The organism is Devosia soli, assembly GCF_000970455.1.
Lineage (GTDB): Bacteria > Pseudomonadota > Alphaproteobacteria > Rhizobiales > Devosiaceae > Devosia > Devosia soli.
Window position 1 is genome coordinate 500,990 of record NZ_LAJG01000005.1, and the last position, 56,186, is coordinate 557,175.

Below are 56,186 nucleotides of genomic sequence, written 5' to 3' on the forward strand. Positions count from 1 at the left end.
ACTTTGTCGATGCGGCGGCCGTCGAGGTCGACGACTTCGAAATGCCAGCCTTCGCGCTCAAAACTCTCCCCGGTTGCCGGCAAGCGATTAAGCGCCGCGAGGATATAGCCTGCGACTGTTTCGTAGCGCGCGTCCTTGGGGACGTTGATCTTGAAGCGTTCGGAGAAATCGTCGACCGGCATCCAGCCGGCAACGAGCCACGAGCCATCCTGGCGCTGGACGATGGCCGGATCGTCACCCGGTTCTTCGTTATAGACACCGGTAATCACCTCGAGCACGTCGCCAAAGGTGACGATGCCTTCGAAATGGCCATACTCATCGACAACCAGCACCATCTTGGCGCTCGATTGGCGAATGGACTCCACGACGTCGAGTGCGTCGGAGTGTTCCATGACGACCGTGAGCGGCTTGACGAGCTTGCGCAAATCCGGCTGCTGACCGGTGGCGAGTGCCGGCAGGAGATCAGACAGTGCAAGGACGCCGAGGATGGAATCGGCATCACCGTCTTGCACCAGCACCTGTGAGTGGGAGGTGCCCAGAATGATCTTGAGATTGTCCTCAAAACTATCTTCGACGTCGATGGTGACGACATCGAGACGCGGGGTCATGAGGCCGCGGGCCGAGCGATCGGCGAGGCGCATGACGCCCGAAATCATCGAGTGTTCTTCGGTTTCGAGCACGCCAGCGGAGGTCGCTTCGGCGATGATGGTGCGGACTTCCTCCTCGGTCACCTGCTCTTCGTTCTGGCCATGCTGGCCGAGCAGGCGCAACACCGCCTTGCCCGAAATATCGAGCACCCAGACAATGGGCGTGCCGACAAGGGCCAGGATGGTCATGGGCTGCGCGACGCGCGAAGCCACCTGTTCGGGGCTGCGGAGCGCGATCTGCTTTGGAACAAGCTCGCCCAGGATCAGGGAGCCATAGGTGATCAGCACGACGACGACGCCCACGCCGCCAATATCGGCGATGTTGTCGGTGACGCCAATCGACTTGAGCCATTCGGTCAAGCGCAGGCCCAGGGTTGCACCCGAAAAAGCGCCGGACAGGATGCCGACGAGGGTGATGCCGATCTGTACGGAGGAAAGGAACTTGCCCGGATCTTCGGCCAGCTTCATTGCTCTGGCTGCGCCGACGTTACCCTGATCGGCCAGGACCTTAAGACGCGCGGGGCGGGCGGAAACGACGGCCAATTCAGACATGGCCAAGGCGCCGTTCACAAAAAACAGAACGACGACGATGATGATTTCTGTAAGCAACAAAGTGCAATGTTGACACGCCGCAACCAATGGCGGGGTGCTACGACGCGCGCACTATAAGGCAGACGCGCGCCATGTGAATAGGCCAATGGACGAATTGCTGGGGAGGAATTTTTGCTCGCCCCTCCCCTCGAGCCATCTCAATCCTTGTTGGCGTAAGGATTTTTTCCGCCGCGCAACCAAAGCCGGATAGGCGTGGCAGGCATATCGAAGGCTTCGCGAAGGCCATTTATCAGATAGCGCTGATAGGACATCGGCACGACATCTGGCCGGGATGCAAAGACGATGAAGCTCGGCGGGCGCGTCTTGGCCTGCGTCATGTAGCGCATCTTGAGGCGGCGGCCGGAAACGGCCGGAGGCGGATGACTCTCGGTCATCGCGGCGAGCCAGCGATTGAGCTTGGCGGTTGAAACGTGGGCGTTCCAGGTGCGCTCGACCGAGAAGATGGCGTCCATCAGCTTGTCGATATTGCGACCTGTGAGGCCGGAAAGCGTGACAAGCGGAATACCGCGCAATTGCGGCAGGAGGCGCTCGCATTCTTCGCGCAACTCGGCGAGGGCCTTGTTCTTGTCCTCGATCAGGTCCCACTTGTTAAGGGCGATGACCATGGCGCGGCCTTCGCGCTCGACGAGATCGGCCAGCGCTAGATCCTGCTTTTCGAAGGGAATGGTGGCGTCGAGCAGCAGCACGACCACTTCGGCATACTGGATGGAGCGCAGGCTATCGCCGACGGCAAGCTTTTCGAGTTTTTCCGTGACACGGGAGCGCCGACGGATGCCAGCGGTGTCGACGAGATTGATCGTGCGACCCTCCCATTCCCACGGCACGAGAATGGAGTCGCGGGTGATACCGGCCTCGGGGCCGACGAGCACCCGATCCTCACCGACCATGCGATTGACGAGCGTCGACTTGCCGGCATTGGGGCGGCCGACGATGGCGACGTTGAGATAGCGGCGCGGATTCCAGCGCAGCGTCGCTTCCTCGCCCTCGCCTTCGAGCATATCGGGCGTGATATCGACATCGACTTCCGGAAGGTGGTCGAGATCGTCGAGCATGCCGGCAGCTTCCTCAGCGGCCTTCTTTTCGGCGGCCTTATCGATGGCTGCCGAGACGATCGAGTAGAGCTCGGAAAGGCCAAGCCCGTGTTCGGCCGAGAGCGCGATGGGTTCGCCGAAGCCAAGCTTGAAGGCCTCGACAAGCCCATGTTCGGCGGACTTGCTTTCCGCCTTGTTGCCAACGAGGTGAACGTCCTTGCCCGCCTTTCGGAGGACCTGGGCAAAACGCTGATCGAGCGGCACGACGCCGGCGCGGGCGTCGATCATGAAGAGGATGACGTCGGCTTCCCGGATGGCCAGCTCGGTCTGCTGGCGCATGCGGTCTTCGAGCGAGCCGTCCTTGACGTCTTCATAGCCGGCCGTGTCGAGGACGCGGAACGTCAGATCGGCAATGTGCCCTTCGGCCTCGCGGCGATCGCGGGTGACGCCTGGCGTGTCATCGACGAGCGCGATCTTGCGCCCAACGAGACGATTGAAGAGGGTCGACTTGCCGACATTGGGGCGACCGACAATGGCTACAGTGACCGTCATGGCCGCTCCCTTTTGTCTTCGTTGTTATTGGGCCGGAGCCGCTGGCGCCGCTTCGTCACCATCGACAATCGCGTCGATCGCATCGGCGGCACCTGCGGCATCGGTCGGGGTGGTATCGGTGACAAGACCAGCCGAGGTCATCTGCGCGATATAATAGGCCACGCGATTGCGAATACCCTGCTGGGCCAGCGGATCGTTGAGGACGGCTTCAAAGCTCGCCTTGGCGGCTTCCGCATCACCAGCCTTGAACTGGGCGAGACCGATAAGCTCGCGGGCCACGCGGCGCATGGGATTGTCATCGGTTGCAATCGAGCCGACGCGGGTTTCGACATCGGCGAGCGAGCCCGTATCGACGAGGAGGCTGCCGGCCTGGAGCAGCGCCAGCTCGCGCAGGCGAACATTGGACTGCGCATTGGCGATGGCATCGTAGGCGGCAATGGCGCCTGCCTTGTCGCCGGACTTGGCGAGAACAGAGGCCTTGGCAAATTCAGCGAGCACCGGATAGCCGCCCGTGCCGTTGGCAGCGAGCGTATCGAGCTCGGCCTGGGCCGCAGCAAGATCATCCTTATTTGCGCTATCAAGCGCGGCGTAGAGCTCTTCGGAGGATTGGGCGGACTGGGAATTGGTGTACCAGGACCAGCCTTCGTTGAAGGCGACGAGGGCGACGATAGCCACCGCCGCGCCGATAACGAAGGGCGCGATGCGACGCCACAAAGACCGCATACGGTCCGAGCGGAGCTCTTCGTCGACTTCGCGGAAAATATTGTCCTCGGCCATGGCGTCTCTTGATCCTAGCAATTCCGGCGCACGTTTATCACGCTGCCCCCGGAATGCAAATTGCGCACGCTGCTAGCGGGGTTATTAACCGTGGTCATGGCATTAATGTCTGCGGATCGCGGGCCGCGCTATGGTCTGCCTGCGGCAGAGCCAAGAGCCATGAGCGCCAATCGCGACCAGACCATCGATATGTTTCGCGGGATCGCCATCCTGCTCGTCGTGCTGTTCCATTTCACGGCGCGGCTTCCGGCCTATGCGCTGAACATCACCGAAGGGGCGCCCTGGCCGATCTTCTTCGGTTGGGTCGGGGTCTACTTCTTTTTCATTATCTCGGGCTATTGCATCTTCATGACGCTCGAGCGCTCGGCGACAGTCGGCGTCTTCCTCGCGCGCCGGATTTCGCGGATCTACCCTGCATTCGTCGCGGCCGTGCTGATCCTTTTCATCTTCGGCCTCATCGCTCATGTGCCATCGGTGCCGGAGGCTAAATTTCATGTCATTCCGCCTGGGCCGGTCGATGTGCTGATGAACCTGTTTTTCGTCGGCGAGATCGGGGAGTGGGTGGATGGCTCTTTCTGGTCGATCGCGGTCGAGGTGAAGTTTTATGTGCTCGTCGCCATTCTTGCCGGCGTGCTGCACGACGGGCGTCGTTTCGCGGTGGTATTCGGCCGGCTGGCGATGATCATGGCGCCAATCTGGGCGGTTTCTACCTTCTTTTCCTATTTGGGCAGCGGTCCGGTGACGCCGCAATCAATGCTCAAGTTCCTGTTAATCGCGCCTTACCTCAGCTTCTTCGCTGTCGGGATACTCGGCCGGCAGGTGGAACTGGGCGCGCCGCTCAGGGGACTGCTTTACGCCAATGTCGCGATGTCAGTAGCAGTGGTGTGGATCGAGGCCTTTGCATTCGAACTTCATGATGGCTGGATCATCGCGAGCTGTTGTGCCCTCGCCTATTTTGCGCTGGTCGTGCTGTTCCTGCGCTATGTCGACGGCAGGCGTCTTCGCCTTCCACGCGCCATGTCGGGCGGGCTTGCTTATGTCGGGCTTCTGAGTTTCTCGTGGTATCTGATCCACGAAAATGTCGGGATCAGCTTGCTTTATACGTTTGATCGCTACATGCCGGCCCAGATTGCCCTGCTTCTGGTCGTGATCACCACGTTTTCGATGGCGATCGTCTTCGCGTTTCTGTTCGAATGGCGGTTCAGGAAGCCGGTCGAAAATCTGGCGCTGATTGTGTTCGACTGGTTGGGACAGCGGATCAAGCCACTTTCCGGACTGCGATCGGCCCCGATGACGCAGCCGGCCGAATAGAATTTTCGGCGCGGCCTCATCGCGGCATTAACCCTGACTTGAAGAAAGCCATTGCCGACCAACTGATCGCCACCACCTAATCCGTGGGCATCTGGTGGGAGGCGCAGATTGGCAGCAGGCGATACGGCGACGACGCGACCCTATCCGGGTGAGATGAGTAGCGTCACCGATCTCATTGCGCTGGCCGACGAATATTTCCGTGCCGCTCAAGCGGAGAGCACCGGTTGCAAGCCGGGGCGCCCGCTCTCCACCGCGCCCTTCCGGCTTCTCTGCATTCACGCGATCGAGCTTTATCTCAACGCATTCCTGCGGCACGCAGGCGAGCCTGCGCCAGCCGTCCGGGGTCTGCAACACAACCTTGCGGCTCGTCTGCAGCTGACAGATCGATATGGTCTGGTGCTCAGGGTAAAGACGCGGCGGCACATCGAGGCTGTATCTGAAAACCGCGAATATCTCGTCAGCCGCTACGCGCCGGAAGCTCTGCAGCTTTCAGAGATCAATCGGCTCAAGTCGACCTTGACCGAAGTGCGCGTCAAGGTGGTCAAGATGCTCGCCCGGCCTGTCGTCATCAAACCCAATGATGCTGCGTTAACGGCAAGCAAAAAGGCCAAAGCCGAAGCTTTGGCCTGAACATCATTCCCACTCGATCGTGCCGGGCGGCTTGCTGGTCACGTCATAAACGACGCGGTTGATGCCACGGACTTCGTTGATGATGCGGGTGGCGGTCTTTCCGAGGAAGTTCATGTCGAACTGGTAAAAATCGGCGGTCATGCCATCGACCGAGGTCACGGCGCGGAGGGCGCAGACGAATTCGTAGGTGCGGCCATCGCCCATGACGCCGACGGTCTGGACCGGGAGCAGAACGGCGAAAGCCTGCCAGATCTTGTCGTATTGGCCGGACTTGCGGATCTCATCGAGATAAATGGCGTCGGCCTGGCGGAGAATGTCGAGCTTTTCCGGCGTGATGCCCCCTGGGCAGCGGATGGCAAGACCCGGGCCCGGGAAGGGGTGGCGGCCGATGAAGCTGTCCGGGATGCCGAGTTCGCGCCCAAGAACGCGGACTTCGTCCTTGAAGAGCTCACGCAGGGGCTCAACCAGCTGCATGTTCATGCGCTCGGGAAGACCGCCGACATTGTGGTGGCTCTTGATGGTGACCGAGGGGCCGCCGGTGAACGAAACACTCTCGATGACGTCGGGATAGAGCGTGCCCTGGGCCAAGAACTGCGCGCCGCCGAGCTTCTTGGCTTCGGCTTCGAACACCTCGATGAAGAGGCGACCGATGATCTTGCGCTTGGTCTCGGGGTCCGACTGGCCATCGAGTTCTTCGAGGAAGACCTTTGACGCATCGACATGGACCAGCGGGATATTGAACTGGTCGCGGAACATGGTGACGACCTGTTCGCTCTCATTCAACCGCATGAGGCCATGATCGACATAGATGCAGGTGAGCTGGTCGCCGACGGCTTCGTGGATGAGGACAGCCGCAACCGAGGAATCGACGCCGCCGGAGAGACCACAGATGACCTTGCCGCTGCCGACCTGGGCGCGGATCTTTTCGATCATCTTCTGGCGGTAGGCAGACATGGTCCAGGTCGACTGGATGCCGCAAATCTTGTGGACGAAGTTGGCGTAGAGCTTGGCGCCATCGGGCGTGTGCACGACTTCGGGGTGGAACTGCACGGCCCAGATGCGGCGCGCTTCGTTCGCAATCATGGCGAAGGGCGCGTTGGGCGAAGTGCCGACGACTTCAAAGCCTTCGGGGATTTGCGTGACGCGATCGCCGTGGCTCATCCAGACCTGATGGTCAGTGCCGAGATCCCAGACGCCGGCATAGAGTTCGCTCGGCTTTTCGACGGTAACCTGGGCGCGGCCGAATTCACGGTGATGCCCGGCTTCGACCTTGCCGCCGAGCGCCATGCAAAGCGCCTGCTGACCATAGCAGATGCCGAGGATCGGCACGTTGGCGTCGAGGATGGCCGGATTGATGGTCGGGGCGTTCTCATCCAGCGTCGAGGCGGGGCCGCCAGAAAGCACGATGCCCTTGGGGTTCAGCGCTGCGACAGCAGCTGCGGCTGACTGGAAGGGGTGGATTTCGCAGTAGACGCCAGTCTCGCGGATGCGACGGGCGATGAGCTGGGTTACCTGAGAGCCGAAGTCGACGATCAGGATGGAATCTTGAGCGGAAGCGGGATCTGGGAGCTGCATGGCGAGGCTTTAACCGCAGCGCATGGTTTTCGCAAGCGCTGCCACTGCAAGGCCGGAATGTTGCATCACAAAGGCACGATCTGGCATTTGGCGCGTTGGGACGAGGAATCGGGTGGACAAGCAGAACATGAACCAAGACAACCGCCTTCTCGGCGCTGACTTCCTGCGGGCAACGGCATGCATGGGGGTGCTTTTGCACCACTTGGCTTTCCGTATGGATATGAACGCGGTGCCGGAAGCGATGCAGCCCGTATTGCGGTTTCTAGTCTATGGCAGTTTTGGTGTTTCGGTCTTCTTTGTCCTCAGCGGATTTTTGCTGGCGCGGCCATTTTGGCTAGCGCTTGATGCGGGCAAGGCGATGCCGTCCATGCGCACCTATGCGCTGCGGCGTTTGGCGCGGATCGTGCCGGGGTTTTGGCTGGCGCTGATCGTCAGCCTTTCTCTCGATCTGATGTTGGGCGGCAAGGTGCTGGATGGCGAGCGGATCATCCGGTTCGTCGCGGGGCTGCTTCTGGTCAGCGACTGGCACTGGATGACGCTGTTTCCTGTCGACAATAATGGGCCGCTTTGGTCCATCGGTTTCGAAATCACCTCTTATCTCCTGCTGCCGATCGGCATGGCAGCGCTGTTTGCCGCCAAAGCCAGGCATTGGCCGGCGCGGGCGCTTTGGGTTGTGGTGATCGGGCTGGTGCTGGTCGTGCACTGGATGACGGTGCAGTGGGCGCCGATCGACGATGTCGAGCGCGGCTGGGATCATGGGTTGGTAGGCGGGGCGAAGGCGTGGATGCCTCGCTTCAATCCCGTCGGCTTCTTCGCCATTTTTGCGATCGGCGGGTTGGCGGCGGGCATTCAGGTGCTAGTGCAGCGCCATCGCTTTATCGGCATGGATATAATCGGCGGCCTCGCGGTACTGACGACAGCAGTGATCCTCGCGGTCAATATCGGTGGGCTTTCGGAAGGCTTCGGCTGGCTGGACATTCCCTATGCCTTCCCCATCATGCCTGTGGCCGTGGGCGTCGCGCTGATTGCCCTGCCCTCTTCGCTCTATCTCGGCAGCATTCTGGATAATCCGCCGGCGAGGTTTATCGCCAGAATCTCTTTCGGGATCTATGTGTGGCACTTCCTGATCATGTGGTTGATCGAGAAGGTTATTCCGGGTTCATTTAGGACGTCAGGAGAGACTGGCTGGGCTACTTGGCTTGAGACGAGTGGGCTGGTAATCGCCGTGACATTGGTGGTCGCGACGCTGAGTTTTTATCTCCTAGAGCAGCCAGTGGTGCGCTGGGCGCGGAAGCTAGAGTATCCGGGCCGGCGCGACGAGGCGCCAGCCGGGATCAAGACGGTCAGTTGAGAAGACCGATCGAGAGATTGAGCACGCTCGCAAAGCTGACCCAGGCGAGATAGGGCACGAAGAGCGATGCCGCCAAGCGATCGCGCTTCCAGGTCACGAGAATGAAGCCGACAATGGTGAGCCAGAGAAGAACGATAATGGCGAAGGCGGGCCAGATCAGCTGCGCAACGAACCAGACCGGCGACCAGGCCCAGTTGAGCGCCATCTGGGCGTACCAGAGCTTCATCGGCGTGCCGGTCGGGTTGTCCATGAACATTCGCCAGCCGGAAATAGCGATCAGCACATAGAGGGTGAACCACACCGGCCCAAAAATCCAATTGGGCGGATTGAAGGGCGGTTTGGTGAGGGATTCGTACCAGGTCCCGGGGATCGACTGGGTGCCGATCAGCGCGCCGACGCCGATGACGACGAGGAGAAAGGCGCCGAGAACAATCCAGGACCGTGGCGTCTGGTGATGAGTGGTGGTGGCGGACATCTGTGGGGCCCCTTAGGCTGCATTTGTTACTTAACGCAGAAAAGAAACGCCCGGTTCACAGGGAGTAGAACTCTCACCTTATCGTCATCGCAGGGTTTATCCCGACGATCCATCTCGCTGGAATACCGTTTGGACCGCCGGGACAAGCCCGGTGGTGAAGATCGGGTTGGGCTGCGGGCGGTCTAGGCCTTGCGCAGCATGTGGCAATAAAATCCATCCGTGCCCGTGCGGTGCGGGGTGAGCAAGACGCCACCGCCGGGGGTCATTAGTCCGGGCGGAATGTCGGTAATGAAGGCGCTGCGCCAAGCGGCGGCGATGTCAACCGACTTGAGTTCGGGGTGGGCGGAGAGGAGCACCGCGACCTGATCGTCATTCTCTTCCGGCAGGATCGAGCAGGTGATGTAGACGAGTGTGCCGCCGGGCTTGAGATACCGCGCAGCTTCCTCAAGGATCGCAGCTTGATCAGACTGACGCTGGGCGAGAAGTTCGGGCGTCAGCTTCCATTTGGTGTCGGGGCGTCGGCGCCACGTGCCGGTGCCGGTGCAAGGGGCGTCAACGACGACGCGGTCGATCTTGCCGACGAGATCATCGAGCGCGCCGGGCTCAGGCGCGCGAACCTGGGCATTGTGCACGCCATTGCGCTTGAGGCGATCGTAAATGGGCGCGAGGCGATTACGGTCGCTGTCATAGGCGAAAATCTGGCCCTTGTTGCCCATGGCCGAGGCTAGTGCGAGGGTCTTACCCCCTGCCCCGGCGCAAAGATCGAGCACCTGATCGCCGGGCTGGGCACCGGCAAGGGCCGACACCATCTGGCTGCCCTGATCCTGCACCTCGAACCAGCCTTTTTGATAGCCCTCGTCGGTCGTGACATTGGGCGTACGCGCATCGCCAGGGCCGGCCGGCATGGTGAGGCCGAGAAGGGCATATCGGGTTGGCTGCGGAGAGAAGCGAGCAAGCGACTTCGCGACCTTTTCCGGCGTCGCCTTGAGGGCGTTGATGCGCAGATCAAGCGATGGACGACCGGCCATGGCCTGGCCTTCGGCGGCCAGGTCGGAACCGAAGGCACGCTTGAGCGATGAGGCGAGCCATTCGGGGAAATCGGCTTGGACGATGTCAGGCGCGGCTTCGACCTCGGCATGGGCGCCGGCTTGTTCGAGCGGGGTCAGCGGCGCTGGGGCATGAGTGTCCTCGGCGAACATAGCGGCAAGGGTTTCGGGCGTTTCGCCCCAGTGACGGAGGACAGCGGCAAGCACCAGCGCGCGCGGCTCGTGGCTGCCCATGGCGAAGGCATAGGAGGCGCGGCGGCGCAAAGCGTCATAAACGAGATTGCCGATGGCGGCACGATCGCCAGCGCCGGCAAAGCGATTGTTGAGGCCCCAAGCCTTCAGCGCCTCTGAGACCGGACGCTTGCGGGTTTCCACATCGGAAAGGACGTCGATGGCGGCGGCAATACGGCCGGGAAGGCGCATGGGTCAGATACTCGGGGCGAGAAGAATTTTGCCCACGAGCCATAGCCAGAAGAGCACCAGCACCGCAAGACCAGCAGAATAGGCCATGAAGCGATGGAGCACATGATTGCTGGTGATGTGAATGGCGGCGTGGAGATAACGGAGGGCGACGAATACCCAAGCGAAGAGTACCTCTACCCAGCCGATAACACCGACTTGCAGGGCCAGAAGAGCGGCGACCAAGAAGAGAACCGGGAGCTGAAACTGGTTGTCGAAATTATTGGAAAGAAGCCGCGCACGGAGGGGATAGGCCGAGCGTTCGACGGCAATGTCGGCCATAGGGATTTCGCCGCTCATCACGCGTGGCACACGCTCACGGCCCATCATGACGAGGATGGCTACGGCAAGGAGAACCTGCGCAGCCATGGCGAGAACGAGGAGTTTTTCGGTGAGGGGCATGGCAGGGTCCGGTCGGTTGCGCTGTGGCAGTAACGGGGCGGGCCACAAAAAGGTTTGGTGGGAACGCAGGTGGGGGTGAGCATCGTTGCCTTGGCAAACGAGGAGCAAGGCCATGGCCCAGGACGATCACGACGATATCTACAAAGAGTTTTCGGAAGCGGTGAACATGACGCCGGCCAAGCTTGAGAAGTGGCTGGACACCGAAGAAAGCAAGGAAGTCGGCTGGCCCAAGGACGGCGGCAAGGAATCCGTGGGGCACCATTCGGGGCGGCGGATCGTCGAGATCAAGCACAAGAAAAAGGCCGACCTGACCGATGCGGACTTCGCGCATATGAAAAAGGTCGTCGGCTATGTGAAGCGCCACCTCGCCCAGAAGCCCAAGGGCGACATCAAGGATGCGCCATGGCGCTATTCGCTGATGAACTGGGGGCATGACCCGCTGGCCGACTGACCAGCGGGCCGAAAGGTCAGCGACCGCTGCGATAATTCGGGGCTTCGCGGGTGATGGTCACGTCGTGCACGTGGCTTTCGCTCAGCGCGGCGCCCGAGATTCTGACGAAGGTGGCGTTCTCGCGGAAATCCTTGAGCGTGTGTGCGCCGGTATAGCCCATCGAGGCGCGGAGGCCGCCGGCAAGCTGATGAAGCACAGCGCCGACGGGACCCTTATAGGGCACCTGGCCTTCGATGCCTTCGGGCACAAGCTTCATCTGATCGCGCACATCCTGCTGGAAATAGCGATCGGCGGAACCAGCACCCATGGCGCCGACAGAGCCCATACCACGATAGGATTTGTAGGAGCGGCCCTGGTAGAGGAACACTTCGCCCGGCGCTTCATCGGTGCCCGCGAGGAGCGAGCCGACCATGACGCAGGAGGCGCCGCCAGCCAAGGCCTTCGCCATATCGCCCGAGAACTTGATGCCGCCATCGGCGATCACCGGAATGCCCTGCTTGTGGCCCTCTTCAGCGCAGCCCATGACTGCGGCGAGCTGAGGCACGCCAACGCCGGCGACAACGCGTGTGGTGCAGATCGAGCCGGGGCCGATACCGACCTTGACGGCATCCGCGCCCGCATCGATCAGCGCCTTTGTCGCTTCGGCAGTGGCGACATTGCCGGCGACGATGCGGGTGGAATTGCTCTCGCGCTTGACACGTTCGACAGCTTCGGCGACGCGGACCGAGTGACCGTGGGCCGTATCGATGACAAGGAGATCGACGCCGGCATCGATGAGCGCGAGGGAGCGTTCGAAGCCATTGTCACCCACGGTCGAGGCGGCGGCGACCCGGAGGCGACCCTGCTCGTCCTTGACGGCATTGGGGTGAAGCTGGGCTTTTTCGATATCCTTGACGGTAATGAGACCGATGCAGCGATAATCTTCGTCGACGACCAGCAGCTTTTCGATGCGGTGACGGTGAAGCAGGACTTTGGCTTCTTCCTTCGACACGCCCTCGCGAACCGTTATGAGGTTCTGGTGGGTCATCAGCTCGGAGATCGGCTGGGCCGGATTAGAGGCGAAGCGTACGTCGCGGTTGGTGAGAATGCCGACGAGCTTACCGATGGCGCGACCACCAGAGCCGCCATTCTCGACAACGGGAATGCCGGAAATACGGCTCTTCTGCATCAGGGCCAGCGCATCGGCGAGGGTGGCATTGGGGCCTATAGTGATCGGATTGACCACCATGCCGCTTTCAAAGCTCTTGACCATGCGGACCTGCTCGGCCTGTTCGGTCGCGCTCAGGTTCTTGTGGATGACGCCAAGGCCGCCAGCTTGGGCCATGGCAATAGCCATGTTGGCCTCAGTGACCGTATCCATGGCCGAGGAGATGATCGGCAGGTTGAGCGCTATATCCTTGGTGACATAGGTCGAAATATCGGTTTCGGTCGGCTGGATATCGGAGCGCGCGGGCTGGAGCAGCACGTCGTCGAAAGTCAGCGCATAATCGCCGGTGATGGTGGTAACAATCTTCGCCAAGGCCAGACCCTTCCTGCCTTCTGAACTCATTCAGAGATAATGGAATATGAACCGGCGAAGAGATGTCGCGGGTTCAGGTTGGCGAGGGTCAATAGCATCGGGCCTCTCCTTTGCATAGAGGTGCGAGAGGCAGGAGCAATGCGTTTGGGCACCTAGCTCTAAGACCAGGCAGGTGCTATCAGAAAAAGGTTTGGGGCCAAGACAACGTTCGTCCGCTCCGTCAAACCTCTTGCAGCGAGGGAAATTCTTCCCGGCGCTGCCCAATATTCACTGGCGCAGCCCGTCGCATCGGCTCATAGTCTTTTCGTCGCACTCGCGGCCATTCTCCGATTCATCCGGATTAGTCTCTTGATCCGCGTTACACCGCTCATTCTGGCGGTCGCTCTGTTCATGGAACAGATGGACTCGACCGTTATCGCCACGTCCCTGCCCGCTATCGCTACCGATATCGGCAGCGATCCGATTGCGCTCAAGCTGGCGCTGACCGCCTATTTTGTGGCGCTGGCGATTTTCATCCCCTTGAGCGGATGGATGGCCGACAGGTTCGGCGCCAAGAACATTTTCCGGCTGGCCATCTTCGTTTTCATGCTCGGCTCGCTCGCCTGTTCCTTTGCCTTCTCGCTCGAAAGCTTCGTGCTTTCGCGGTTCTTCCAGGGCATGGGCTCGTCGATGATGACCCCGGTCGGGCGCTTGCTGCTGGTGCGCTCGACGCCGCGCAGCGAACTTGTCTCCGCCATGGCCTGGCTGACCTTGCCGGGCTTGATCGCGCCGCTGACGGGACCGCTGATCGGCGGATTCTTAACCACCTACCTCTCCTGGCACTGGATTTTCTGGATCAATATCCCGATCGGCATCGCCGGAATCATCCTGTCAGGCATTTTCCTGCAGGTGCCGGATGAGCGAACGCCTCGGCCGGTCGACCTCGTTGGGTTCGTTATTGCCTCGATCGCCTTTTCCGGCATGGTCTTCGGGCTTTCGGTGATCAGCCTGCCGGCTCTGCCCATTATCTATGGTTATCTCACCATTGCCGTGGGGGTGACAGCAGGCGTACTCTATATCCTCCACGCCAAGCGCACCAAATATCCGCTGCTCGACCCGGCCCTGTTCCGGCATCGGCTTTATCGATCCTCGATCACCGGCGGGTCCTTATACCGGATCGGCGTCGGCGCGATGCCTTTCCTCCTGCCGCTGATGCTGCAGATCGGCTTTGGCCTCACGCCATTCGAATCCGGCGCCATCACCTTCGTTTCGGCCATCGGCGCCATCATGAGCAAGTTCGTGGCAGAGCGCGTGTTTGCGCGCTTCGGCTTTCCGCGCGTCCTCGCCTTTTCGGCCGTGGTCGGGGGTTTGCTGATCGCTACGCAGGGCTTGTTCACGACAGAGACGCCGACTGTCATCATAATGTCCGTCTTGCTATGCGGCGGCGTCTTGCGGTCGGTGTTTTTCACGGGCTCCAACGCTCTCGGCTATGCCGACGTGCCCGACGCTGAGACGAGCCAAGCCACGGCGATCGTCGCCGTTTGCCAGCAGCTTTCGGTTGCTTTCGGCGTGGCCGTGGCCGGCGGCATTCTCGAATTGACCGGCCGCTTTACCGGCGGACATCTCACCGTGCTCAATTTCCAGATCGCGTTCTTTACCGTCGGTGTGCTCAGCGCCCTTGCCGGCCTCGTCTATCTCACCCTGCCCAAGAATGCCGGCGCCGATGTTTCGGGTCACCGCCGCTATATCAAGGAGTAGCGCTGGCCGAGCCGCGCATGACGTCCATTGAACCGAACGACACCGCTTATTCTCGCCACGGCCCTGTTCATGGAAAACATGGACTCGACCGTCATCGCCACCTCGCTTGCCGCGATCGCGACCGATATCGGCACCGAGCCGATCTCGCTTAAACTGGCGCTGACGGCCTATCTCGTGGCGCTCGCGATCTTCATTCCGATTTCAAGCTGGATGGCTGACCGCTTCGGTGCGCGCCGCGTGTTCCGCGTTGCCATGCTGGTCTTCATGATCGGCTCGATCTGCTGCGCCTTTTCGGGCTCGCTGGCCCAGTTCGTCGGCGCACGCTTTATCCAGGGCATGGGCGGGGCGATGATGGGACCGGTGGCGCGGCTCGTGCTGGTACGCGCGACGCCGCGGCATCAACTGGTCGACGCCATGGCTTGGCTGACCATTCCGGCGCTGATCGGACCGATCGTGGGGCCGCCATTCGGTGGGTTCTTGACCACCTATTTTTCCTGGCACTGGATTTTCATCATCAATGTGCCGATCGGCATCCTGGGCATCATTCTCGTTGGTTATGCCCTGCCCAACGAGCACCGGAATAAGCCACGACGGATCGATGGGACAGGCTTTGTGCTGGCAGGTCTTGCCTTCGCGCTTTTTGCCTTCGGCTGCTCGGTGGTCAGTCTGCCAGCCCTGCCCCCTGTTTATGGCGTGATCGCAGCCGTGGCAGGCATGGTGCTGGGGGTATTTTACACCCGGCATGCGCTGAGGGCGGAATATCCGCTGCTCGACCTGCGCATCCTCAAGGTCCGGACCTTTCGCGTGGCGATCGTTGCAGGCACATTCTTCCGCCTTGGGCAGGGTGCCACACCGTTTCTTTTTCCTCTAATGTTGCAGCTCACCTTCGGGCTCTCGCCCTTCCAGAGCGGCATGGTGACCTTTGTCGGCGCGATCGGCGCGCTGATCGCCAAGTTCGCCGCCAACTGGATGTTCGCCCATTGGGGTTTCAAATACCCGCTCGTCTGGTCGACGGCGATTTCAGCTGCCGGCATCTATGCCATGGGGCTTTACACGCCCGAGACGCCAATTCCGCTCATCCTTGCCGTCCTCATCTTCGTCGGCTTCTGGCAATCGACCTTCTGGACAGGCTCGAACGCCTTTACCTTTGCCGATATCGAGGACAAGGACGCGGGCCAGGCCAATGTGATCAGCCAGGTCTGGGGCCAGTTGATGTTTGCCATGGGCGTGGCACTGGGCGGCGGGACGCTGGAGCTGGTGCATAGGCTGCGTGGCGGCGACGCACTCGCGCTCAGCGATTTCCACATCGCCTTTTACGTGGTCGGCACAGTCGGATTGCTGGCGACCGCGCTGTTCATGACGCTTCCGAGGAACGCCGGGCACTTGCTCCTAAGCAAGCCGCACGCGCACTAAAGGACAGCGACGACTTAAGCGTCGCTGTCGTCTTCTGCCGCACGCGCCGGCTCCGCGCCCTTAAAACCCTTGGCCACCAGATAGGCTTCTGCCGATTCGCTGCGGCTCGAGGGCGGCTTGACGTGCATGGTGGTTCTGAAGTGGCGCTTGAGCATGTGCAGCAACTCATGCTCGGTCCCGCCCTGGAACACCTTGGCCACGAAGGCGCCACCGGGATTGAGCACCTGGATGGCAAAATCGGCGGCGATCTCGATGAGATGGACGATACGCAGGTGATCGGTCGGACGATGGCCGGTTGTGGGCCAGGCCATGTCGCTCATGACGACATCGGCCTTGTGGCCGCCGAGCGCTTTGAAAAGCATGTCGGGCGCGTCGTCTTCGGTAAAATCCTTTTGCAACAGGATCACGCCGGGAATTGGGTCCATTTCGAGATAGTCGATGCCAACTATCAGCGGATGCTCAGCTGTCGAGCCCACCGCCTTAGCCGCAACCTGCGACCAACCGCCGGGCGCCGCGCCAAGATCGACGACGCGCATGCCCTTTTTGAAAAGCTTCTGCTTTTCGTCAATTTCCTTGATCTTGAAGGCAGCGCGCGAGCGATAGCCTTCGGACCGGGCGCGGGCAACATAGGGGTCGTTAAGCTGGCGCTGCAGCCATTTGGTCGACGAGGTCGTCCGCCCCTTGGCCGTCTTGAGCCGGATCTTGAGGTCGCGGTCGGATTTGCGTCCGCCTGTACCGAGGGCCTTATCCACCATGTGCGCTTCTCCGCTTGGGGCGGCTCGGCCGCTTGTGAACCTTATCTGCATCCATCAGTGAAATCAGGATGCCTTCGCGAAGGCCGCGATCGGCAACGCGCACGCGCTCCGTTGGCCATTCGCGCCGAATGGCTTCGAAAATGGCGCAGCCGGGCAGCACGAGATCGGCACGATCCCGGCCGATGCAGGGATGGGTAACGCGGCGATCGAAGGGCATGGCGAGAAGAACGCGCATGATGTCGTCGACCTCCCCGCTCTTGAGCCAGAGCCCGTCGACCTTTTGGCGCTCGTAACGCTCGAGCCCGAGATGAAGACCGGCAAGCGTCGTGACCGTGCCGGAGGTGCCGATTAGGTGGACAGGGTGCGTCCCAATCATCTGGCGCAGCTTTTCGCGGCCACGGAACTGCTTGAGGTGCTCGGAAACGAAAGCCACCATGGCCTCAAAGACTTCGGGCGTCACATCGACGCCGCCAAAGCGCTCGGCAATGGAGACGACGCCTACCGGCAGCGACTGCCAGGAGCGGATTGAGGCGGACATGCGCCCCTGCGAGCGAGGCCGGCCACCGCGAAAATCGAGCCAGGCCAATTCCGAGGATCCGCCACCGATATCGAACATCAGCGCGCCTTGCGCGGTTTCCTCGATCAGATCGGCGCAGCCGGTGACGGCGAGTTCAGCCTCGGTGCGGCGGTCAACGATTTCGAGTTCAAGCCCGAGTTCTTCTTTGACGCGCGCAAGGAAATCTGGCCCATTTTCCGCAGCGCGGCAGGCTTCGGTGGCAATCAGGCGCATGCGCGTCGGCTGGTGGTCGCGCAACTTGTTGCGGCACTGTTTCAACGCCTCCATGGTGCGTTCCATGGCCGCGTCGCCGAGCCGGCCCGTGACAGAGACGCCCTCGCCCAGGCGCACGATGCGCGTAAAACCGTCGAGCACGCGAAACCCATGATCGTGCGGGCGGGCAATCAGCAGACGGCAGTTATTGGTCCCGAGATCGAGCGCTGCATAAAGCGGCCCCCGTGCGCGCCTCGGCGCATGCGACGTCCGCGGCTCCGCCCCATGTGGCGCAGCCGAGCCCCTGTCCTTCCGATCGAGGCCGGAAGGCGTGCGGAGCGCCGTGCCGGTCCGGGCGACCGACAGGGCAGCGGACCGATTCGGATCGGTCACTTGGATCTCCTGACGCTGCGCGGTCGCCGACCGGCCTAGCCGGCCGCGCCCAAGGCGCAGCTTTTGTGTTGCATTGTTGAAAAAGACGGTACTTCAACAACAAGCGCAGCGCAATGGACACATTCATTGGGCAAACTTGCGCCCTACCCGCTTGCAATCCGCCCTCGCATTGTCTAATGGAGACCCCGCGCCGCCAAAACGGCCCAGCCAGCAGGCTCTGCTGGGGAATAGTTCAATGGTAGAACAGCGGACTCTGACTCCGTCGATCTTGGTTCGAATCCAGGTTCCCCAGCCATACTCTCAGCACAGTTTTGGTTTTGTCCATTGAGCCTCCGCAAGTCGGCAGGTGGGGGCTGCGTTGCATTGCATGTGGTGGTGGAAAGGGTCTGAGGTTGGGGCAGCCTGATCGGGGAGAGACGCGAAAGGGTTGGCGCGCGAGGTTGGTAGCGGTTGTCGGGGCGGTTTCGGCAGCGCTTATTTCGCTCGGCTATTCGGCTTATCAGCAGCAGGTTCCGACAAAGGTTCCGCAGGTCGAGGCAGGTGCACCGGTCGAGACGGGGCGGTGGAGGGTTTCGGTTCTCAGGGGCAGTGCAGGATCGGTTCTGCCGTCCGGCTTGAACGTTTCGCCGGGCAAGAAGGCACTTACGCTCGAAATGACGCTTGAGAATGTTTCGTCGGAAAGCTCGAATCTTTACGGCGACTTGATCGTCCTGGCCGACGTTCCAGACGCGCCGCGGCCGACCTACTATCTCTTGCGCGATAACGAGATCCTGTGGGATCTGCAGCCGAGAATGCCTGAAGCCGTTGCGGCGGTTTGGGAGCTTCCCGCGGAGATGGATGTACCGAAGGACTTGCGGATCATTGTCGAGGGCGTTCGCTTCAAACCGCGCGATAATCTTTATGCAGCGCCGGGCTGGTTCCCCGCAGGCCAGGTCGCAGAAATCAATCTGCCTGTCGAAGTCCAAATCGGCGGCGTTCCGTGAAAACACGCTTCGTGACGATTGCTGGCGTCATCGTAGCTGCGCTGACCTTGAGTTTCCTGCAAACGACGACGCCGCCTTATGCGATGATCACCGGGCCCCTCAAGACCTCGGGGCAGCAGGGTGAGGCCGTGACCAGCACCACGTTTTCCGTTCAGGTCGGCGACGTCGCGAGGGCGCGGACAATCGGCTACAACCGGTTTGGGGAGGCCGTCGCGCTAGAGAGTTCTGGGGTCTGGGTTGTCGTTTCGGCGGAGTTGCGCGGTTTTAAGGAGACCATGCCCGTTCATGGAGCCACGATCGTTGGCGCCTCCGGGCGACGCTACCGGCAATCGGACCGGGCGAGCGGGGCGCCGGATGTGCTCTCTACGAAAGTGCTGCAGCCGGGGCTCCCGACCACGGGGATCTTCATCTTCGAGATGCCTGAAGATGAGACTGGCACGATGACACTGGTCGTTTCAGAGCAGTACGAACCGCAGCTGCAGGACGAGATATCGCTCACGCTCGAGCCGCAGGATGAGGCTGTTCGCGAGCGGTTGGACATCGGTCCAGATGGCATTTGAGCGAGAACGCAGGATCCGGTGGCTCGCTATCATCAGCTTGCCGGTACTGATCGCTGCGGCCGTGGGCATCAACGCATGGCGCAATATCGGGGATTATCGGCACGGGATCGAAATCGATGTGGCGCAAGGAGCCTCCGAGCTTGATTATGGCGGGGCTGCGTGGCGGCTTGAGCAGGCGCGCCTGATCGGGGATGGTCGTGACACCGACGTCCAACTGCCGGGAGAAATGCGGCTGATCATCGTTCGGCTGGCAGCGACGGCAATTGACGATATCGGCGAAGGCTGGGGCGAATGCAGCGTCAGTTTGACCGATGAAGCCGGACGGCGCTGGCTGCCGCTCGATGTCGTGCTGTCCGACGATTTGAGCCGCGATCTCGACCCGGTGGCAGAGCCGCTCGATGGCTGCGGAATCAGTTCGCTTGACCCGCCCGCGAGACACCAGTCGACGGTGATCGAAGAAAAATTCGTCGTCCCGGCTACGGCAGCCTCCGAGCTTTTGGTGCATCTGAGTTTCGGCGCATTGCGCCCGGCGGCTATCGCTTTTCCCTTGGGCCTTAGCTGAGGGGACGGCGCTATTCAGCACGCGCCTTCCATTGCCGTCCATGTGCGAAACCCACTTCGAGCGTTGCCGCCAAAAGACAGATCTTGAGCGGGGTGATGAGGAACCCCTCGCCCGGATCGCTCGGCGTGCCAATGAACGGCGAGATCACCTGGGCAATGATCTGCCAGAGCGGCAGATCATGCGGGCCGATAAGCTGGGTCAAGCCGTACCAGGCCCAGGCAGAGAGCCAATCGAGCAGGCGGTAAAGCATGATGGCCGAGAGGATGAGGGCCAAGCCGGATTTGAGGGTCAATCCGATGCCTTCGGCAAGTGCCTGATATCGCTTCACGGTGCCGGCGCCAAAGCGGGCGATGAAATCGCGCACCGATTTGGGGAGTGCTTTCCAGCGTGAAACGAGACGGGAGAAGCGCCCCTCCGCGGGCAAGGGGCTGGCATTGATATCGTAGCCATAAACGAGCGCAGCGATAGTCAGCCAGACCACCGGGTAAAGCCCATAGAAAAAAAGGCTTGTCAGCCGTGGGCCGATCGGAGGCTGGGCGAATTCGGGCGGCGGGGGAACGAACGGTTGCGCCGTTGCTTCCCGGACAGGCGAGAGGGCGCCGAAGACAGCACCGATCGCGTCGGTCGCATGGCCCAGCCAGGCGAGGATATCGCCCTGCCATTGCGACAGCGCGAAAATACCGATGAAGGCCCAGTTTGCTTCGCAAACAACGGTCAGCACCGGCCAGATCCAAGCGCGCGATCGCTTATGCATGCGTTTTGAAAAGGCGCGCACGACCCAGGCGATGGCAATGGGCACGGTGAGCCACAAGCCGCCCGTTACGTCGAGCAGACTGCCTTCTTCGCCTGAAAGAAAGAGACTGAGCGCGAGCTTGGAATAATCGCGCAGGGTATCGCTTAGAAATCCCCAAGCCGCATAAAAGGCGAAGAAGGGCACAAGCGTCAGGGTCAAAGCGCCGACGAAACCGGCAGTTTCGTCCCTCAAGGACGACCCGCCTTCGCGATGACTGGTGCTGAGGCGCGAGGCGCGATCGAGAGCTGGCAAGGCGGGGCGCACGGTTTCGAACAGGGCGACGATGACGATAAGCTTGAGGAGGACAACGATCGCAAGGACAGAAAGGCCAGCGAGCGAGTTCCAGCGCCCGACCAAGGCGGCAAATTCGTTGAGCACTAGATTGCCGATAAAACCGAGCAGCCAAATTGCCGCCAATTGCGGCCAGTAGCGCCAGACAAGCGTGGCCATGAGCTGCATCTGATGACCGACCAGTCGCAAGCCGCTTTTGGGCCCTGCTTGGATTTCAGAATTGGGCATTGGCGTCTGATATCATCGCGGCGAGAAGCAACCAACAATTCGATCGCATATATTCAGACAACCTCCATAGGCCATGCGCTGGCGTAACATGTTCATGGCGCTTTTCTATTTCGCCCGCGCCGCTAAGGTAAGCCGACTCCGAGTGGCATTTGCATGCCTTTTGCGTGGTGACGATGACAGAATTTTCTCCAAAGCAACGGCGCCGGATCCTGTTTGCGGCAATCGCGGCGTCGTCCATGGGATTTATCGACGGGTCCGTGACTTCGATCGTCGCGCCGGCAATCCGCGCTTCGCTCGATACTGGGCTGGCAGAGGTCCAGTGGGTATCGAACGCCTATCTGCTCACTTTGTCCTCGCTTCTTCTTCTCGGCGGGGCGGCGGGCGATCGATTTGGGCTGCGCAAGGTTTTTGCGCTTGGCATCCTGGTTTTCGTCGTCGCTTCGCTGGCCTGCGCGTTTGCTGGATCCGCCGAATGGTTGATCGCGGCTCGGGCGATACAGGGGATCGGCGCGGCCTTCATGGTTCCGGGCAGCCTGGCGATCATCGCAGTGGCCTATCCCAAGGATCAACGCGGAGGCGCGATCGGCACCTGGGCGGCGGCTTCATCGCTCACGACATTGATGGGGCCGGTCTTCGGCGGCTTGCTGTTGACCTGGTTTGGCAATGACAGCTGGCGCTGGGTCTTTGCCTTGAACCTGCCGCTTGGGGCGCTCGCTCTGGGCCTATTGCTAGGGCTTCCAGCAGACAGTGTCGGACAAGGACGAAAGCTGGACATCGTCGGCGCCGCTCTGGCGACAATCGCGCTGTTGTTTGTCTCCTGGGCCTTTATGGGGGCGGACATCTCGTCCGCTTGGATTTTTATCGGCTTCGGCGTCGTCGCCATAGCCGCCTTTATCGCCTGGGAAGCGCGTACATCCGAGCCGATGCTGCCGCTCAAACTTTTCGCCGATTTCGGATTTACAGGCGCGCAGGTCGTCACCTTTCTCATCTATTTCGGCATTTCAGCCGTGATGTTCTATCTCTCGATGGTGATGATCGTTGGGTGGCTCGTGTCGCCGGCCGAAGTCGCCATCGCGATATTGCCCTTCGGCGTAGCGCTCACCTTACTGTCGACGCCGGCGGGTCACCTGACCGACCGGCTTGGCCCGGGACCAGTCATCGCCATGGGCGGCGCCATCGTCGCGCTGGCATTCGTGTTGCTCGGCGCGACGGCGGGCTGGCACGCGGTCTGGTTTGCCGTTTTTCCGCTCATGGCGCTGTTCGGGATCGGCATGAGTGCCGTAGCGGGACCAATCTCAACCGCGGTAATGGGTACGATCTCCGAGAAGGAGACGGGTACCGCGTCGGCAATCAACAACGCCGTGTCGCGGGTCGCAGGGCTCCTGGCCATTGCCTCGATGGGCAGTTTTGCGGTCTGGGTTTTCTCCGCTGGCGCGCCAGAGGGGACGGTCTTTGGGGTGCCCCTGGATCTCAGCGTTTCGACTGGTAGTGCCGCAGCCTATATCGAGGCGACCGACGCCGCCTTTGCCGCGATCTGCTATTTCGCCGGAGTTCTTTCAGCCTGTGCGGCTATTTTGAGCTGGTTCAGTCTTCCACGCCGGCGCTGATCTGCGCACCCTGTTGAGCGGCGCTTGGCCGAGACAGAGTACGCTGAGTTGTGGTGGGCCTATTCCGCAACCTTTTGCGCGCGATAGGCGTCGAGGATCTCCGAAGCCGTTGCAAACCACACCTTGCCGGAGTTCCTGGCGGTCTCCAGGACTTGCCGAATATACTTCGCCCGCAATGGCTGGCCGGAAACATGCGCCTGCAACCCGAGCGTCATGACGCGCCCGGACGCGCTGCCTTCGGCGATCAGCGTTTCCAGATGATCGTGGAGGGCATCGGCGAATTCCCACGGCGTGTGGCTCTGGGACTGGACGACGGCGGCGTCCGAAGTCTCGGCGCTGTAGGGGATTGCCGTGAGGTCGCAAGCCGGCGTGTTGAAGCCATAAGGCTGGTCATCATTGCCCCAATCGAGGGTGTAGTCGTAGCCAAGTTCGGCAAGCAATAGCGCCGTTTGCGACGACTCAGCATTCGCCGGTCCGAGCCAGCCGCGAGGCGGCTTACCGGTCGCCTCTTCGATGGCGGAGCGAGAGGTTACGAGGTAGGCCCGCTCATCTACTTCCGACATTGAACCGGAGATGGGCTGGGTGACTTTCGCGCCATGCGCAACAAACTCCCAGCCAAGCCGCCTGGCTTCCTCAACGATGCGCGGCGCGCGAAAGAGCAGCGCGTCACTGATAGGCAGGCTCGCCGGAATGCCGAGCCTCTCGAGAATACGCATCAGGCGAAAAATGCCGACGCGGGCTCCATAGTCGCGATGCGTGAAGCCGACAAGATTAAGCGGATTGGTGGCGAGGTCGCCGTAATCGACATTGATCACGACCGCCATGGCCACGGCAGCGCCGTTGGGCCAGGTGAGCTTGGCGCGCTTCGGCAGGGCCGAAAAGGCATGAAGCCCATGATCCATGCGCGTTTCAGGGTCGATGACACGGTGATTGTAGTTGGCTGCCAGGTCGGTCATGGTGTCCTCAGGCGGCAAAGGGCTTGCCGGCAGTAAGCCGCTTGCCGAAATGGCTGGCATAGTACCAGTCGGCAATCTCGCCGGCGGTCGCCTGCCAGACACCGCTATGGCCCAGAATATATTCGAGTGCCCGCCGAAGATATTTGATGCGCGAGGGCGCAGCGACGGCGAAGGGATGGAGGCAAACGGCCATGACCTTTGGCGCCGTGGCGCCTTCTTCATAGAGCATGTCGAACTGATCCATGATGAACCGGCCGAAGGCTTCCGCTGTTTGCGCCTGGCCGCCGAGGGCGACTCCGGAATTGACCTCGAAGCTATAGGGCAAGGTGATCAGCCGGCCAGAATTGACGCGAACCTCGGTCGGCTCGTCATCGTGAAACATGTCGGCCCAGTATTTGACGCCAGCATCGGCCAGAAGGTCGGGTGTTCGAGCGGTCGTCGTCAGCGCCGGGCCGAGCCAGCCGCTGATGGTCTTGCCGGTTGCCTTGCGGACGATGTCGATGACGGTTTCGATCATCTCCCGCTCCATGGCTTCGTCCATGCCGAAGGCAAAGCGGGTATTGTAGATGCCGTGGGACTGATAGTCCCAATCGCGCTTTGCCATTTCCTCGGCGATGATCGGGAAATGCTCGAAGACGGCCGCGTTGACCGATGCAGTCGTCTTTATGCCGAGATCATCGAAAAGATCGAAGAGGCGCCAGAGCGCGACGCGGTTGCCATAGTCTCGCGCCTGAAAGGCCGGAAGGTTCGGTGCTCCGCCGGGATAGGGATTTCGCAGTGGGTTGGGCGGCGGCAGCCATTCGAGATATTCGACATTTGGCACCACGAATACAGCGATGCGTGCCTTTCCGGGCATGACGAGCGGCGGGCGATCAACAATGGCAGAATAGTCGTAGCGGTCGAGATCGCTCATGTGTGCCTCAATGGGGAAGATCGAGCCGGCCGAGGACGCGCTCAGCGGCGATTGCAGCTTCGATGACCAAGAGGTCTGTGCCGGGCGCGCCAACGATCTGCAATCCGAGGGGGAGACCGTTTTCAGCGAGGCCGCAGGGGACGGTGGCGGCAGGGAAACCGAGCAGGCTCCAGGGGGTGAGGAGCGATGCATTGCCGGTGCTTTCAAGCCCTTCCGGCGCCGGCGCAGGCGTCGTTGGCATGACGAGCACGTGTCGATCGGCAAAAAGCGGCAACATGGCGTCGCGCAAGGCGCGGCGGGCCCGCAGCGCCTCGATGTAATAGCCCGCTGGCACGAGAGAAAAGGCCTGGGCGAGCGTGAGGTGCCGCTCCGACATGGTGTCGGCATGCCGATGCATGCGCGGCGCATGAAAGACCGCCATTTCCGTGCTCATGATCAGATGATGAATGGCGGAATGCGCAGAAAAGAGCGCGGGTAAAGGCACATCGGCCAATTCGACGCCAGTTGCCCCGAGCCTTGAAAGGGCAGCATCGAGGACAGCGACCGTGTCCGGCGTAGATGTTTCGAAAAAGAAATCCCGCAAGATGCCTAAGCGCCATTGATTGGGCGCGTCGATGGGCTTTGGCGCGGTTCGGGCTATGGCGCCGAAGATGAGCCGGAGATCCACGGCGGATCGCGCGATGAGACCCGGATGATCTAGGGACCACGAGACGGGCAAAAGTCCCGTACGGGCCACGGCACCGTAACTTGGCTTGAGCCCGGCAACGCCGTTGTATGAGGCAGGGCGGAGGTTGGAGCCGCCCGTCTGTGTGCCGATCGCGGCTGGAACCGTGCCCGCGCCAACGGCAACGCCGGAGCCAGAACTCGATCCACCGCCGGTATGGCTTAGGTTCCACGGATTTCGTGACGCTGGCGGGACGCCCATGCCGGCAAATTCGACGGTCTCGCATTTGCCAAGGATAATGGCGCCAGCCTTTCTGAGGGCTGCGACAACGCGGCTATCCTCATAAACGGCAGACGGGTCCATGGTCTTGGAATTGGCGAGCGTCGGCATGCCTCTGGCGTGAAAAACATCCTTGATGCCGACGGGTACGCCATGGAGCGGCCCGCGCAGATTGCCGGCCTTGGCTTCCTGCGACATCAGTTTTGCCGTTTCGATGGCGCCGCTGCGGTCGATATGGGCCCAGGCGTGAACCTTCGGTTCCATGACGTCGATCCGACCGAGGATACCGCTCACGGCATCGACCGGATCGAGCGCGCCGGCGGCGATGTGGCCGGCCATTTCGCTGGTGGAAAGATCGAGGAGCATGCTCACGCCTCAGCCAGAAGGTCGATATCGATGTTTTCGCCAAAGAGCGGCTCGACGCTGTCAGGGATGTCGAGCGCACTGACTGTTTCCATGGCGCAGGCGATGGATTGAAGTTGCGGATCCATGCGCGCTGCAGCGCTGGTACCCCAGGTCAGCACCGCGTTTTGTGCCAGGGATCGATAGGCTTCGTCGAAGGAGACGGGTGGTTTGAGGCGCATGGGCTTCTCCAAGAGTCCGGTCGCTGGCCAGTCTGGTTCGGCCGCAGCGCTCAAGGCCAATGACCATTTCTCACCCGGCTAATGAGCAAGTTTGCAGATCGGCGCCGTGAGCATCGCTCAGGGGGTGCGCGAACTATTCTCGTTTTTCCCAGCGGTTTGCGACTGCCACCATGAGGCGGCTTCAAACCATGGTCAGGTGCGCATGACACTTCGCGACTGGGCTCTCGTCACGCTTGTCGGCTGCCTCTTCGGCAGCTCGTTTCTGCTGATTGCCATCGTTCTCGAGGAGGTCAACCCGCTCACCATAGCGGCTGGACGGTCGCTGGTTGCCGCGCTCGCCTGCTGGTGCCTGCTTCTTGTGGCCCGCAAGCCCCTGCCCCGCGACCGCCTCATCATGCTGAAACTATCGGCGCTCGGGCTTTTCAGCTATGCCCTGCCCTTCGTGCTGATGCCGATCAGCCAGCGCTATGTTTCCACCGGCATCATTGCCATCATCAACCTGCTGCTGCCAATTGCGACGCTTGCCGTCTCCCATGTCTGGCCGGGCGGGCAGCGCGCGACATTGACGAGGGCGATCGGCGCGACCATCGGGCTTGTCGGCGCGATCATCCTTGCACTGCCCGCCATGACCGGCGGACAGGACGGCGAACTCGTAGGCATCGTCTTGTGCGTCTGCGGCACACTGATCTTTGCAGTGTCGTTCAACATCACCCGCAGCTTTGCCGGGATCGATCCGCAGATCATCATGACCTTTGCCATGACCGGAGCAGCACTTGGCGCGATACCGGCAGCTCTGCTGATCGACGGAGTGCCAGAGGTCAGCAGCGTTTCGACCTGGTGGGCCTGGATTGCCTTGGGGCTCTTTCCGACCGCGCTCAACTTCCAGATCATGTATTGGATGCTGCCGCGGGTCGGGCCGACAAATTTTGCGACCAATACATACATCTCGCCGATCATCGCGCTGTTCCTCGGCTGGGCCATTCTCGGCGAGGCGCTGCTGCCGATCCAGGCCCTCGGTATGGTGATTGTGGTCGCCGGACTTCTTGTCATGGACGGCCGGGTTGCCGCGCGGATGCGGCGACGGCGCACGTGAACATTTCTCATCGGATGCGGAAGAAATCCCCACTGGCGAGGCTTGGGAGCGAAGTCTAGCGTCAAATCACCAACAGAATGGAGATCGTACGATGGCCGTGTGGGAAAGCTTTCTGACTGAGGACGACAAGAAGGTCATGGCAGCGCGCAAACCGCGCAAGCCCAACGGCCCGGGCACGAAAGTCGGACTTCTGGTGATCGACATGCAGAACACCGCCATGGGCCATGACAAACCGATCTGGGAACAGCTCGATGAGTTTTCGGGCGCATGCGGTCCACATGCCTGGAAGGCCGTGCCCCACCAGCAAAAACTCCTCGCCGCAGCCCGCGCCGCCGGCATGCCGGTGATCTACTCCAAACACATCTTCCATCCCTATACCGGACTTCCGGCTTCGGACCCCTCCAACAATTTCAGCTCGAAAAACGCCAAGTCCGAAGTGCCCGCCGAGGTCGCGATGCAGGACGGGGACATTCTCGTCGAAAAGCAGACGCCGAGTTGCTTTGCCTTCACCAACTTGCCGATCATCCTCAACAAGCTCGGGCTCGATGGCCTGCTCGTCGTCGGCAACAGCACCAGCGGCTGCGTCCGCGCCACGTGCGTCGATGGCTCGGCCTATGGCTACAAGATGAGCGTGATCGAAGAAGGGTGCTTCGACCGTATCGAGCTGAGCCACGCCGCGGCGCTGTTCGACATGGCTTTCAAGATCTGCGATGTGATCGACATGGATCGAGCGCTCGAGATCATCGGGACGGCCAACACCACCGCCAAAGCAGCCTGATCGGCACACTCAACATTAATCCATATCCAGTGGCTCGTGCCGGGCACGGGCCTGGTCCTGCAAGTCGGAAAAAGTCATGCTTGTTGCAGCTCTCCAGCTCGGGCCTGCGAGCCCCACTATCGCCGAAACCGCCAAGCGGATCGTCTCGCTCATCGATAAGGCCGCAGAGGCCGGCGTCAAACTGGGCGTCTTGCCCGAGCTGGCGCTGACCCCTTACTTTGCGGCAGAAATCCACGACGACCTCTCCGCCTATGTGGATGTCGGCGAGAACGTCAAGGCGCTCGACACGATTGCAAAGCGCGCGGCAAAACACGGCATGGCGCTTGTCGTGCCCTACGCCGAACAGACCAATGCGGGGCTTTTCAATTCAATGGCCTTCTTTTCCGATGAGGGAACGGTCTCAGGCACCTTCCGCAAGATGCATATTCCCGGCGAGGTCGAGCCCAAGCCCGACCAGAAGATGACTATCCTTGAAAAGCGCTATTTCGCGGCCGGCGATCTCGGCTTCGGCGTTTATGACGTGGGGCCCGTCAAGATGGGTGGCCTGATCTGCTATGATCGGCGCTTTCCCGAGGCCTACCGATCCTTGTCGATCAACGGCGCCGATGTGATTGCTGTCGGTTATAATACGCCGGTCATGGCCGGGTCGACGCTTGGGCAAGCACGGCGTGCTTCGGAACTGGCCATGACGGCCGGCGCCTATTTCACCGGCACTTCCGTCATTGCCGCGGGCAAGGCAGGAAAGGAGAATGGCACGCGCTTTATCGGGCGCTCCGCCGTGATCGGCTCTGACGGCAGCATCATCGCCCGCGCCAAGACCAATGGCGACGAGGTAGTGACTGGTGAGCTCGATCTCGAGCGGCAAGGCAAGATCCGAGAGCGCTGGGGCTTCGGGCGCAACCGCCGGCCGGCGGACTACGTGATGCGTGAACCCGCCTGAGAATCATGAACCAAATGGCACCCCTGGGCCCGGCGCGGAAGGGCAAGAAGCCCCGTGCTCCGCAAGCCATCACCATCCGCAATTTCAGGACCTATTTTGCCGGCTCGGTTGTCTCTGTGCCGGGCACCTGGATGCAGATGACCGCGCAGGCCTGGCTCGTGCTCGACCTGACCGGATCTCCGCTATCGCTGGCGATTGTTACGTCGCTGCAATTCCTGCCGGTGATGCTGCTTTCGCTGATCGGCGGGGCGCTGGCGGATCGCTTTCCGCGCCGGCGGCTGATGGCCATGACGCAGACGCTTGGCGCCATCCAAGCTGTCATTTTGGGGGTATTGTGCCTGACCGGCGTTGTCAGCATCTGGCATATCTATGTGATGGCGATGTCGCTCGGCGTGATCAATGCTCTCGACGCGCCCCTGCGGCAGGCTTTCATCAGCGAACTCGTGCCACCGCCCTACCTGCCGAACGCGATCGCCATGGGCTCATTGGCGCAGAACCTTGGGCGGATTATCGGACCGGCGGTGGGTGGCGTTGTCATCGCGACCTTTGGCGTAGCGACTGCATATTTCATCAACGCCTTTACCTTCGGCGCCGCCCTGACCGCACTAGCGCTACTGCGGACGGACGAATTGCAGCCGCGACGCATGGCCCGAAAGCAGCATCTGCTTTTGCAGGTGCGCGAGGGAATTTCCTATGCGCGACGCACGCCGCCGATCCTTTTTCTCCTGATCGCCACCGCTTTTATCGGTCTTTTCGGGCAGAATTTTACGACCATGGTGCCATTGATCTCGACCTATCTGGTCAAGGCAAGTGCCGCTGAATTCGGCATTCTCAACTCATGTCTTGGTTGTGGTTCGTTTCTTGCTGCCATCGTGTTGACCATGCGCGGCCCCCCATCGACGCGACGGCTGATCGTCGCGGGGTTCGGCTTTGGGCTGGTGCTGATGGCTATCAGCTTTTCGTCCAGTCTCATTCTTTCGGCGGCAATGTTTGTCTGCGTCGGGTTCGCTGCCGTGACCTACTCGGCGTCGATGCACACATCGCTCCAGCTTTGGGCACCGCCGGAGATGCGCGGTAGGCTTGTCAGCATGGTCAACCTGCTGATCCCTTCGCCCATCGGGCCAATGCTGACGGGCGCGGCGGCAACGGCGCTTGGAGTGCCGCTCGCGGTGTTGCTCAACGGTTTTCTCTGCTGCGCCGGTGTTGGCCTCGCTTATGTCTACCTGCTGCACCACAAGCGCCTCGGAACGCGCTTCGAGCACGACGCTCCGACTGCTGCGCAGGCCGAAGCGACGGCTCCAACTGGCTCGGGACATGACGGCACAGGCATCTTGGTGGAGAGCCACAAGTAAGTTGGCCTACTTGCCCATAATTTAGGCATGCTTGAAAAATGTTTAAGATTTAATCTTGAACACTCGAGGAGTCCGTGATTTGCTGGGACTTAGGGAGGAGAGGCAAGCGAGGCTATTATGAGACGTCGTGTCCCTCTCAACGCTGTGCGAGCCTTCGAGGCCGCGGCACGTTACAAAAGTCTGGTCCGCGCTGCGGACGAGTTATGCGTCACTCCGACAGCGGTCAGCCATCAGATCCGGCTGCTCGAGGATTTTCTGCAAACCAAGCTTTTTCTGCGCAAAAACAGCCGGCTCGAGCTGACGGCCGATAGCCGCGCCTGCCTTGGCAAGCTGACCAACGCGCTCGATCTGATCGATGAAGCGCTGATATCCTTGGTGGCACCAGTCGATGATCGGCAACGCATCATGGTCGGCGCATCGGCCTCGGTGGCATCGCTCTGGCTCATGCCCCGCATGAGCCACTTCGTCGAGGCGGCACCTGAAATCGACGTGACGGTGACGACTTTCGTCAAGCGCCAGGACATCGAGAACGACGATACCGATCTGTGGATCTGCAACTGGCAGACTGCTGTCGATCGGCGGATCGAGCCACTCATGGAAGAAGAAATTATCCCCGTGTGCTCACCTGAACTTGCGGCGCGATACGGCAATCGCTGGGGAGACATTCTGCGCGAAGTGCCGCTGATCCATCAGGATCGCGTCAAGGCCGAAAGCGGCCCCTACCCTGACTGGGATCGTTACCTGCGCGAATACGGCATCAATCGCAGCGATATCATCAAGGGACCGCGTTTCAACCAGTCGAGCCCCAGCATTGAAGCTGCGCGCATCGGCCTCGGCGCCATCCTCGGCCGCTCACTGCTGATCGAGGAGCTGCTGCAAACAGGCAAGCTCGTGCAGATCGGCGAAGCCTATCCTATTCGCAGTCCCTACTACCTGGTCTCGTCCTGGACGCCGACGGCGCCGAAAACGGTCAACCGGTTCAAGGACTGGCTCTTCAACGAGGTGCGCGGACCAGTTGCATCCAGGGCGGTAGTGCCCGCCTAAGGCTTCTGCGTATAGATGATGTCCAGTAGCGCCCCGGTCCGCCGAGGCGCTTTTCTTTGTGCGGCACTTCCGGTTCTGAAGCGAGACCTTGTGGCGCTCGCTTTTCGTCTCAGCCAGCGCGCAAAGCAAAAGCCGCCCGGCTGAGCCGAGCGGCTACTGCATCGGAAAAATAGCCGTTATGCCGCCAACCGCCACTCGTCCTCGGGCATCCAGGAGAAGGTGACCTTTTCACCGATCACCGGAGGATCGGCAAAGAAGCGGCTGTCGGAAATCTGGGCGTGATATTCCTTGCCATCACTATCCTTGACGAGGATGCGAACCATCGGGCCCTGATATTCGATATTGGTCACTTCGGCCGGGATATTAGTGCCGCCCACCGATTGGACGATACGGCATTTGTCGGCGCGAACAGAAACCTTGCGCCCCTCGACGTCGATGACATTGTGGCCGCCGATGAACTTGGCGACAAAGGCATTGGAGGGCTTCTCAAAAACATCGCGGGCCGACCCTGCCTGCATGATCTGTCCATCACTCATGACGACGACGAGGTCGCTCAATGCCAAAGCTTCTTCCTGGCTGTGGGTCACGTGAACGAAGGTGATGCCCAGCTCGGTCTGGATTCGCTTGAGTTCGGTGCGCATGAGGACGCGCAGAAACGGGTCGAGAGCGGAAAGCGGTTCGTCGAGCAGCAGCACTTTGGGGCGGGTGATCAGCGAACGAGCGAGCGCGACGCGTTGCTGCTGGCCGCCCGAGAGCTGTGCCGGCATGCGATGGGCCAGATGGTCCATCTGCACGAGTTTGAGAAATTCCATCGCTTTGGCATGGCGCTCAGCCTTCTTGACGCCCTTTATCTTGAGGCTGAAGGCGGCGTTGTCGAGCGCGCTAAGATGGGGAAAGAGCGCGTAGCTCTGAAACATCATGGACGTACCGCGCGCCGAGGGAGCACCATCGGTAACGTTGCGATTGTGGATCAGCACGTCGCCATCGGTGACGGATTCGTGGCCTGCCAACATGCGCAGCGTCGTTGTCTTGCCGCAGCCCGATGGCCCGAGAAGGCAGCAATAGCTGGCCTTGGGAATGCGGAGCGAAATGGTATCCACCGCCTTGGCGCCGCCATCGTAAGACTTCGAGACGGCGACGAGCTCGACGTCATATTTCGTCGCGCCATCCTCGACCGGCGGCTCGGCTTCGGGCATCAGGTTCTTGGCGTTGAAGTCGGTGTCGATTTTCATGTCGGAATCCTCGATTCAGAGCCAATCAGGCGTGGTGGGCGGTGAGGCGAAGCTGGCGGCGTTTCGCAAGACTCCAGCTCGCCAGCAGGGTGACGATGACCATGGTGAACATGAAGAGCGTGGTAAGCGTGCCGACCGCAAACATCACCGGCGTCGTGGCCGCGCCAAGCAGTCCGGTCAGTTCCATGGGCATGGTATTACCGGTGCCGATATTGAGGCCGGCACGGGCCGCTTCTTCATAGGACGAGGTGAAGCCGGCCATGAACATGCCGATGACACCGGGCAGGATCAGCGGCAGGATCACATACTGGAACCGCTGGAAGGAATTGGCGCCAAGATCGGTGGCCGCCTCCTCATAGGATTTATCCATGCGGCCCAGGATGATGAACATGATCAACATGGCAAAAGGCAGCGACCAAGTGAGCTGAGCGCCGATGCCGGAATACCACCATTGTGGACGCATCCCGAGCATGTTGAGCGTCAGCGAAATGCCGAAGCCGACGAAGATGCCGGGAACGATCATGCTGACGATGGCCGAATAGAAGACGAAATTGCCGCCCGGATAGCGCCGCCGAAAGCTCATGCCGACGGCTAGGCCGATCAGCATGGTGAGAAGCGCCACGATGGCGCCGAGGCGGAGTGAGCGGATAAAGGAATTATGGATATCCCCCACCCCGCGGCCACCGGCGGTAAACAGCGTTTCGAACCATACAGTCGAAAAGCCGCGCATCGGAAAACTCATGCCGCCCTCAGGCCCCTGGAAGGAGAGCAGATAGACGCAGAACATCGGGCCATAGAGAAAGATCAAGAAGGCCGCGAAGACGAAGGACAGGACGTAAAAAGAGGTGGTGCGCTTGGTACCCATCTATGTGCTCCTCAGCGTGCCAGTTCTTTGCGGATGTCGACGAAGCGCAGCAGCAAGCCAACCATGCCGAGCACGATGACGAGCAGAACGACTGACTTCGCGGCAGCGGGCGGGAATTGGAAGGCGTTGATTTCATTCATGATCGCCACCGCCGGCGTATTCATCTGATTGCCGCTCATGGCGCGTACGAGGAACCCATCACCCATGACGGCGGTGATGATGAAGATGGTGCCCACGACGATGCCAGGCTTGATGAGCGGGATGATCACTTCCTGGATCACCTGCCATTCCGAGGCGCCCTGATCGCGGGCGGCCTGAATGATGGATGGGCTGATCTTGGCCATGGAATTGGCGATGGGGCCGGCCATGGCCATGGTGAGCATGTTCACATAGACGAGGATCACCGAGAATTCGGAATAGAGGAGCCAGGAGATTGGCTGATCGATAAGGCCCATGCCGAAAAGGGCCTGATTGACGAGACCCTCGCGGCCGAGCAGCGGGACCCAGGAAATCATGCGGATGGGGCCCGAGGTCCAGAACGGAATGGCGCAGGCGGCAAGGAAGATGGCGCGCCACATGTTCGAGCGGACGTGAAAGACGAGATAATAGGAAATGGTGAAGCCAAGGACCAAGGTAATGGACCAGACCATCGCCAGCTGCCGGAACACGGTTGCATAGGTGTCGACCGTCAGGCTCGAGCGGAAGAGATCGGTCCAGTTGCCGAGATAAAATTCGGGGATGATCTCGGCAAAGCCATAATCCATGAAGCTGACCGCGAGGATGATCGCCAGCGGCACCATGACGAGACATGTCATGATCAGGGTGAAGGGTGTGGCCTGCAACCACGAGGCAATGCGGGGTGACATGGTCATGCTGCTCATTGGCGGTGCTCCATGGGCTGGAAGCCCCGGGACCAGCAGCCCCGGAGCCAAGGAGATGCGGATCAGGCGGCCATGAAATCCTGCCAGCGGCGGACGAGATATCGATCTTCGTCCATCAGGGTATTCCAGATGCCGACATTGCCCATGCGATCCCAGAGGGAGCCGCCATCGCGCACGGCGCCAGCCTTTTCCATCACCTTGCCGAACGGGTCGATGATGTCGGCAGTGGCGGGCTTGCCTTCGTACCAGTATCCGTAATCGTTTTCGGACATCTGGGCCTTCATCAGGTCAGGAACGGATGAGTAGAAGCCCTGGCGGGAGAAGTAGACGCCGTTGAAGCCGGAATTGCACCAGTTCATGTATTCCATGACGCAGTCGCGGCGCAGTTTATCCCCGCTATCGAGATGGGCCATGGCGGATTGAAAAATGTACCAGCCGCGCGAGCCTTCCTTGAGCGGAAGGTACTGGCAGGCGATGCCGCGGGTGCGCACTTCGGTAGCGGCGGGGGCGAACATCGACTGGAGGATGACTTCGCCCGAGGCCATGAGCTGTACGGACTGGTCAAAATTGGTCCAGAACGAGCGGAAATGCCCGGCGCGCTTGAGTTCGATGAGAAGATCGATGGTCTTATCGATCTCCTCGCGAGTCATGTTGCCTTTGTCGACATAGGTCATGAGACCAGCGGCTTCGAGGGCAACGGCGGCGTCGGGGACGCCGACGTTGACGCCATCCTGCAGGGCGACCTTGCCAGCGAAGTCGGAATTAAAGAAATCCCCCCAGCTTTCGACCTTGTGCGGCACGAGATCGGGACGCACGCCGAGGGTGTCGGCATTGTACATCACGGGAATGCCAACGAGCCAATCGGTTGGGGCGGTTGAATATTCCTGCGCCGAAGCGTCGGCCCAGTATTGGGACTTGATCGGGGCATAACCTTGCATGGAATAAGGCTTGCCGTCGGCATAGGTGCCCTGGGTGAAGAGCGGCACCGTCTGGTCCCAATATTTGTACTCGCTGACGGGAATCGCCATGAGGATCCCCTTGTTCTTGAAGTAACCCATCGAGGTATTGCCGAAGTCCGCGACGTCGACGGTTTCGGGCTGAGTGAGCAGCCGGTTGATGAGCGTGGTGTTGTCCAGTGTCTGCATCTGGATAGTGAAGCCGAGGTCCTTATTGGCCTGTTCGGCGACCGTCGGGTTGGTCGTATAGATCGAGCCGACATGGGTGATCGTGATGTCCTTGCTGGCCTGCGCCCAATAGGTCGGGAAGCCGGTGATCACGCCCGAGCCGAGGGCGGCGCCAGCGGTTGCGGCGGCGCCCTTCATGAAACTGCGGCGGGAAAGTCCCTTGCTCTCTTGCTCACTCATCGTCGTCTCTCCTGGTGGCACTGCCTTGGGGCGCAGGCCTTTCGGGAAAGAGGATTGAATGAAGCAAAGGTGACGACAAATGAGATTAATTCATACGAACCCAAGAGCTAGATTTGGGCTGCGCGGCACGCAGGGCAGCCCTGCAAGCCATTCAAAAGCTTGGGAAAAATGGCGAAGCCGGGGCGCCATGCGCCCCAGCCTTAAGCCGAGCGGACTATTGCTTCAGCGCTTTTGAATCGGTCAGCTGGCGACCGAGAACATCCGGGCCTGTGCCTCCTGCAGCTGACGATATTTGCCATCGAGATAGAGCAGCGGGCTATAGGTTTCCTGCCAGAGCTCGACGCCGACGATCTCGGCAAGGAAGATCGAATGGGACTGGTAGGGTACGACCTGCCGGACTTGGCAGTCGAAGCTGACGAGCGAATTGACAAGAGCGGGGGCGCCCGTAGTGATTTCGCGCCATTGACCGTGGTCGAAGCGCTTTTCGCGATCGACGGAACTGGAGAAGCGGCCGGCAATAGCCTCGTGTTCGTCGGCAAGGATATTGACGCAGAGGAGGCCGGCTTCGGCGACGTGGTTGTGGGCCGACGCATTCTTGTTGATGCAGACGAGTAGCGTCGGCGGATCGGCCGTCACCGAGGAGACTGCCGTGGCGACAAGGCCATGGCGAACTCCTTGATTTACCGTGGTAATCAGCGAGACACCTGCAGCCAGACGCCGCATGCCAAGCTTGAAATGATCCGAATTCATCGACTCGATCCTTTGTTGTCGCTGTGGGGCGTTGGGGATGAGTATTTGGCAGGGAGGGGTTCTCTCCAATCGAACATTTCTCACTGGCTCGGGTGAGAAATTCTGGAATGGGCTTATCCCCGGGTCCGCGCTAGCGTTTGCCGGGACAAAAAAGGAGCGCGCGCGGCCATGAGCAAAATCGCCTTTATCGGAACTGGCGGAACGATCTCATCGCTCGGCAAAGGTCCGCTGGACATCGTCCATTATGGCGCTACCAAGAGCATGCTGCCTGCCGGCGACATTCTCGCTGCGGTGCCGCAAGTGCATGAAGTTGCTGAGGTTTTCCCGGTTCCGTTCAGCCATGTACCGAGCCCGAACATCTATTATCCCGAGTGGAAGGCGCTCGCGGCGCTCTGTCTCAAACTTGTCGACGAGCACCCGGATCTATCGGGAATCGTGATCGGACACGGGACGGCGACACTTGAAGAGACGGCCTATGCGCTGGGGCTATTGCTGAAAGTTTCTATCCCCGTCGTGGTCGTCGGCTCGCAACGGCCGCTGAGCGGGCTTGCGTCGGACGCATCGATGAACCTAGTCAACGCCGTTCGCGTCGCTGCCGACCCCAATTCGCGCGGGCGCGGCGTGCTGGTTCTGCTCAATGACGAGATCCATCCGGCGCGCGACGTAACCAAGACCGCGACCTATCGGCTACAGACTTTCAAGGCCGCCGATTTCGGGATGCTGGGTTACGTCGACGGGCCCTATATCAGCTATTACCGCCGCAGCGAACGGGTCACGGCGCCGGAAACCGAGTTTGATTCCAGTGACTTGGACGCCCTGCCCCGCGTCGACATCACCTATGCCTATGCCGGCGCAGATGGCGTCGATGTCGATGCTTATGTCGCCGCTGGCGCCAAGGGCATTGTCTCGGCCGGCTTTGCGCCGGGCATGGCGCCCCCGGGCCAGATGGTGGCGCTGGAGCGTGCGGCCAAGGCGGGAGTTGTCGTCGTGCAGGCGACGCGGGCCGGTTCGGGTGTCGTCCATGATAGCGACCGGCTGGCGGAAATAAACTTTATTCCCGCCGATAATCTCAATCCGCAGAAGGCGCGAATCCTGCTTGCCCTGGCGCTGACACGGAGCTCGGAACGGGCCGAAATCATGCGTATGTTCAAGACCTATTGACCCAGGTCGGATAGCATTCCGTTACCGCTGACGGCGCGACAAGGCGAAAGCGTTAATTTGCCTGCGGACGCGATGCAGGCGCGAGATTGGTGGCTCGCCGCAGGCGTGCAGAAAGCCACGAAATTGAAAAGGAGGTCCCCGCTTTTGCGGGGATGATATTGGTGGGGTGGCGAGGCCTCTATGCCAGGCTCGCGACGAAGCTCTTGCTGTCGCTGATCTCGGCCTGACGGGGAAGGATCTTGGTCAGGAGGAGGTCGTGAACCTCCGGATCGTTATCGCCGATGCAATCGGCCAGGATGGTGATGGCAAAATCCATGTCGGCCGCGAGGCGCGTGGTCGACAAAATGACGCCCGATGTCGATATGCCGGTCAGGACGAGATGGTTGGCCTCATAGGCCGAGAGGATGACCGGGAGGTCGGTGCCGTAGAGCGCGCCGACGCGATGTTTGACGACGACGGGCTCACCTCGGATCGGCGCCAGCTCATCGATGACGGTGGGGTTGACGAGGCGGCCGGCCGCCTTGGCGGCCGCAAAGCCCTTGTTGTTGGCTGACACTTCCGGATGACCAGGGCGGAAGCCGACGACGACGAAGGCGATCGGCATGCCGGCTTTGCGGGCGGCGGCCAGGACCTTTTGAGTATTGGCGATTGCGTCGGCAGCAGGAAAATTGCTGACAATGTCTGGCTGAAAATCCATCACCAGCAAGGCGGAGCGGCGCTCGATCATAGGTACTTGCCCTTGTAGGAAACGAGCGGAGTGACGTCGGGCGTCGCGGTAAAATCCATCACCCTGCCGATGACGATGGCCGTGCCGAAGCGCTCGATGACTTCTTCAATCTTGCAGTCGATGGCGCCGGCCGCGCCCTCAAGGATCGGCGCGCCCGTGGCGAGCCTTGTCCAGGAACCGAGCTGAAAACGGTCGGAACCCTTGAGATCGCCCTTGCCGCCGAAGGGTGCGGCGATGTCGGCCTGATCGGTCGAGAGATAATTGATGGCGAAGTGGCCGCCATCGAGCATGGTCTGGAAGGCGGAGGTTTTTTTGTCGACCGAGACCATCAGCATCGGTGGATCGGCACAGAGATGAGTAGCGGAGAGGGCGAGGAAGCCGCGCGGGCCATCGGCGGCTTCGGCGGTCACAATGGCTGTGCCGACGGCGCGGAGGCCGACCGCCTGCCAGAAGGTCCGAACGTCGATGACCCGCTCGGCGGTCATGGTGTCAGTCATTTTTGAAACTCCGTTGCGGGTGAAAAAGCATTTGCGCCCTGCGTGCTGCTGCGTGCGGATTGCGGCCTATTCGGCGAGCCTCCAATCTCTAGTATCGAGCCACTGCCCCGGATGTCCCTCGGGCTTGACCTGAGAGCCATGCGTCCATCCCTGACACGGGTGGCTTCCGCGTCGGCCCTCGGGTCGAGCCCGAGGGAAGCGCGGTGGGCGGGGAGTGAAGAGGACGACAAAGATGCCCTCACACTTGCGCAGTCCAGATTGAACGGTCTCAGATAGTCTTGAGAGTGCACAGTGTCCTCCCGGCTCTCGCCGGAAGGACAATTGCGGGCATGTTTTACGCTGCGGCGCTCGTGCCGGAGCGCGCCAGATCGATATTGCGCGTCTTCATCAGCGGCTGGATATATTGGCCGAACTGCTCCATGCCGATGACGAAATCGTCGAAGGTGAGCATGATGCCTTCGATGCCCGGCTGGACGGCGATTTCGTCGAGCATGCGGGCGACGTTCTCGTAAGAGCCGATGAGCTTGAGCATGCCGGTCGGTTCGGCCTTGGAGGGATCGTTGAGCATTTCCTGGGCGCGACGGGCCATGCCGCCGGCTGTGGAATTAGCCGGGGCGTTCTTGTCGGCGCTCGACTGGTCGCGCGACCAGGCGATTGCTTCGAGGTCTGTGCCCTTCTTGTAGTGTTCCCACTTTTCGAAGGCCATTTCGTCGGTGCGATCGGCGATGACCATGAGAAGGGTATAGGCGCCGACCTTGCGGCCATAGGGCTTTGTAACCTCAAGGAGACGCTTGGCATTGTCGCCGGCATTGGCCGTGTTGTTGATGCCGGCACCGGCGCCTATGAAGTTATAGTCGCAATGTTCGCCGACGAACTGCATGCCGCGATCGGAGGCGCCGGCTGCGACGATCTCGATGTGCGAGGACGGGCGCGGGCTGAGCTTGCAATCGTCCATCTGGAAGAAGTCGCCGTTGAAATTGGATGTGCCGGTTTCCCAGAGGTCCTTCATCACCTGGACGTATTCGGAAGCATATTCATAGCGGCGGCGGAAATGCTCGTCGCCCGGCCAGATCCCCATCTGCTGGTATTCCTTGGGCTGCCAGCCGGTGACGATGTTAACGCCGAAACGGCCTGGGGCGATGGAGTCGATGGTCGAGGCCATCCGCGCTGCAAGCGGCGGCGGCAGGGTGAGCAGAGCGATTGAGGCATAGAGCTTGATCTTGCTGGTGACGGCGGCGATGCCGGCCATCATGGTGAAGGCTTCAAGGTTGTGCTGCCAATATTCACTCGGACCATTGAAGCCGCGCAGCTTGATCATGGCGAGAGCGAAATCGAAGCCATAATGCTCGGCCCGCTGCACCACGGTCTTGTTTAGATCGAAGGTCGGATAGGTTTCCGGCGCCGTGGTGGAAATGAGCCAGCCGCGGCTGCCGATCGGAACGAATACACCCAGTTTGACCATTGTTTTTTCTCCTAATCCGGTAGTGCCTGTCAGGCGGCGTTCTGGTTTGCGGCGCTGAGCTTGCTGCGGCTTTTCATCCGGGGCTGGATGTATTGGCCGAACTGCTCGATACCGGTGATGAAATCGTCGAAGGTGAGCATGATGCCGCCAAGGCCCGGCGTCGCCGCGATGATGTCGAGCATGCGCGCGACGTTCTCGTAGGACCCGATGAGGCGCAGGCCACCGTGGGGCTCGGCGAGCTGGGGGTTCTTGAGCATGGCAAGCGTATTGGCGGCCATGCGGCCGGCGGTGGAGTCGGCCGAGGCGGATTTGTCGGCGCTCGACTGGCCGTGAGCCCATTCGATGGCTTCGAGGTCGGTGCCCTTCTTGTAGTGTTCCCACTTCGCCCAAGCGAGTTCGTCGGTGCGGTCGGCGATGACCATGCAGCCGGTAAGCGCGGAAACATTGCGGCCGGTTTTGGCGGCGAAGGTGTTGAGGCGCGCGACATTGTCGCCGGCCTTGTCGGCTTCGTTGATGCCGCCGCCCGACGATACGAAGTTGTAGTCGCAGTGCTCTGCGACGAATTCCATGCCGCGATCGGAGGTGCCGGCGGCAACGATGTCGATATGGGCAGACGGGCGCGGGCTCAGCTTGCAGTCGTCCATCTGGAAGAATTTGCCCTGGAAATTGGACGTGCCGGTTTCCCATAGCTCCTTCATGACGCGCACATATTCAGTGGCGTAGTCGTAGCGGCTCTTGAAGTGCTCGTCGCCGGGCCAGAGGCCCATCTGCTGATATTCCTTGGGCTGCCAGCCGGTGACGATGTTGACGCCAAACCGGCCCGGCGCGATCGAGTCGATGGTTGACGCCATGCGGGCGGCGAGCGGCGGCGGCAGCGTCAGGAGCGCGATCGAGGAATAGAGCTTGATGCGCTGGGTGACGGCGGCGATGCCGGCCATCAGGGTGAAGGGTTCGAGGTTGTGCTGCCAGAATTCGGACGGACCGTTGAAGCCGCGCAACTTGACCATGGCGAGGGCGAAATCGAACCCATAGTGCTCGGCGCGCTGCACGATCGTCTTGTTCATGTCGAAGGTTGGAAACAACTTCGGCGAGGTGGTGGAGCGCAGCCAGCCGCGGCTGCCGATGGGAATAAAAACCCCGATCTGGACCATTTTAGCTTCCTCGATGTAACAGGAAGGTCCCGCGCTGGCGCGAGACCGGAGAGCGCCTCGCTCAGGCAGCGACCTGGTCGGCCTTGAGGCCAACATTGCGCGTCTTCATCAGTGGCTGGATGTGTTCGCCGAACTGCTCGATGCCGGTGACGAAATCATCGAAGGTGAGCATGATGCCCTTGATGCCGGGGGTCGTGCCGATTTCGTCGAGCATGCGCGCGACATTTTCATACGAGCCGATGATCTTGGTCATGCCGGTCGGCTCGGGATTTTCGATGCCTTTCTTAAGGAGAGCAGCCGTCGAATTGGCATTGGCCTTGGTGTCGGCGCCAGCCTGGCTCGCCTGCCATTCGAGGGCTTCGACGTCGGTGCCCTGCTTGTAATATTCGTATCTGGCGAAGGCCATTTCGTCGGTGCGATCGGCAATGACCATGACGAGCTGGAAGGCGCCGGTGCCACGGCCGTGGCGTGCGGCGGCTTCGGCGACGCGGCCGGCGACGTCGCGGCAGCCATCGGTCTGGTTGAGGCCTCCGGCGACGACGAAGTTGTAGTCTCCATATTTGGCGACGAAATCCATGCCGGCAGGGGACTGGCCGGCGCCGACGATCTTGATCGGCGCGCTGGGGCACGGGGAGAGCTTGCAGTCGTCGTATTGGAAGAAGTCGCCCTTGAAATCGGACGTGCCGGTTTCCCAGAGCTGCTTCATGATCTGCACATATTCCGACGCATAATCATAGCGGCGGGCGAAATGCTCGGGCGTGAGCTCAAGGCCCATCTGCTGATATTCCTTGGGCTGCCAGCCGGTGACCATGTTGACCCCGATACGACCGGGGGCGATGGAGTCGATGGTCGAGACCATGCGGGCGACGAGCGCAGGCGGCATGGTGAGCATGGCGACGGAAGCGAAAAGCTGGATCTTCTTGGTCACGGCGGCAAGGCCTGCCATGAGCGTGAAGCTTTCGAGATTGTGCACCCAGTATTCGCTCGGCCCATTATAGCCGCGGAGCTTGATCATCGAGAGGGCGAAATCGAGCCCATAATGCTCGGCGCGCTGCACGACGGTCTTGTTGAGATCGAAAGTCGGGTAGGTCTTCGGCGAGGTGTTGGAAATGAGCCAGCCGCGGCTGCCGATGGGGATGAATACGCCGATTTGCGTCACGCCGATGTCTCCTGCAGTCTCCCCGCGACACGGCCGGAGCGGGCCGAGGAGGCAGGGAAGGTGTGGTTGCAGGAGGATGGTCGGGCGCTCGGCCAATTTTTCCAATGGAGTAATTCTCACCCGCTGGGCGCAAAATTACTCCGGGATTTGGATGGGGGCGGAGTCAGCAAGGCTCGGAAGCATTCGCGCGAGTGTGGCCCTGCTGCTCTTGCCAAGTCGGATCGGCCGGACCAATGTCCGCGAACGCGACAGTTCAGGTCGTGGGGGAGTTCATCATGACAAGAGGCAAAGACCGCGATCTGGATGCGGCACCTGCGCAGTTCACGCGGCGCGCCTTTCTCGTTGGATCGGCGGCGCTGATCGGCGCGGCGGGGCTTGCAGCCTGTTCGCCGACCGGCATGAGCATGGCCGAGGCGGAACGCATCTATGGCCCCCTGCCCAATGAGCGCTTCCCGGTGCCAGCGGTTAATATCGCCAAGGTCGATCCAAAATATCTCCGCCGCCGGGTGCGCTACGATTCCAAGGAGCCGGTAGGGACGATCATCGTCGACCCCAAGCACTATTATGTCTATCGGATCGAAGGCGACGGCTATGCCACGCGCTATGGCGCCAATGTCGGGCGCGCCGGGTTCGTCTGGAGCGGCGAGGCTTATATCGGGCGCAAGGCGGAATGGCCGGTCTGGACGCCGCCCAAGGAGATGATCGCGCGGCAGCCGGAAGCCGCGCCCTATGCCAATGGCATGCCGCCGGGCCTCAATAATCCGCTCGGCGCACGCACGCTCTATCTCTACCAGAACGGCGCCTATACGCTCTACACCATCTACAGCACCATCATGCCCGAAACCATCGGCAAGGGCGTGTCGAGTGGCTGCGTGGGGCTGCTGACGCAGGATATGCTCGACCTTTATGACAAGACGCCAGTCAATACTAAGGTGATCGTGCTCAAGGCCTGAGGCTCCTGGGACAAGTGGCTGCCGGAGATCCGGGGGCCGCTGCCAGGATCAAAGGCGCGCTGCCCAATCTGCGAGCTTTCCGCCAAGACGTTCAAGATGATCGGCGGCTGAAAAGCCGGATACGGCCTTGCGCGGCTTGAGGTCGTGATCGCCATCCTCGAGCCAGAAGAGATCGATATTGGGCGAGAGGCCGTAGGCCGGCACTTCCGCACTGGTGCCGAAGGGATCACGCGTGCCCTGGAAGAAGAGAGCCGGCGCCTGCAGATTTTCGAGATGGGCGGTGCGCAACTGATCGGGCTTGTCCGGCGGGTGGAACGGATAGCCGAAACAGACGAGTCCGGCGATGCGGCGAGCCGCATAAAGATCGTCGGCCACCATGCTTGCGACGCGGCCGCCCATGGATTTGCCGCCGATCAGTAGCGGCCCTCTGGTCGGACCGAGATCGTCCACCGCAGCGATGAATTCGGGCATGACGCGCTCCGCCTTGGGTGGCGGCTTGCGGCCATCGCCGGTGCGGCGCGACGCCATATAGGCAAATTCGAAGAGGGCAACGCGGATAGACCGGGCAGCAACCGCGCCTGCCAGCGCCGTCATGGCCGGAGAATCCATCGGCGCGCCGGCACCATGGGCAAGCAGCAGCGTCAGGCGCGCGTCTTCGGGGCCATCGAAGAGAAAATCGGTCGGCATCGCGGGCCTCCTCGTTTGCTCGCAAGAGTATCGGCAATCCGGGGCGACAACCACCCAGGAAAGACGACCAAGGCGCGGCTCGATACGGAGCGTGTGGCCGAGCGCGCCGGATTCAGGCGGATCGCGGCTGGCTCGGACAGGCGACTCCGGCTAGGAAGCGGCAGCCTTTGCGGGAGGATGGAATGGCGCTTTCGATCGATCAGGTGATGGACGAGGCGGGAGCCGGACGCTTCCAGCGCCGTCTTCTCGGCATTTTCGGGCTGGTCTGGGCGGCAGACGCCATGCAGGTGCTGGCCGTTGGGTTCACCAGTGCCTCGATTGCCGCGACGTTTCAAATCTCCCTGCCCGAGGCGCTGCAGATCGGTACGGTGTTTTTCCTCGGCATGCTGATCGGCGCCAGTCTTTTCGGGCGCCTCGCCGACCGCTTCGGGCGACGGCGGGTGTTGCTGGTGACGGTCGCCCTCGATGCCGTCTTTGGGGTGCTATCGGTTTTCGCACCGAACCTCTGGGTGCTCTTCGTCTTGCGATTTTTGACCGGGATGGCCGTGGGCGGCACGCTTCCGGTCGATTATGCGATGATGGCGGAATTTCTGCCGGCCAAGAACCGGGGGCGCTGGCTGGTCATCCTCGAAGGATTCTGGGCCGTCGGGACCATCGTCATCGCGCTGGCCGCCTGGGGCGCGAGTCTTCTGGGCGTGGCCGACGCCTGGCGCTGGATTTTTGCGGTCACCGCGCTGCCGGCGCTGATCGGTATCTGGCTTCGGCTCTGGGTGCCGGAATCGCCGCAGTTCCTGCTGCGAAGCGGACAAAAGAAGGCGCTCGTTTCCGTGCTCGACACCGTGCTTTCAACCAATGGCAAGTCAACGCTGCCTGCCGATACGGCCATCGCCTTGCCCCCGGCGCACAAAGCGCCCGGCATCTTCTCCCCTGCCCTCAGACGCCGGACGATTTCGATCCTTGCCGTTTGGCTTCTCGTGTCGATTTCCTATTACGGGATCTTCACCTGGCTACCGGCACGGCTGGCCTCGGAAGGGCTCGGCTATGTACGCGGCTATGATTTCCTCGTTCTGGTCGCGCTGGCGCAGTTGCCCGGCTATGCGCTGGCGGCCTGGGGCGTCGAGCGATTTGGCCGCAAGCCGACCCTCGTCAGCTTCGTACTTCTGAGCGCGGCAGGGTGTGCTCTTTTCGTGCTGGCGGGCACCGGGCCAATGGTGGGTGGAGCGATCCTGCTCATGAGCTTTGCGCTGCTCGGCACCTGGGGCGCGCTTTACGCTTTTACGCCTGAACTTTACCCCACCGCTTCGCGCGCCACCGGCATGGGCGCCGCGGGATCGGCAGCGCGGCTCGGCGGCCTGCTGGCCCCTTCGATCATGGGGCTGGTCTTCGTGCAGGATTTTGCCCTCGCCATCGGGCTCTTTGCCGGGCTGCTGTTGTTGGCGGCAGGTGCGGCCTGGCTCGTGGACGCCGAAACACGAGACGCGAGGCTGGACTAGCCCTCTTCAGGATCAGCGATCAGTCAAGCGCGTCAATGGCTTGGCGCTGTCTGAGCATTTCGATGAATATCCGGTAGTCCCTGTCGAACTGCGGCTGGGCTGCCGGATTGGGCGGGCGCGAGGTGCCGCCTTGCTGCATCGAGAGGCAGGCCTGATCAAGGCTCGGATAGAGGCCGGCGGCATTGGCGGCGACCATGGCCATGCCGAGAAGTGTGGCATCGGGGGCCGAGGGTTCGACCACGGTGCAGCCAGTGGCGTCGGCGTAAAGCTCCATCAGCAAAGGATTTTTTGTGTGCCCGCCGGTGATGTGCAGGGTGTCGATGGCATAGCCGCGGGTGTTGAGGGTTTCGAGGATGTGGCGGACGCCGAGGGCGATCGAGACGCAGGTTCGCCAATAGAGGCGGCAAAGACTGTCAAAATCGCTGTCGAGGGTAAGGCCGGAGATGACGCCGAGGGCGAAGGGGTCGCCGAGTGGAGAGCGGTTTCCGTGAAAATCTGGCAGCACATGCAAGCGGTTAGCGAGAGCGAGGCCTTCGGTTTCGCGAAGCTCCATGACCCGACGGCAGATGGCGAGGTGGATTTCGCGGGTGGGTTCACCCCCGGCACCATGCCAGCGGATGATGTGATCGAGCAGTGCGCCGGTGGCGGATTGGCCGCCTTCGTTGAGCCAGACGCCGGGGAGGACGGCGCCGAAATAGGGTCCCCAGACGCCGGTGGTTGGGCGGTCTTCGGCCGATAAGGCCATGACACAGCTCGATGTTCCCGCGATGAGGGCCAGGTGGCGGTCGATGGTATCGACGTCGGACGTGAAGGCACCGAGGACGCCGAGGGCGCCGGCATGCGCGTCGATGAGACCAGCGCCGACTCGGCACTTTTCGGTGAGGCCGAGTTGGGTGGCGGCGGTGTTGGTCAGCGGGCCCAGGTCGGCGCCGACGGGGCTGGCGGTGTCGGGAAGTGCAGCTTTTTCAAGGAGATCGTCGAGGCCGACGAGATTCAGGAAGTCCTGCTGCCAGCCTGGGGTGCGGTGTCCGAGATAGGTCCATTTGCAGGTCAGGGTCGATTGCGAGCGGGCAAGCGATCCAGTGGCTTTCCAGGACAAAAAGTCAGCCAAATCAAACATATGGCCTGCTCGGGCCCAGCTTTGCGGCAGGTGGCGCTTGAGCCACATGAGCTTGGGCACTTCCATTTCGGGGGACATAACGCCGCCGGCATAATGGAGGACTTCATGCCCGGTGCGCGTGCATTCATCGGCTTCTTCGAGAGCGCGATGATCGAGCCAAACTATTGTATCCCAACGATCTTCTCCGTCTTTCGATACGGTGACCGGCGCGCCATAGGCATCGCGGACGACGAGGGAACAGGTGGCGTCAAAGCCGATGCCGACGACATCGGCCGGGTCGGCGTGTGCTTGGGTGAGCGCGGTGCGGACGGCGAGGCAGACGGCGGCCCAGATATCTTCGCTGTCGTGCTCGGCGAAATTGGCGTCGCTGCGCCGCATCCGGATCGGATTTTCGTGACGACCCAAGAGTATACCGTCGCGTGTGAACACTCCGGCACGGGCGCTGCCGGTGCCTACGTCCACTCCCATCAGGAGGTTTTGCCCCACGCTACCCTCGCTTCTCCGTCCCGGGCGGAGATTAGCGGAAGGCAGCGGGCGGGGCTAGAGGCGGTCGGCGAGATAGGCTTCGAGCGTTGCCTTCGTGCCGATAGACCATAGCGAATTCAAGGACTTGGTAAAGGCAGCGATGAAGCTCGGGGCCTTGGCGAGGTCGCCGTAGATGTCGGCCATGTCGAGCCAAACGGTTGGATTGTCCTTGGCTTTCTTGGCCTGGGCCGTGAGGCGATCCCAGCTTGGATCGTTGGGTTCGATGACCGCGCCGCTATCGGTCGTGCCGTAGCAATAACGGCACCAAAGTGCGGAGACGAGGGCAAGGCCTGTTACCGTTCCGTTAGCGTTGACCCTATCCAAGGCGGTCGGAATGATAAACTTCGGCTGGCGGTTGGAGCCATCGAGGGCGAGGCGACGGATTGTGTCGCCGATCTTGGGATTGGCGAAGCGTTTTTCGCAGAGCGCGAAATAGTCGTTGAGATCGGTATCGGGGACCGGCGGCACGACCGGAATGATCTCTTCGGTCTCGACCTTCTTGAGGAAGGCGGCGACGAGCGGATGCTCCATGGCTTCGTGGACGAAGTGGATATCCATGAGCCCGGCGGGATAGGCAATGGTCGCGTGGCCGCCATTGAGGATGCGAATTTTCATGTGCTCATAGGGGGCGACATCGGGGACGAACTGCACGCCGACCTTTTCGAGCGCCGGGCGGCCGGCGGGGAAATTGTCTTCGAGCACCCATTGCTTGAAGTTTTCGCAAAAGACAGGCCAGGCGTCTTCGATGCCAAAATTGTCCGCGAGGAGTTTTTTCTCGCGATCGGAGGTCGCGGGGGTGATGCGGTCCACCATGCCGTTGGGGAAGGCGACTGAGCTCTTGACCCATTCGGCCAGCGCCGGATCGATCAGGGCGGCGAGGCCCGCGACGGCGTTTTCGGTGACATGGCCATTACCCGGGATGTTGTCGCAGCTCATCACCGTGAACGGCTGGAGACCAGCGTTTTTCCGCGCGGCGAGGCCGGCGAGGATCAGGCCGAAAGCGGTTTTCGGCGCGTCGAAATGGGCGGCGTCATGGGTAATGTCAGGATGGGTCGGATCGAACTTTTGCGAGGCCGGGTCGATATAGTAGCCGCCCTCGGTGATGGTCAGCGAAACGATGCGGATGGCCGGATCGGCGAGCTTGGCGATGACGGCAGCGCTATCGCCGGGCTTCAGGTAATCCACCATGGCGCCGGTGACATGGGCGGAGCTGGACTCAGCTTCCTGCTCGACGACGGTGGTGAGCCAATCCTGGCCCATGAGCTTTTGGCGCATGGCTTCGTCGGTGTCGCGGACGCCGGCACCGATCAGGGCCCAGTCGTGGCCCTCGCCGAGATTGAAGAGAGCGTCGAGATAGACGGCCTGGTGGGCGCGATGGAAATTGCCGACGCCGAAATGGACGATGCCGGGAGTGAGGTCATAGCGGGTGTAGTGCGGGACTGCGGCGGAGGTGATGGTGGGGAGCGTGGCGGCGGAGAGCTTGGTGTTCATGGCGTACATCCCGGAGTGACGCCTGCTACTAATCGGCGCTCCGTCAAAGAGAAACTCTGGTTCCCGCTTTTACGGGAATGACATTGCGGCCGGGCCACAAACGTCCCACCCGCCGTCATTGCCCGGCTTGTCCGGGCAATCCAGTTTGCTGTGGCATGGATTACCGGGACAAGCCCGGTAATGACGAACCTGGGGGTAATGGTGCGCATCAGATCGCCTTGCCGGCCGCGTCGAATTTGTAGATGCGGGTTGGATCCGGCGTCAGATAGACCACGTCGCCGTGCTTAAAGGTCTGGTCGCCGTCGGTGCGGACGGTCATGAGGCCGAGGCCGTCGGTCTGGACGTGGAGGAAGGTGTCGGAGCCGAGTTGTTCGGCGACGCCGACCGTGCCCTTCCAGGCGCCTTCAGTGGTTGAGAGGCGGAAGTGTTCCGGGCGCACGCCGATGGAATGGGCGTTGTGCTTCGCGGCTTCGGGGCCATCGACGAAGTTCATCTTAGGGCTACCGATGAAGCCGGCGACAAAGCGGTTGGCGGGCTTCTTGTAGAGGTCGAGCGGGGAGCCGAACTGTTCGACATTGCCGGCATTGAGCACGACGATGCGATCGGCCATGGTCATGGCTTCGACCTGATCGTGGGTCACGTAGATCATCGTGGTTTTGAGCTGCTGGTGCAGTTCGGTGATTTCGAGGCGCATGTTGACGCGCAGCGCCGCGTCGAGGTTCGACAAGGGTTCGTCGAAGAGGAAAGCCTTGGGCTCGCGCACGATGGCGCGGCCGATGGCGACGCGCTGGCGCTGGCCGCCGGAAAGGGCACGCGGGCGCCGGTCGAGGTAGGAACCAAGGTTGAGGGTGCGTGCGGCATAGTCGACTTTCTTGTCGATTTCGGCCTGGGGCATTTTCGCCATCTTGAGCGGAAAGGCGATGTTGTCGCGCACGCTCATATGCGGATAGAGCGCATAGGACTGGAAGACCATGGCAAGGCCACGGCGGGCGGGCGGTGCGTCGGTAACGTCCTGGCCGTCGAGGAGGATTTTGCCCGAGGTGGTGTCTTCGAGGCCGGCGATGAGGCGGAGAAGCGTGGACTTGCCGCAGCCGGAGGGGCCGACGAAGACCACGAATTCACCATCGCGGATATCGAGCGAGATATCGGGAATGATCTCGACTTCGCCGAAGGACTTGTTGACGTGTTCGAGGGTGATGGAACCCATTTTTTGGTCCTTACCTGAGCGAAATCGAGACATGACGGACTTGGGAGACGAAGCTGGTGAGCCCGGAGGCGTCCCCTCGCCCCTTAGGGGAGAGGGTTAGGGTGAGGGGTGAAGTCTTTTCGGCTTGAGCCGACAGTGTGAACCCCTCACCCGGCGCGTTCGCGCCGACCTCTCCCCTCAGGGGCGAGGTGAGCCAGTGGATTTGGCCGTATCGCGTTCCCATCACTTCACCGCCCCGAAGGTCAGCCCGCGCACCAACTGCTTTTGACTGAACCAGCCGAGCAAGAGGATCGGGGCGATGGCGAGGAGGGAGGCGGCGGAGAGTTTGGCGAGGAAGAGGCCTTGCGGCGAGGAGAAAGATGAGATGAAGGCGGTCAGCGTCCCAGCCCGGCCCGAGGTCAGCGTGATGGTCCAGAAGGCTTCGTTCCAGGCGAGGATGACGTTGAGCAGCAGCGTCGAGGCAATGCCGGGCACGGCCATGGGGACAAGGACGTGGGTGATCTCGTTCCAGAGCTCGGCGCCATCCATGCGCGCGGCCTCGAGGATATCGACCGGGATTTCCTTGAAGTAGGTGTAGAGCATCCAGATGATGATCGGCAGGTTGATCAGGGTCATGATCAGCGTCAGGCCGTGCAGCGTGTCGAGCAGCCTGAGATCGCGGAAGATCAGGTAGATGGGGATGAGGACGCCGACGGCGGGCATCATCTTGGTGGAGAGCATCCACATCAGGATGTCCTTGGTGCGCTTCGATGGTGCGAAGGCCATGGACCAGGCGGCGGGGATGGCGATGATGAGGCCAAGCAGGGTCGAGCCAACCGAGACGATGACGGAATTGAAGGCGTGCTTGAAATAGTCCGAGCGGGCCTGCACGGCGCTGAAATTATCGAGCGTAAAAGTCTCCGGCAGGAAGGTGGGCGGCGACGCGATGGCCTCGGCTTCGGTCTTGAAGGCGGTAACGAGCGTCCAGAGGATCGGCGAGAAGAGTAGGAGCGCGATGACCCAGGCGAGGACGGTGAAGCCGATCTTGGTGGAGGTGGAGACGCGGCGGGCCATCTTACCTGTTCTCCGCTGATTGTTTGAAGGTCTCGGGGTGATCGCTCCCTCGCCCCTCAGGGGAGAGGGTTGGGGTGAGGGGTGAAGACCCATCGGTGGGCGTTGCGACACTGAACCCCTCATCCGGCCCTACGGGCCACCTTCTCCCCTCAGGGGCGAAGGGAAGCGTGCTCGAGCCGATCGTCTGATGAGAAGCGCTACGCATCAAGGTTCTTCCCCACGGCGCGCATTAGGAAGACGGCGACGATGTTGGCGATGATGACGGCTACGACGCCACCCGCCGAGCCAGCGCCGATATCGTTGGACAGGATGCCGGTGCGGAAGACGAGGAAGGCGATGTTGGTGGAGGCATAGCCGGGGCCGCCGCCAGTGGTGACGCGGATTTCAGCAAAAATGCCGAGGAGGAAGATGGTCTGGATCAGGATCACGATGGTGATCGCCCGGGCCATGTGCGGCAGGATGATGTAGCGGAAGCGATTGACGGCGTTGGCGCCATCCATTTCGGCGGCTTCGCGCTGTTCTTCGGAAAGGGACTGCAGGGCGGTAAGGAGGATCAGTGTCGCGAAAGGCAGCCATTGCCAGGCGACGATGACGATGACCGAAAAAAGCGGATATTGGTTGAACCAATCGACCGGCTGCAGGCCGAAGAATTTCCAGAGATGCCCGAGCATGCCATAGCCGGGATGCATGAAGCCGTTTTTCCAGATCAGCGCGGCGACGGGCGGCATGACGAAGAAGGGGGAGATGACGATGATGCGTAAAATCCCCTGCCCCCAGATCGGCTGATCGAGCAGCAATGCGAGGAAGGTGCCGCCGATGACGGTGATGAGAAGCACGCCGCCGACGAGGAGGAGCGTGTTGATCAGGGACTGGGTGAAGCTCGGGTCGCCGATGACGTAGACATAATTGGCCCAGCCGGCAAAGCCGGTCATCATCGGGTTGATGAGGCTATAGTTCTGGAACGAGAACCACAGGGTCATGACCAGTGGGACGATCATCCAGATAAAGAGCACGACGACGGCTGGAGCCATCATGGTGCGCGCCAGGGCGCGGGTTTGTTTGGTGGCCATTCTTTTGTGACTTTCTCCCGACGCGCTTGTTCTGCGCTGCGTTCCTCACAGGCACCGTTCTGTCCTCGGACTTGATCCGAGGACCACTCGCAATGCTCACCGGGTGGATGAAGGCCCTCGGATCAAGTCCGAGGGAAGCCCGGTGGGTGTGAATGAATCTTCGAAAATCCGCCTGGCCGAAAGAGGGGTCGATCGGCCAGGCGGCAGTCGGGAGGTTCTACTTAATATATCCCGCGCGGGTCATGTCGCGTGTGGTGGCTTCCTGAGCCTGGGCCAGGGCGTCGTCGGCGCTCATCTGGCCCGCGAGAGCGGCAGAGAAGAGCTGGCCGACATTGGTGCCGATGCCAGCAAATTCGGGGATCGCGACGAACTGGACGCCGGTATAGGGCACGGGCTTGACCGTTGGCTTGGTCGGATCGGCTGAGTTGATCGCAGCAAGGGTCATCGCGGCGAAGGGCGCGGCGGCCTGATAATCCGGGTTTTCATAGAGCGAGGTGCGGGTGCCCGGAGGCACGTTGGCCCAGCCGTCCTTTTCGGCGACGAGGGCGAGATAATCCTTATTGGTCGCCCAATTGATGAATTTCTCGGCCGCTTCGGCATTTTGTGAGGAGGCAGGAATGGCGAGGGACCAGGCCCAGAGCCAGTTGCCGCGCTTGCCGAGGCCATTGTCCGGGGCCTGGGCGAAGCCGACCTTGTCAGCAACGGTCGAGTCATCGGGATTGGTGACGAAGGATGCGGCGACGGTAGCGTCGATCCACATGCCGCACTTGCCCTGCTGGAAGAGGGTCAGGTTTTCATTGAAGCCGTTGGAGGAGGCGCCCGAGGGGCCGGCATCAGCCATCAGCGAGAGATAGGTATCGAGGGTCGCTTTCCACTCGGGCTGATCGAATTGGGGCTTCCAGTTTTCGTCGAACCACCGCGCGCCGAAGGAATTGGACATGGCGGTGAGGAAAGCCATGTTCTCGCCCCAGCCGGCCTTGCCGCGAAGGCAGATGCCGTTGATGTCATTGGCGCGATCGGTCATGGCGCGGGCCGCCTCGCCGATGAATTCCCAGGTCGGGGCATCGGGCATCTCGAGGCCGGCTTTTTCCATCAGGTCCTTGCGATACATGATGAAGGAGCTCTCGCCATAAAACGGTGCGGCATAGAGCTTGCCATCAACGGAGAGGCCACCGCGGATGGCGGGGAGAAGATCGTCGACGTCGTATTCGGCATCGGCGGAAAGCGCATCGAGCGGCTTCAGCCAGCCCTGCTTGGCCCAGATCGGGGCTTCATAGGTGCCGATGGTCATGATGTCATATTGGCCGCCATTGGTGGCGATGTCGGTGGTGACGTTCTGGCGGAGCGTATTTTCTTCGAGCACGACCCAATTGAGTTCGATGCCGGTTTCTTCAGTGAAGGCGCTCGAAAGACCCTGCATGCGGATCATGTCGCCATTGTTCACCGTCGCGATGGTCAGCGTCTGCGCCGACGCGGAGCCGGCCAGGGCAAGCAGAATTGCGCCCGCGAAAAGGGGTGTGAGCTTCATAGATTTCCTCCCAAGGACGAAGCGAGTTTTTGCTCTCGTCTTGAGCAAATGTTCACCAGCTGAGCGAAAGTGTCAAGCGGGGTATTTTTGCTCTTTTGGGATTTTGACTTACTGGAGGAGAAGTGCGGCCGTCGTTTCGTCGGTAATAACGCCATTGGCCAAACCACTTTTAAGGGCGGCGCGGATAGAGGCGGCTTTGCTTCGGCCCATGGCGAGGGCGATGACGGGGCCCTTGGGGATGGGCGCGGAGGCGACGCGATCATTGGTGAGGCCAGGGATCAATTCGCCCGCGGCATCGAAGGTCCAGCCGCAGATTTCCCCGACGGCGCCGGCTTTAAGGAGTTCGGCGTGTTCGGCTTCGGTGATGAAGCCATCGAGGAGCAATGGCGCGTCGGGGCCGAGATGGCCGACGCCGACAAAGGTGATCTGGGCTTGCGCGGCAAGGGTCAACGTCGCTTCGATCATCGCCTGGGTGTGGAGCAGTTGCCGCTCCTTGGCCGAGGAGGCGATGACCGGCAGAGGCATGGGGAAGGAGCGGGCCTTGACCGTATCGGCCACGTTGAAAATGACGTTGTAGAAGGCGGCGGAGCCATCGGGGGCGATATTGCCGGTGAGCGAGACGACCTTGTGGTGCTGGCAGTCCATGGGCTGGAGCTGCTCGATGGCGGCTTTGAGCGTACGGCCAGTGCCGATGGCCATAACGATAGAGTCGGTACTCTTGAGATAGCGCTCGATTTCGGCGGCACCGGCTTCGGCGACACCTATGGTGGTGGACTCCGAGGCGGGATCAGACGGCACGACTTCGCATTGGACGAGGCCGAACCTGTCGGTCAGGCGCTGGGCGAGGTCGAGGCAGCGGCCAATGGGATGATCGAGACGAACTTTTATCAGGCCCTCGCTGACCGAGAGCGAGACGAGGCGCTGCGCGGTCTGGCGCGAAATGCCCATCTTGGCCGCGATCTCTTCCTGGGTATTGCCCGCGACATAGTAGAGCCAGCCGGCGCGGGCGGCGTCGTCGAGCCGGGTCGCAGAATTGTCCTGTCGCGCTGCCATGGTCCTCACCTGTTGCCCCGGATTATTCGCAAGCGTGACGGCTTCGCAAGTTCAATCCGAAATCGCTGTCGCAAACAGCCGCGCTAACGGGGTAAGGAGCGATTAGCATATGTTAATGACATCACGCCCCCGCCGCTTAGATTTTGCGGGCAAATCAGCGATTTGCGTTACTCGCGCAACAGGGATGGACAGGTGGCTGGCGAAGAGATTGAACAAGAAGGTGTCGTCAGGGATCTGATGGTTGATCACGCAGGACAACGCCTTCAAGCGGTTTATTTCGTCGAGCACGGGCAAATCCAGGCCAAGGTGAATGGCCGTTTCTATCGTTTGCCCAAGGGTGACATGCCAGCGGCCGAAGCGGTCCGCGGATTGCTCATCGGGCTTGCCGATGACGGCGGGCGCAAGCGCGAGCAGGCATCCATCTGGGCTGGATGGCTGCCGGGCAAGAAGGAAGATCAGTCACGGATCGAGTGAACTCACTCAGTCGCGCTGAGCCTTGAGATAGCTCGGATCGAAGGCGCAGAGGCGCGCGAGGCTTTCCGGATCCGGCAGGGTGACGATGCGATCGCGCCAGATGGCAAGGCCGAGCCGGCGCAGCATCTGGATGGTGCGGTTGACGTGGACGGTGGACAGGCCAAGCGCTTCGCCCATTTCGGACTGGGTCAGCGGAAGCTCGAAGACACCGCCGGCACGCACGAGGCCGGCGCGATCGAGCCGATGGTGCATTTCGCACAAGAGGTGCCCGACCCGATGGAGCGCATTGCGGCCGCCGAGGCTGACGAGGAGCTCCTGGGTGGCGCTTTGCTCGATGGCGGCGCAGCGCAGAATGGCTGTCATGATCTCGGGATAGAGCTCGACGATGGTGGCGAGGCGGTCGAGATCGACGATGCCGATGGTGCTGGGCGCGAGCGAGATAATATCCTGAGAGACGGGGCTATCGGAAATGAAGCCGAAATCGCAGACATCGCCGGGGATGATGAAGGCGGTGATCTGGCGGCGGCCATCGGGCAGATGCTTATAGCGGCAGGCAAGACCTGAAAGCATGACGCGCATGCCAGGATCGCGCACGCCGTCGCGAACGACATGCTCGCGGGCGCTGAACTGCCGGAACAATTGCGGCGCGCGCCGGACCGCATCCTGGGCCGCATCGGAAAGAGGCGCGACCTCGAGGAGCCGGTTCAGCCACGTCTCGCTCCATCGCGGCGACGGAGACGTGCTCTCGATC

Annotated in this window: 53 protein-coding genes and 1 tRNA gene (2 of these 54 running past the window's edge); 20 read left to right on the forward strand and 34 right to left on the reverse strand. The window is 61.3% G+C overall.

The features are described 5' to 3' along the window. The 3 genes from VW35_RS03225 to VW35_RS03235 form a co-directional block, all read right to left on the reverse strand. Window positions 1-1,241, reverse strand: partial view of a hemolysin family protein gene (locus tag VW35_RS03225; RefSeq protein WP_046141719.1) — the 5' portion only. It extends 37 nt beyond the left edge of the window; the window shows 1,241 of its 1,278 coding nt (coding positions 1-1,241); its start codon is at window positions 1,239-1,241; its stop codon lies beyond the left edge, outside the window. A gap of 155 nt (window positions 1,242-1,396) precedes the next feature. Then, complete coding sequence (gene der / locus VW35_RS03230) at window positions 1,397-2,842, reverse strand: ribosome biogenesis GTPase Der (RefSeq protein WP_046141515.1); 1,446 nt, start codon at window positions 2,840-2,842, stop codon at window positions 1,397-1,399. Window positions 2,843-2,866: 24 nt separating this feature from the next. Continuing rightward, on the reverse strand, window positions 2,867-3,619 hold the full coding sequence (locus VW35_RS03235; protein WP_052951455.1) for a tetratricopeptide repeat protein: 753 nt from the start codon (window positions 3,617-3,619) through the stop codon (window positions 2,867-2,869). Window positions 3,620-3,778: 159 nt separating this feature from the next. Between VW35_RS03235 and VW35_RS03240 the strand changes: the two genes are divergently transcribed. Further along, entirely contained in the window at window positions 3,779-4,930 is a 1,152-nt protein-coding gene (locus VW35_RS03240; RefSeq protein WP_046870562.1) for an acyltransferase family protein, read from the forward strand. A gap of 108 nt (window positions 4,931-5,038) precedes the next feature. After that, complete coding sequence (locus VW35_RS03245) at window positions 5,039-5,560, forward strand: hypothetical protein (protein WP_200896857.1); 522 nt, start codon at window positions 5,039-5,041, stop codon at window positions 5,558-5,560. Window positions 5,561-5,563: 3 nt separating this feature from the next. Here the strand turns inward: VW35_RS03245 and guaA are convergent, their stop codons facing one another. Continuing rightward, window positions 5,564-7,135, reverse strand: a complete 1,572-nt coding sequence (guaA, locus tag VW35_RS03250; RefSeq protein ID WP_046141518.1) for a glutamine-hydrolyzing GMP synthase — start codon at window positions 7,133-7,135, stop codon at window positions 5,564-5,566. Between the two features lie 127 nt (window positions 7,136-7,262). Here guaA and VW35_RS03255 point away from each other — a divergent pair, with 127 nt between their 5' ends. Next, window positions 7,263-8,486 carry an acyltransferase family protein gene (locus VW35_RS03255; RefSeq protein WP_046141721.1) on the forward strand — a complete coding sequence of 408 codons (1,224 nt, stop codon included), beginning with the start codon at window positions 7,263-7,265 and terminating at the stop codon, window positions 8,484-8,486. Here the strand turns inward: VW35_RS03255 and VW35_RS03260 are convergent. The 3 genes from VW35_RS03260 to VW35_RS03270 all read right to left on the reverse strand — a co-directional run bounded on the left by VW35_RS03260 (window position 8,479) and on the right by VW35_RS03270 (window position 10,868). After that, on the reverse strand, window positions 8,479-8,961 hold the full coding sequence (locus VW35_RS03260) for a TspO/MBR family protein (RefSeq protein ID WP_046141519.1): 483 nt from the start codon (window positions 8,959-8,961) through the stop codon (window positions 8,479-8,481). The two genes, VW35_RS03255 and VW35_RS03260, sit on opposite strands and share 8 nt — an antisense overlap. Window positions 8,962-9,143: 182 nt before the next feature. After that, window positions 9,144-10,430, reverse strand: coding sequence for an RsmB/NOP family class I SAM-dependent RNA methyltransferase (locus tag VW35_RS03265; RefSeq protein WP_046141520.1), 1,287 nt, complete (start codon window positions 10,428-10,430; stop codon window positions 9,144-9,146). 3 nt (window positions 10,431-10,433) lie between these two features. Beyond that, window positions 10,434-10,868, reverse strand: coding sequence for an MAPEG family protein (locus VW35_RS03270; RefSeq protein ID WP_046141521.1), 435 nt, complete (start codon window positions 10,866-10,868; stop codon window positions 10,434-10,436). Between the two features lie 112 nt (window positions 10,869-10,980). Between VW35_RS03270 and VW35_RS03275 the strand changes: the two genes are divergently transcribed. Next, a complete protein-coding gene (locus VW35_RS03275) occupies window positions 10,981-11,319 on the forward strand; it encodes a DUF3140 domain-containing protein (protein ID WP_046141522.1) in 339 nt (112 codons plus the stop codon). A 16-nt stretch (window positions 11,320-11,335) separates the two neighbouring features. Here the strand turns inward: VW35_RS03275 and guaB are convergent, their stop codons facing one another. Next, complete coding sequence (gene guaB, locus VW35_RS03280; protein WP_046141722.1) at window positions 11,336-12,838, reverse strand: IMP dehydrogenase; 1,503 nt, start codon at window positions 12,836-12,838, stop codon at window positions 11,336-11,338. 348 nt (window positions 12,839-13,186) lie between these two features. On the opposite strand from guaB, the gene VW35_RS03285 reads away from it, so the two are divergent. Both VW35_RS03285 and VW35_RS03290 read left to right on the forward strand, forming a co-directional pair. Then, window positions 13,187-14,575 carry an MFS transporter gene (locus VW35_RS03285; RefSeq protein WP_083982368.1) on the forward strand — a complete coding sequence of 463 codons (1,389 nt, stop codon included), beginning with the start codon at window positions 13,187-13,189 and terminating at the stop codon, window positions 14,573-14,575. Window positions 14,576-14,602: 27 nt separating this feature from the next. After that, window positions 14,603-15,988 carry an MDR family MFS transporter gene (locus VW35_RS03290; RefSeq protein ID WP_152662456.1) on the forward strand — a complete coding sequence of 462 codons (1,386 nt, stop codon included), beginning with the start codon at window positions 14,603-14,605 and terminating at the stop codon, window positions 15,986-15,988. A 14-nt stretch (window positions 15,989-16,002) separates the two neighbouring features. Here the strand turns inward: VW35_RS03290 and VW35_RS03295 are convergent, their stop codons facing one another. Next, window positions 16,003-16,743 (reverse strand): RlmE family RNA methyltransferase, encoded by a 741-nt coding sequence (locus VW35_RS03295; protein WP_046141524.1) that lies wholly within the window; start codon window positions 16,741-16,743, stop codon window positions 16,003-16,005. Further along, window positions 16,733-17,905 (reverse strand): Ppx/GppA phosphatase family protein, encoded by a 1,173-nt coding sequence (locus tag VW35_RS03300; RefSeq protein WP_052951456.1) that lies wholly within the window; start codon window positions 17,903-17,905, stop codon window positions 16,733-16,735. The genes VW35_RS03295 and VW35_RS03300 overlap by 11 nt, the downstream gene beginning before the upstream one ends. Before the next feature lie 221 nt (window positions 17,906-18,126). Between VW35_RS03300 and VW35_RS03305 the strand changes: the two genes are divergently transcribed. From VW35_RS03305 to VW35_RS03320, 4 genes are all read left to right on the forward strand, one after another. After that, window positions 18,127-18,200: transfer RNA gene (locus tag VW35_RS03305), tRNA-Gln, on the forward strand. Window positions 18,201-18,345: 145 nt separating this feature from the next. Beyond that, complete coding sequence (locus VW35_RS03310; RefSeq protein ID WP_046141525.1) at window positions 18,346-18,888, forward strand: hypothetical protein; 543 nt, start codon at window positions 18,346-18,348, stop codon at window positions 18,886-18,888. Continuing rightward, complete coding sequence (locus VW35_RS03315) at window positions 18,885-19,448, forward strand: hypothetical protein (RefSeq protein WP_046141526.1); 564 nt, start codon at window positions 18,885-18,887, stop codon at window positions 19,446-19,448. Before VW35_RS03310 ends, VW35_RS03315 begins: the two co-directional genes overlap by 4 nt. Further along, window positions 19,438-20,010, forward strand: coding sequence for a hypothetical protein (locus tag VW35_RS03320; RefSeq protein WP_046141527.1), 573 nt, complete (start codon window positions 19,438-19,440; stop codon window positions 20,008-20,010). Before VW35_RS03315 ends, VW35_RS03320 begins: the two co-directional genes overlap by 11 nt. Before the next feature lie 10 nt (window positions 20,011-20,020). Here the strand turns inward: VW35_RS03320 and VW35_RS03325 are convergent, their stop codons facing one another. Continuing rightward, on the reverse strand, window positions 20,021-21,253 hold the full coding sequence (locus VW35_RS03325) for a hypothetical protein (protein ID WP_152662458.1): 1,233 nt from the start codon (window positions 21,251-21,253) through the stop codon (window positions 20,021-20,023). Window positions 21,254-21,558: 305 nt separating this feature from the next. Between VW35_RS03325 and VW35_RS03330 the strand changes: the two genes are divergently transcribed. Then, window positions 21,559-22,929, forward strand: coding sequence for an MFS transporter (locus tag VW35_RS03330; protein WP_244465812.1), 1,371 nt, complete (start codon window positions 21,559-21,561; stop codon window positions 22,927-22,929). A 59-nt stretch (window positions 22,930-22,988) separates the two neighbouring features. On the opposite strand, the gene VW35_RS03335 is transcribed toward VW35_RS03330, so the two are convergent. The 4 genes from VW35_RS03335 to VW35_RS03350 are packed head-to-tail and all read right to left on the reverse strand — an operon-like array spanning window position 22,989 to window position 26,325. Next, window positions 22,989-23,885, reverse strand: coding sequence for a polysaccharide deacetylase family protein (locus VW35_RS03335; RefSeq protein ID WP_052951457.1), 897 nt, complete (start codon window positions 23,883-23,885; stop codon window positions 22,989-22,991). 7 nt (window positions 23,886-23,892) lie between these two features. Next, window positions 23,893-24,798: a polysaccharide deacetylase family protein gene (locus tag VW35_RS03340; protein ID WP_046141530.1), complete on the reverse strand. Its 906-nt coding sequence runs from the start codon at window positions 24,796-24,798 to the stop codon at window positions 23,893-23,895. Between the two features lie 7 nt (window positions 24,799-24,805). Next, a complete protein-coding gene (locus VW35_RS03345; RefSeq protein WP_046141531.1) occupies window positions 24,806-26,107 on the reverse strand; it encodes an amidase in 1,302 nt (433 codons plus the stop codon). A 2-nt stretch (window positions 26,108-26,109) separates the two neighbouring features. Beyond that, window positions 26,110-26,325 carry a hypothetical protein gene (locus VW35_RS03350; RefSeq protein ID WP_046870563.1) on the reverse strand — a complete coding sequence of 72 codons (216 nt, stop codon included), beginning with the start codon at window positions 26,323-26,325 and terminating at the stop codon, window positions 26,110-26,112. Between the two features lie 202 nt (window positions 26,326-26,527). Between VW35_RS03350 and VW35_RS03355 the strand changes: the two genes are divergently transcribed. The 5 genes from VW35_RS03355 (at window position 26,528) to VW35_RS03375 (ending at window position 31,532) form a co-directional block, all read left to right on the forward strand. After that, window positions 26,528-27,418, forward strand: a complete 891-nt coding sequence (locus VW35_RS03355; protein WP_152662459.1) for a DMT family transporter — start codon at window positions 26,528-26,530, stop codon at window positions 27,416-27,418. Between the two features lie 91 nt (window positions 27,419-27,509). Then, window positions 27,510-28,196 (forward strand): isochorismatase family protein, encoded by a 687-nt coding sequence (locus tag VW35_RS20380; protein ID WP_052951458.1) that lies wholly within the window; start codon window positions 27,510-27,512, stop codon window positions 28,194-28,196. A gap of 76 nt (window positions 28,197-28,272) precedes the next feature. Beyond that, window positions 28,273-29,136 carry a nitrilase-related carbon-nitrogen hydrolase gene (locus tag VW35_RS03365; RefSeq protein ID WP_046141534.1) on the forward strand — a complete coding sequence of 288 codons (864 nt, stop codon included), beginning with the start codon at window positions 28,273-28,275 and terminating at the stop codon, window positions 29,134-29,136. 14 nt (window positions 29,137-29,150) lie between these two features. Then, window positions 29,151-30,488, forward strand: coding sequence for an MFS transporter (locus tag VW35_RS03370; RefSeq protein ID WP_052954062.1), 1,338 nt, complete (start codon window positions 29,151-29,153; stop codon window positions 30,486-30,488). Between the two features lie 117 nt (window positions 30,489-30,605). Next, window positions 30,606-31,532 carry a LysR substrate-binding domain-containing protein gene (locus tag VW35_RS03375; protein WP_083982374.1) on the forward strand — a complete coding sequence of 309 codons (927 nt, stop codon included), beginning with the start codon at window positions 30,606-30,608 and terminating at the stop codon, window positions 31,530-31,532. Window positions 31,533-31,708: 176 nt separating this feature from the next. Here VW35_RS03375 and VW35_RS03380 read toward each other — a convergent pair whose 3' ends face one another. From VW35_RS03380 to VW35_RS03400, 5 genes are all read right to left on the reverse strand, one after another. Further along, on the reverse strand, window positions 31,709-32,728 hold the full coding sequence (locus VW35_RS03380) for an ABC transporter ATP-binding protein (protein ID WP_046141728.1): 1,020 nt from the start codon (window positions 32,726-32,728) through the stop codon (window positions 31,709-31,711). Between the two features lie 61 nt (window positions 32,729-32,789). Next, a complete protein-coding gene (locus tag VW35_RS03385; protein ID WP_046141536.1) occupies window positions 32,790-33,629 on the reverse strand; it encodes an ABC transporter permease in 840 nt (279 codons plus the stop codon). An 11-nt stretch (window positions 33,630-33,640) separates the two neighbouring features. Next, window positions 33,641-34,510, reverse strand: coding sequence for an ABC transporter permease (locus VW35_RS03390; RefSeq protein WP_052951460.1), 870 nt, complete (start codon window positions 34,508-34,510; stop codon window positions 33,641-33,643). A 62-nt stretch (window positions 34,511-34,572) separates the two neighbouring features. After that, window positions 34,573-35,874 carry an ABC transporter substrate-binding protein gene (locus VW35_RS03395; protein WP_046141537.1) on the reverse strand — a complete coding sequence of 434 codons (1,302 nt, stop codon included), beginning with the start codon at window positions 35,872-35,874 and terminating at the stop codon, window positions 34,573-34,575. A 240-nt stretch (window positions 35,875-36,114) separates the two neighbouring features. Then, window positions 36,115-36,624, reverse strand: coding sequence for a flavin reductase family protein (locus VW35_RS03400; RefSeq protein WP_046141538.1), 510 nt, complete (start codon window positions 36,622-36,624; stop codon window positions 36,115-36,117). A gap of 168 nt (window positions 36,625-36,792) precedes the next feature. Between VW35_RS03400 and VW35_RS03405 the strand changes: the two genes are divergently transcribed. Then, window positions 36,793-37,785, forward strand: coding sequence for an asparaginase (locus VW35_RS03405; protein WP_046141539.1), 993 nt, complete (start codon window positions 36,793-36,795; stop codon window positions 37,783-37,785). 178 nt (window positions 37,786-37,963) lie between these two features. Here VW35_RS03405 and VW35_RS03410 read toward each other — a convergent pair whose 3' ends face one another. From VW35_RS03410 to rutA (VW35_RS03430), 5 genes are all read right to left on the reverse strand, one after another. Beyond that, window positions 37,964-38,512 carry a cysteine hydrolase family protein gene (locus tag VW35_RS03410; protein ID WP_046141540.1) on the reverse strand — a complete coding sequence of 183 codons (549 nt, stop codon included), beginning with the start codon at window positions 38,510-38,512 and terminating at the stop codon, window positions 37,964-37,966. Then, entirely contained in the window at window positions 38,509-39,009 is a 501-nt protein-coding gene (locus VW35_RS03415; RefSeq protein WP_046141541.1) for a flavin reductase family protein, read from the reverse strand. Before VW35_RS03415 ends, VW35_RS03410 begins: the two co-directional genes overlap by 4 nt. A 334-nt stretch (window positions 39,010-39,343) precedes the next feature. Next, the gene (rutA, locus tag VW35_RS03420) at window positions 39,344-40,471 is read right to left on the reverse strand and encodes a pyrimidine utilization protein A (protein WP_046141542.1); all 1,128 of its coding nucleotides are present in this window, start codon (window positions 40,469-40,471) and stop codon (window positions 39,344-39,346) included. A gap of 29 nt (window positions 40,472-40,500) precedes the next feature. Then, a complete protein-coding gene (gene rutA, locus VW35_RS03425) occupies window positions 40,501-41,622 on the reverse strand; it encodes a pyrimidine utilization protein A (protein ID WP_046141543.1) in 1,122 nt (373 codons plus the stop codon). Window positions 41,623-41,683: 61 nt separating this feature from the next. After that, window positions 41,684-42,781, reverse strand: a complete 1,098-nt coding sequence (rutA, locus tag VW35_RS03430) for a pyrimidine utilization protein A (protein ID WP_046141730.1) — start codon at window positions 42,779-42,781, stop codon at window positions 41,684-41,686. 275 nt (window positions 42,782-43,056) lie between these two features. On the opposite strand from rutA (VW35_RS03430), the gene VW35_RS03435 reads away from it, so the two are divergent. Next, window positions 43,057-43,734 (forward strand): L,D-transpeptidase, encoded by a 678-nt coding sequence (locus VW35_RS03435; protein WP_046141731.1) that lies wholly within the window; start codon window positions 43,057-43,059, stop codon window positions 43,732-43,734. Window positions 43,735-43,782: 48 nt separating this feature from the next. Here the strand turns inward: VW35_RS03435 and VW35_RS03440 are convergent, their stop codons facing one another. Then, window positions 43,783-44,421: an alpha/beta hydrolase family protein gene (locus VW35_RS03440; RefSeq protein WP_046141544.1), complete on the reverse strand. Its 639-nt coding sequence runs from the start codon at window positions 44,419-44,421 to the stop codon at window positions 43,783-43,785. 182 nt (window positions 44,422-44,603) lie between these two features. Here VW35_RS03440 and VW35_RS03445 point away from each other — a divergent pair, with 182 nt between their 5' ends. Then, window positions 44,604-45,914 (forward strand): MFS transporter, encoded by a 1,311-nt coding sequence (locus VW35_RS03445; protein ID WP_046141545.1) that lies wholly within the window; start codon window positions 44,604-44,606, stop codon window positions 45,912-45,914. A 19-nt stretch (window positions 45,915-45,933) separates the two neighbouring features. On the opposite strand, the gene VW35_RS03450 is transcribed toward VW35_RS03445, so the two are convergent. The 7 genes from VW35_RS03450 to VW35_RS03485 form a co-directional block, all read right to left on the reverse strand. Next, window positions 45,934-47,502, reverse strand: coding sequence for an FGGY-family carbohydrate kinase (locus VW35_RS03450; protein ID WP_046141546.1), 1,569 nt, complete (start codon window positions 47,500-47,502; stop codon window positions 45,934-45,936). 72 nt (window positions 47,503-47,574) lie between these two features. Then, window positions 47,575-49,050 carry a mannitol dehydrogenase family protein gene (locus VW35_RS03455; RefSeq protein ID WP_046141732.1) on the reverse strand — a complete coding sequence of 492 codons (1,476 nt, stop codon included), beginning with the start codon at window positions 49,048-49,050 and terminating at the stop codon, window positions 47,575-47,577. 208 nt (window positions 49,051-49,258) lie between these two features. Continuing rightward, window positions 49,259-50,257 (reverse strand): ABC transporter ATP-binding protein, encoded by a 999-nt coding sequence (locus VW35_RS03460; RefSeq protein WP_046141547.1) that lies wholly within the window; start codon window positions 50,255-50,257, stop codon window positions 49,259-49,261. A 222-nt stretch (window positions 50,258-50,479) separates the two neighbouring features. Continuing rightward, on the reverse strand, window positions 50,480-51,310 hold the full coding sequence (locus tag VW35_RS03470) for a carbohydrate ABC transporter permease (protein WP_046141549.1): 831 nt from the start codon (window positions 51,308-51,310) through the stop codon (window positions 50,480-50,482). Between the two features lie 197 nt (window positions 51,311-51,507). After that, window positions 51,508-52,380, reverse strand: coding sequence for a carbohydrate ABC transporter permease (locus VW35_RS03475; RefSeq protein ID WP_046141550.1), 873 nt, complete (start codon window positions 52,378-52,380; stop codon window positions 51,508-51,510). 217 nt (window positions 52,381-52,597) lie between these two features. Further along, entirely contained in the window at window positions 52,598-53,908 is a 1,311-nt protein-coding gene (locus tag VW35_RS03480) for an ABC transporter substrate-binding protein (protein ID WP_046141551.1), read from the reverse strand. A gap of 108 nt (window positions 53,909-54,016) precedes the next feature. Beyond that, window positions 54,017-54,961 (reverse strand): sugar-binding transcriptional regulator, encoded by a 945-nt coding sequence (locus VW35_RS03485; protein ID WP_046141552.1) that lies wholly within the window; start codon window positions 54,959-54,961, stop codon window positions 54,017-54,019. 192 nt (window positions 54,962-55,153) lie between these two features. Between VW35_RS03485 and VW35_RS03490 the strand changes: the two genes are divergently transcribed. After that, a complete protein-coding gene (locus VW35_RS03490) occupies window positions 55,154-55,435 on the forward strand; it encodes a hypothetical protein (RefSeq protein ID WP_046141553.1) in 282 nt (93 codons plus the stop codon). A gap of 6 nt (window positions 55,436-55,441) precedes the next feature. Here VW35_RS03490 and VW35_RS03495 read toward each other — a convergent pair whose 3' ends face one another. Continuing rightward, window positions 55,442-56,186, reverse strand: partial view of a Crp/Fnr family transcriptional regulator gene (locus VW35_RS03495; protein ID WP_046141554.1) — the 3' portion only. It continues 2 nt past the right edge of the window; only the last 745 of its 747 coding nucleotides appear in the window; its start codon straddles the right edge of the window (only 1 of its three bases is visible, at window position 56,186); the stop codon is at window positions 55,442-55,444.

What these genes read in the sequence shown, in the direction of transcription:
- VW35_RS03445 (WP_046141545.1), top strand. Translation starts at nt 44,604, where the DNA reads ATGGCGCTTTCGATCGATCAGGTGATGGACGAGGCGGGAGCCGGACGC.
- VW35_RS03355 (WP_152662459.1), top strand. Translation starts at nt 26,528, where the DNA reads ATGACACTTCGCGACTGGGCTCTCGTCACGCTTGTCGGCTGCCTCTTC.
- VW35_RS03435 (WP_046141731.1), top strand. Translation starts at nt 43,057, where the DNA reads ATGACAAGAGGCAAAGACCGCGATCTGGATGCGGCACCTGCGCAGTTC.
- VW35_RS03335 (WP_052951457.1), bottom strand. Translation starts at nt 23,885, where the DNA reads ATGACCGACCTGGCAGCCAACTACAATCACCGTGTCATCGACCCTGAA.
- VW35_RS03320 (WP_046141527.1), top strand. Translation starts at nt 19,438, where the DNA reads ATGGCATTTGAGCGAGAACGCAGGATCCGGTGGCTCGCTATCATCAGC.
- VW35_RS03460 (WP_046141547.1), bottom strand. Translation starts at nt 50,257, where the DNA reads ATGGGTTCCATCACCCTCGAACACGTCAACAAGTCCTTCGGCGAAGTC.
- rutA (WP_046141542.1), bottom strand. Translation starts at nt 40,471, where the DNA reads ATGGTCAAACTGGGTGTATTCGTTCCGATCGGCAGCCGCGGCTGGCTC.
- VW35_RS03255 (WP_046141721.1), top strand. Translation starts at nt 7,263, where the DNA reads ATGAACCAAGACAACCGCCTTCTCGGCGCTGACTTCCTGCGGGCAACG.
- VW35_RS03405 (WP_046141539.1), top strand. Translation starts at nt 36,793, where the DNA reads ATGAGCAAAATCGCCTTTATCGGAACTGGCGGAACGATCTCATCGCTC.
- VW35_RS03475 (WP_046141550.1), bottom strand. Translation starts at nt 52,380, where the DNA reads ATGGCCACCAAACAAACCCGCGCCCTGGCGCGCACCATGATGGCTCCA.
- VW35_RS03275 (WP_046141522.1), top strand. Translation starts at nt 10,981, where the DNA reads ATGGCCCAGGACGATCACGACGATATCTACAAAGAGTTTTCGGAAGCG.
- VW35_RS03365 (WP_046141534.1), top strand. Translation starts at nt 28,273, where the DNA reads ATGCTTGTTGCAGCTCTCCAGCTCGGGCCTGCGAGCCCCACTATCGCC.
- VW35_RS03400 (WP_046141538.1), bottom strand. Translation starts at nt 36,624, where the DNA reads ATGAATTCGGATCATTTCAAGCTTGGCATGCGGCGTCTGGCTGCAGGT.
- VW35_RS03350 (WP_046870563.1), bottom strand. Translation starts at nt 26,325, where the DNA reads ATGCGCCTCAAACCACCCGTCTCCTTCGACGAAGCCTATCGATCCCTG.
- VW35_RS03385 (WP_046141536.1), bottom strand. Translation starts at nt 33,629, where the DNA reads ATGGGTACCAAGCGCACCACCTCTTTTTACGTCCTGTCCTTCGTCTTC.
- VW35_RS03330 (WP_244465812.1), top strand. Translation starts at nt 21,559, where the DNA reads ATGGGATTTATCGACGGGTCCGTGACTTCGATCGTCGCGCCGGCAATC.
- VW35_RS03390 (WP_052951460.1), bottom strand. Translation starts at nt 34,510, where the DNA reads ATGAGCAGCATGACCATGTCACCCCGCATTGCCTCGTGGTTGCAGGCC.
- guaA (WP_046141518.1), bottom strand. Translation starts at nt 7,135, where the DNA reads ATGCAGCTCCCAGATCCCGCTTCCGCTCAAGATTCCATCCTGATCGTC.
- VW35_RS03455 (WP_046141732.1), bottom strand. Translation starts at nt 49,050, where the DNA reads ATGAACACCAAGCTCTCCGCCGCCACGCTCCCCACCATCACCTCCGCC.
- VW35_RS03240 (WP_046870562.1), top strand. Translation starts at nt 3,779, where the DNA reads ATGAGCGCCAATCGCGACCAGACCATCGATATGTTTCGCGGGATCGCC.
- VW35_RS03270 (WP_046141521.1), bottom strand. Translation starts at nt 10,868, where the DNA reads ATGCCCCTCACCGAAAAACTCCTCGTTCTCGCCATGGCTGCGCAGGTT.
- VW35_RS03415 (WP_046141541.1), bottom strand. Translation starts at nt 39,009, where the DNA reads ATGACTGACACCATGACCGCCGAGCGGGTCATCGACGTTCGGACCTTC.
- rutA (WP_046141543.1), bottom strand. Translation starts at nt 41,622, where the DNA reads ATGGTCCAGATCGGGGTTTTTATTCCCATCGGCAGCCGCGGCTGGCTG.
- VW35_RS03375 (WP_083982374.1), top strand. Translation starts at nt 30,606, where the DNA reads ATGAGACGTCGTGTCCCTCTCAACGCTGTGCGAGCCTTCGAGGCCGCG.
- VW35_RS03265 (WP_046141520.1), bottom strand. Translation starts at nt 10,430, where the DNA reads ATGCGCCTTCCCGGCCGTATTGCCGCCGCCATCGACGTCCTTTCCGAT.
- VW35_RS03345 (WP_046141531.1), bottom strand. Translation starts at nt 26,107, where the DNA reads ATGCTCCTCGATCTTTCCACCAGCGAAATGGCCGGCCACATCGCCGCC.
- VW35_RS03340 (WP_046141530.1), bottom strand. Translation starts at nt 24,798, where the DNA reads ATGAGCGATCTCGACCGCTACGACTATTCTGCCATTGTTGATCGCCCG.
- VW35_RS03450 (WP_046141546.1), bottom strand. Translation starts at nt 47,502, where the DNA reads ATGGGAGTGGACGTAGGCACCGGCAGCGCCCGTGCCGGAGTGTTCACA.
- VW35_RS03440 (WP_046141544.1), bottom strand. Translation starts at nt 44,421, where the DNA reads ATGCCGACCGATTTTCTCTTCGATGGCCCCGAAGACGCGCGCCTGACG.
- VW35_RS03325 (WP_152662458.1), bottom strand. Translation starts at nt 21,253, where the DNA reads ATGGCCACGCTTGTCTGGCGCTACTGGCCGCAATTGGCGGCAATTTGG.
- VW35_RS03235 (WP_052951455.1), bottom strand. Translation starts at nt 3,619, where the DNA reads ATGGCCGAGGACAATATTTTCCGCGAAGTCGACGAAGAGCTCCGCTCG.
- VW35_RS03380 (WP_046141728.1), bottom strand. Translation starts at nt 32,728, where the DNA reads ATGCCCGAAGCCGAGCCGCCGGTCGAGGATGGCGCGACGAAATATGAC.
- VW35_RS03480 (WP_046141551.1), bottom strand. Translation starts at nt 53,908, where the DNA reads ATGAAGCTCACACCCCTTTTCGCGGGCGCAATTCTGCTTGCCCTGGCC.
- VW35_RS03485 (WP_046141552.1), bottom strand. Translation starts at nt 54,961, where the DNA reads ATGGCAGCGCGACAGGACAATTCTGCGACCCGGCTCGACGACGCCGCC.
- VW35_RS20380 (WP_052951458.1), top strand. Translation starts at nt 27,510, where the DNA reads ATGGCCGTGTGGGAAAGCTTTCTGACTGAGGACGACAAGAAGGTCATG.
- VW35_RS03295 (WP_046141524.1), bottom strand. Translation starts at nt 16,743, where the DNA reads ATGGTGGATAAGGCCCTCGGTACAGGCGGACGCAAATCCGACCGCGAC.
- VW35_RS03260 (WP_046141519.1), bottom strand. Translation starts at nt 8,961, where the DNA reads ATGTCCGCCACCACCACTCATCACCAGACGCCACGGTCCTGGATTGTT.
- VW35_RS03410 (WP_046141540.1), bottom strand. Translation starts at nt 38,512, where the DNA reads ATGATCGAGCGCCGCTCCGCCTTGCTGGTGATGGATTTTCAGCCAGAC.
- VW35_RS03470 (WP_046141549.1), bottom strand. Translation starts at nt 51,310, where the DNA reads ATGGCCCGCCGCGTCTCCACCTCCACCAAGATCGGCTTCACCGTCCTC.
- VW35_RS03370 (WP_052954062.1), top strand. Translation starts at nt 29,151, where the DNA reads ATGGCACCCCTGGGCCCGGCGCGGAAGGGCAAGAAGCCCCGTGCTCCG.
- der (WP_046141515.1), bottom strand. Translation starts at nt 2,842, where the DNA reads ATGACGGTCACTGTAGCCATTGTCGGTCGCCCCAATGTCGGCAAGTCG.
- VW35_RS03395 (WP_046141537.1), bottom strand. Translation starts at nt 35,874, where the DNA reads ATGAGTGAGCAAGAGAGCAAGGGACTTTCCCGCCGCAGTTTCATGAAG.